The sequence below is a fragment of the Mycolicibacterium chengduense genome, assembly GCF_033741155.1.
GTDB lineage: Bacteria > Actinomycetota > Actinomycetes > Mycobacteriales > Mycobacteriaceae > Mycobacterium.
Window position 1 is genome coordinate 1 of the sequence record NZ_JAWQNH010000012.1, and the last position, 47,918, is coordinate 47,918.

Here is a 47,918-nt window from a genome sequence, read left to right on the forward strand (position 1 = left end):
CAAACTGTTCTTCAACAACAAAGGTGTGGCCGCCCACACCACCGACATCTGCCAGAACTACCCAGCAGGCGACATGTCCGTCTGGGACTGGCACTAAAAACTGCGGGACGCCCTGGCCGCCCGGTCTTTCTGACATCGGGCCATGGGCGGCACGAAAGCCGCTGTCTACCATCGGTTCAACATCACGGATACCGAGGTCGGCCAGACCAGGGCACCGAGCCGCACGCGCACATCCTCACGATCGCCAACCGCGTGATGCATCTGCCTCGAGGGTCACGCTCATCTGTGACATTCTTGTGCATCGACTTGGAGGAGACCCGATGTACCCGATGACGCGCTGGATGGCGACCCCGGTAATGCTGGCCGCCGCGGCAACACTCACAGCCTGCTCGTTCTCGGCCTCCGTGGGCGACAACACGGTGAGTAAGGACCAGGTCCAGAACCAGATCAGCGAGAAGGTCACCGAGCAGGGCGGCTCCAAGCCGGCCTCGGTGACCTGCCCGGGCGACCTCAAGGCCGAGGTCGGCGCCACCCTGGACTGCAGGATGTCCGACGGCTCCAAGGACTATGGCGTCAACGTCACCGTCACCAGCGTCGAAGGCAAGACGGTGAACTTCGACATCGTGCAGACAGTCGACAAGAACGCCGTGGCCGAGCAGATCTCCCAACAACTCACCCGGCAGGTCGGACGCGCTCCCGAATCGGTGACCTGCCCCTCGGACCTCAAGGGCGACAAGGGCCAGACGCTGCGCTGTGAACTAACTGACTCGGGTGAGACCTACGGGGTCACGGTTACCGTCACCGGCGTCAAGGGCGGCGACGTGAAGTTCGACTTCAAGGTCGACGACCAGCCGCAGTGACGCCCGGCACGACCATCCATGTGGCGAGCGCTTCAGTCACCTCGTCGGCATCGGGTGCGTCATCGCACGCCCAGGCCACCACCCCGTCAGGTCGGACCAGGACGGCGCGTACACCGAGACTCTCCTCGACTTCAGCTGTTACATAGCGCAATTCGCCACCCAACAGAGCACCGATGGTACGCAACTCGTCGTACCCGTGAAAATCGAGCAACACTGCCGTCCCACCAGTGAGAAGCTCGCCGAGTCTGCCGCCGTTGACGAATCGGAAGTCCGGGGCACTGCGGCCGACGAGTGGATGACGGCCCTCCAGTGCATAGCGCACCGACAGTCCCGACGAGCGTTCGGCGAAGTAGGTCGCGCCATCACGGGTGTCGATCAGATCGCGAACGATGCCCGCGATGGCCCGCGCATGTGCGTTCGGCTCCAGAAGGGCCACCTGCGCGCGCGACCAGTCCAACACTGCCGCCCCCACCGCATGCCGTTCCCGGGTGTACCCGTCCAGCAGTTTCTCCGGTGCGCTACCCCTGACGACCGCGCCGAGTCTCCAGCCGAGATTCATGGCGTCGCCGAATCCCAGATTGAGGCCCTGGCCGCCCAACGGCGAGTGAATATGCGCGGCATCGCCGGCCAGCAGGATTCGACCGTGCCGGTACGTCGTGGCCTGTCGCGCACGGTCGGTCCACGTGGTGGCCAGATGCATTGCCGTCACCGTGACATCACTACCGGTGACGTGGCACAACACCGCCTGCACACGCTCCGGGGTGAGGGGTACACCACGGTGGCCCGCGCCGCCATCGAAGTCCGCCAACGCGAAGACTCCCGGCTGTGGTTGCACGTACATGCCGGTCGGCGTGTCATTCCGGCCCAGCGGAAGCGACACTCCATCGGCCAGGTCGACATGGACGGAGTAGCCCGTGAATCGGGGCTCGGTGCCAGGGAATGCGAAGGCTGCTGCCTTGCGTACGACGCTGCGGCCGCCGTCACACCCGACAAGCCAACGTGCGTGATAGGACCGACCGTCAACGGCGGTGACTGCGACTGCCTCGTTGGCCTGCTGTACGTCGACGACGCCCACACCTCGACGGATCGTAGCGCCCATGGCGGTCGCTCGCGCCGAGAGAATCCTCTCAAGATGCGCCATAGTCGTTGCCACCGTGCGCTTTTCCGCATCCGCTAATCGGTATGGTCGCCCACCTAGGTCGACTCGGGCCTCGTCCCAAGCGATACCGGCGAAGTGCCCGCCTCGGTTCGCATGCACGGCATCGCCTGCAATATCGGCCAAAATCCCGCGTCGATCGAAGGCCTCGATGGTGGACGCTGAGAGGCCGCGAAGCCCGAATGGCGCGCCTTTGAGAGGCGCGTCGGGGCCGACCTCGCGCTCGAGGACGACCACGGACGCCCCGGCCAGGCATATTTCGGTCGCCAGAAACAAGCCGACCGGCCCTGCCCCGACGATCGCCACGTCATAAGTCACGGCGCGAACGTATCCCCGCATCCATGATCGATCAAATGGTATGTATTCAGCATGTCGATGCATCAAATCGATCTCACTCGGGTCGACCTCAACCTGCTCGTCGTCTTCGAGGCACTCCTACGCGAACGCCACGTGGGACGCGCCGCGGCCACGCTGTCGCTGTCCCAGTCCGCAACCAGCCATGCACTGGGCCGATTGCGCACGATGTTCGACGACCCACTGTTCGTTCGTCACCCGCGTGGCATCGAACCCACCACGCGAGCAAGGGAACTGGCCGAACCGATAACCGATGCATTGTCGCGTGTACGCCGGATCATGACTCCCCAGCCGGTGTTCGAACCGGCGACCCTTCGTCGCACCGTCACCGTGGCCGCTCACGATTACGCGCTCGCTGTGCTCGCACCGGCCTTGGTGGCGGAGCTGCGTCAGCAGGCTCCCGGGGTTGATCTGCGCTGCGTCAGCGCAGACCCCGTCTCCGTCATCGACGGCCTCGACCGCGGCGAATTCGATTTCGCCCTTGGCGGTTTCGTCGACGTAACCGTCGACCGGATGACGCGCACGGTGCTGTTCTCTGATCGGTTCGTCGGCGTGGCACGCCTCGGTCATCCTGGCGTTCGGGATGGACGAATGCCACTGGACACTTTCGTCGCTCTGCCCCACGTGCTGATGTCGGCCAGCAACCCACCGCGTGGCGATGTAGACCAATCGCTGTCGAAACTCGGCCGCGAGCGGCGGATCACCGTCACGGTGCCCACTTTCCAAACCCTGCCTTACGTCGTGGAGTCATCCGATGTCATCGGCGTGCTTCCCGAGCGACTGGCGCGGCGCATTGCCCGACACCTGGAGATCTTCGAACTACCTGTCGAGGTCGGCACGGTGACCTGCAGCATGTTGGTGCCGGCGCCGCTGGCTGGGCTCCCCGAGATGAAGTGGTTCACCGCGCTCTTGCGCAGAGCCGCCGCGCCGAGCGGGTGATGTGCCCGCACTGTATGCCCAATCCGAAGTCCCTGGGAGTTGACTGTGGCCGCCAGCGTTCGCAGGCCCAGGTCGACACACTGAATGCTGCGGCCCTCTCGCCGTCACCCGAAGGAGGAGTACACCATGCACGTCCGACCGACCCGTCTCACCATCGGCGCAGGCACCCTGGCCGCATCTGCCATATTCGGGTTGTTCGGAGCGATCCCCACCGCATTCGCCAACCAAGACCCCGCGGCCGACCCGCCGAACTGCACCGCCGCAGATCTGGAGGGCGTACGCGCCGGCGTCTCGGCTGCCACGTCGGCCTATCTATTCACCCATCCGGACGTCAATGCCTTCTTCACCAGCCTGAAGGGGCTCACCAAGGACCAGACCGTGGCCAAGGTGAAGGCCTACATGGCTCAGAATCCGCAGACCCATGACGAACTCGTCGGGATCCGGCAACCACTGCAGGACCTGAAGAACCGCTGCGCGCAGGCGCCCGGCGCCTGACGCTGCACTGACGCCGGGACCTGAGGTCGCACCCGGGCGCCACCTGCTTGTTAGCCTTTGGCTCATGCAACGGTGGGTGCGACGCGCGGGCGGGGTGGCTGCGTCCGCGCTGGCCGCTCTGCTGGTGTCGACCGGTTGCAGCACAACGGTGCTCGACGGCCACGCGGTGTCGATGTTGTACGACCCCACCCGCGCCGGTGGCCTGCCTGCGAAAGACGGCTACAGCGGACCGCGCGCCGGAGCGCCGGAAACCACGCGTAGCGCCGTCAACAGCGATGGTGGCCCCGCCGATCACCTGGCGGTGTTGGCCGTGGACGACCTGCAGGACTTCTGGTCGCACAACTGGGACGGGGCACTGACCGGGACCTTCTCGCCGGTGTCGGGTTTGGTGTCCTATGACTCCAACAGCTCCACCAACCCCGATGTATGTGGCGGCGGCCTGACCGATATGGCCAACGCGTTCTACTGCTTCGACAACGACACGATGGCGTGGGATCGCGGCAGTTTCATCCCCGGCGCCGCGAAGTACTTCGGCGATATGGGCGTGGTCGGCATCATGGCACACGAGTTCGGCCATGCCGTCCAGGCCAAGGCACACCTGGTCGAAAAGGGCACGCCCGTTCTGGTGAAGGAACAGCAGGCCGACTGTTTCGCCGGTGTCTACCTGCACTGGGTCGCGTCGGGCAAATCGCCGCGATTCTCGCTGAGCACCGGTGACGGTCTCAATCACGTTCTGGCAGGCGCGATCTACATCCGCGATCCCCTGATGACGCAGGAGGAGGCACTGGCCACCGGAGACGCGCACGGCTCGGCGCTGGACCGGATCAGCGCCTTCCAGATCGGGTTCAGCGGTAACGCCGACCAGTGCGCGGCCATCGACATGGCCGAGATCAAGAAACGTCAGGGTGACCTCCCGCAGTTCCTGTCCTACGACGCCTACGGATACCCGGCTACCGGCGACAGCCCCATCGATGCTGACCTGTTGAACAAGCTGATGGCATCGCTGAACCAGATCTTCACGCCCGCCAGCCCCCCGCAACTCAGCCTCGAGCCGGGCACCTGCGCGGATGCCAAACCGACCTCACCCGCGTCGTATTGCCCCGCCACCAACACCATCGGCATCGACATGCCCGCTCTCAAAGATGTCGGGACGCCCCGCAGCGAGAGCCAGGGCGTGCTGCTCCAGGGCGACAACACGGCGTTGTCCATGGTGACGTCGCGCTACATGCTTGCGTTGCAACATCAACGGGGCGCCCCGCTGCAGTCGACCACAACGGCCCTGCGGACGGCCTGCCTCACCGGCGTGGCGCAGAGCAAGATGAGCGAACCGGGCAGCCCGCTGATGTTGTCGGCCGGTGACACCGATGAAGCGATCTCCGGCCTGCTCACCAGCGGACTGGTGGCCAGTGACGTCGACGGTGCCACGGCGCTGGCGGGTTTCACCCGGATACTGGCCTACCGGGCTGGGCTGCAGGGTGATGCCGATCAGTGCTATCAGAGGTTCTCCTGATGACCATCCGGGTCGGCGAGCGGTTCGGGCCGTATGAGCTGCGCTCGCTGCTGGGCGTCGGTGGGATGGGCGAGGTGTACCAGGCCTTCGACACGGTCAAAGGCCGATTGGTCGCCCTCAAGCTGTTGCGGCCCGAACTGGCCGCCGACCCGTCTTTCCAGGAGCGGTTCCGGCGTGAATCGAGGATCGCCGCACAGTTGCACGAGCCGCACATCATCCCGGTGCACGATTTCGGCGATATCGACGGTGTGCTGTTCATCGACATGCGCCTGGTGTCCGGCCACGATGTGAAATCTGCACTGGCACAACAGGGTCCGATGCCGACACGGCGAGCGGTGGCCGTGCTGAGCCAGATCGCAGCCGCCCTGGACGCCGCTCACGCCGCCGGCCTGACGCACCGGGACGTCAAACCCGAGAACGTGTTGTTGACCGACGATGACTTTGCCTACCTGGTGGACTTCGGCATCGCGCGATCCGGCACCGACAGCGGTCTGACCACCGCGGGTTCGGCGATCGGATCATGTGCCTACATGGCCCCGGAACGGTTCACCGACGGTTACATCGGCCCACCCACCGATGTCTACTCGCTGGCCTGTCTCCTCTTCGAACTGCTCACTGGGACAGCACCTTTCCCGGCCGGTGACATCGCCATGCTGATGAACGCACACCTGTTCTCGCCGCCACCGCGGCCCAGCACGGTCACGGCCGGCATCAGCACAGCCTTCGACGACGTGGTGGCCTGGGGAATGGCCAAGGACCCGGCGCACCGCTGCCCGAGTGCAGGCGGGCTGGCACGGGCGGCGGCGGCTGCGGCGATCTCCGTCCCGACGACACCGTCGGCGCCCACCATCCTGGACAGGACGCCCTCCGGAAACACTTCCCGCACCACACGTTCCGCGCACCCAGTGCTTCTTGGAGCCCTGGGACTGGTCGTACTGGTGGTGGTAGCCGGCGTCGCGGCATGGCTGCTTCTCGGCGGGGGCGACGCCACCACGGCCGGACCGACGACGGTTACCCGCACCGCCCCGACCTCCCCCGCCACCCCGACATCGCACACCGCAGCGCTGACGACCACCTCGGCGCTGACCCCACGGGCGTCCCTTCCCGGAACGGACGCCCTCGGCTTTGTGGCCTATCCCGGCGCGCGCTGCGATCCGGCGCAGGTTCCCGTAGCTCTGGGGCTGACCGCACAGTCCGCGGTGGTCATCTGCCAAAGCCCCTCCGGTGCCCTGGTTTACCGCGGTGTGCGCCTCAGCGACAACGCCGGTATCGAACTCGGCAACGCGGTGCACGTGCCCGGCGGAGGCTTCGACATCACCAATCCCACCGACGGGACCCGCTATCGCGTCCGCGATACGTCGCTGACCATCATCGGCTCCGACGGAACGGTAAATACCGAATCGATGGAACAATATGCGTCGACATTCTGAGGTCCGATGACGACACCGACAGATCCGTTGCAGCCGTGGTGGACCCGCCCCGGCGGTGCGCCCCCGCCCGGCGCCGCACCCCCACCGGCAGCGCCGGCCCCGCGAGCGCCGTACCCCCCGCCTCCGCCGCAGCAGCGGACCCCCGCGCCACCGGCGCCGGACCTCAATCGGTACCGGCAACCGCCCCCGCCGCCCCATGCGCACCGTGCTCCGAGCCAACCACCCGGCCGAAAGATGCTGCTGTTCGGCGGGATCACTGCAGCCGTGGCGCTGATTGCCGTCTCGGCGATCGGTGTCTGGGCGTGGAAGTTCCGCGCCAGCACCGTCATCGACGTGGCGCAGGCCGAAGCCGGTGTGCGGCAGATACTTTCCGATCCCGTCAACGGCTACGGGGCGAACACTATCAGCGCCCTGCGCTGTAACGACGGCAAGAACCCGTCTGCAGCAAAAGGTGACAGCTTCACCTGCGATGTGGAGATCAACGGCACGGTGCGACATGTCACCGCGGTGTTCTCTGACGACAAGGGCACCTTCGCCGTCGACGGGCCGCGCTGACCGGCTACAGCCCGCCGGGGCGCTTGTGCTGGTGCCCGTGCACACCCTCGGCGTACGCGGTCTCGGCGTGCTGGGTGAAATCGATACCCGCCAGCTCGTCTTCCCGCGTGACCCGGAAGCCGAGGGTTATGTCGATGAGCTTGGCGATGCCGTACGACACCGCGAACGCGAATACCGCGACCACCACGATGGCCAGCGACTGCTTGCCCAGCTGCGTGAGCCCGCCACCGTAGAACAGCCCCGACGGGCCGCCGGAGACCATCTCGGCAGCCAGCAGGCCGATCAGGAACGTGCCGACAACACCGCCCACGAAGTGCACCCCGACCACGTCGAGCGAGTCGTCATAGCCGGCCCGGAACTTCCAGCCGATCGCGTACGAACACACCACCCCCGCGACGGTGCCCACCACCGCTGCCCCGATCGGCGTCACGAATCCGCACGACGGGGTGATCGCGACCAGGCCGGCGACCACACCCGATGCCGCACCGAACGTGGTGGGGCGGCCGTCGCGCACCCGCTCGACCGCAAGCCAGCCCAGCATGCCGAGACAGCCGGCGACCAGGGTGTTGAGGAAGATGACCGCGGCCTTGCCGTCGACGGCGAACGCCGACCCCGCGTTGAAACCGAACCAGCCGAACCACAGCAGTCCCACGCCGAGCAGCACGAAGGGCAGGTTGTGCGGGCGCATCGCCTCGGATTTGAAGCCGATCCGCGGACCGAGTACCAAGGCCAGCGCCAGCGCCGAGGCGCCCGACACGATCTCCACCACCAGGCCGCCCGCGTAGTCCAGCGCGCCGAATGTCGCCAACCAGCCACCCGGGCCCCACACCCAGTGCGCCACCGGGGCGTAGACCAGCAAGGTCCACACCGGCAGGAAGACGATCCATGCCGAGAATCGGGCCCGGTCGGCGATGGCGCCGCTGACCAGCGCCGCGGTAAGGATCGCGAAGGCCAACTGGAAGGTGACGAACAACAGCTCCGGCACATTGGACCGGGCAGCCGCAAGATCGATGTTGGCCAAGCCGAGGTGGTCCAGGTTGCCGATCACGCCGGATCCCGCGTCGGCGCCGAAGGCCAGGCTGTATCCGGCCAGCAGCCAGGTCACCGTGACCACAGGGATGGCGATGAAGCTCATCATGATCATGTTGAGCACGCCGGTGGAGCGCACCATACCGCCGTAGAAAATGGCCAGACCTGGGGTCATCAACAACACCAACGCGGTGCTGGCCAGTAGCCAGGCCGTCGCGGCCGGATCGATCTGCACACGGACTCCTTCGTCTGGGCAAACGCTCGGACGAGAGTACGACACGGCGTTCTCGGTCCCTGCCAGGCACCGCCACCATGATGGAGTTTGTGATGCCGGCCAGGTCTCCTGACGACGTGGGCGCCACGGGTGGTCTGTGTCGCTAGCCCGGCAACCCTTGGGATTCGGCCCAGCTGGTCAAGAATTGTTTGATCTTGGCGATCGACTTCGGGATTTCGGCGTTCGGATCAAAATCCTCACGGGTGTAGCCGCGTTCGGCGCCGGCCAGCATCACGGCGTTGACGATCTCGAGTTCCGACCAGACTTCGTAAAACTCGTCGGCCCGTGGATCGTCCGCAGATTCTGCACTCAACGCCGCATCCTCGAGCCGCCACACGAACTCTTGGAACTCGACGGCTCCAGATTCAAAATCCTTGACCAGCTCGAGCGAGTACCGCAGGTAGTCTTTGTGCTCCTCAAACCGGAACGCGACATTGGTCATGCGTCAGGCCCCTCCAATGTGCAGCACTGTAACCACTTCACCTATCGAATTGGCAACGACCTTGATGCCGTTCTCGGGCCGTGGTGTAGTCAACGCTTCGGGGTGTACTCCTGAGGGCCATGCATGAAGTTCTCAGCGCTGCATCGAGGGCACCGTAGCTGGTACCCATAGATGGTCGGTGCCTCCGGGTCGGAACGCCACTCACTCACTTGGATTTCAAGGAAATCGTCATCATTTGCGGGACAACGAATACCGTCCCAGTTCCCAGCGGCGACCTCTTTCGTCGCGTCGATCCACCGCCGGCGCTGCTCCCCCATACTGGGCAACATTGAAGCAGCTGCTCTCAGCCAGGTTTCGGCGCGTATTCCACGCGAGCGTGCACGAAAATCTCACTCTCACAACACGGGCAGTGCAGCCAGTACTCATACATCGGTTCCGACTCTGATGTTGCTGGTTGCAGCATGCGCATTTCGACGACGATGTCAGCGTCGTCATTGGCCGGGCAGCGGATACCGTCCCACGTGCCTGCCGCGACGCGCTTCGTTGCCTCGACCCAGCGCTGCGCTAGTTCCGAGTAGGAAGACATCCGAATCACCCTCCCAAACCGGCGATGAGCGGACCAACTGTTGCAGCAAAATCTGATGCTGACGCGGTCTCGCTGGCCGCCCGCACCGCGTCGACACCGAGTGTCGGTATTTCTGTCATGTTCACCCTATACAGTTCATGCGCGATGGTGTGCGCGAGTTCAAGCTCTGATGCCATACCCTGCGGGCCAATGACAAAGCCCACCTCCCCAAATGACGCGAGGCTGAAGCCGCTGGCCGGCAAACCAGGATCGAAGATCACGGTGTAGCCGTGCACCTGGACTTCAGTGGCGACACCGCTTTGGAATGCCTGACGCAGCTGGTTCATCTCAGCTGAGCCGTACACGCTCCGGGCCGTGTCTGCGATGGCAGTCTGGGTTGCGTCGAGGCCTGCTCTCGTCGAGCTCTCAGAGAACTGCTTAGTCGCCTGCTCGGCAACCGCACGGGTAGCTTGCTCGGCGAAGCTGTGAGCTGCGGCCCGCCGACTTTGATGGCCCGCCGAGTCGTTCGACTTCGGCTAGCGAATAGTCGGCGACCGGTAACCAGAAGTTATTGACTGTCCAGCGGCGGATCTGTTCGTCAAGAAGTGGCCACCACTCATCGATTCCGAGCACCAAATGATTATGCGCGACAGGTGCTAGTGAGCGGCCTCGAATGCCTCCACGACCTCTGCTTTGATCCGTCCTCGATCAGATACCTCGTAACCATTGCTACGCGCCCAGTCGCGGATCGCGGCGAGCTGCTCCCGGCCTGACGGACCGGTTGAACCAACGGATTTCACACGACGAACACCTCGCCCGCGAAGCTTGGAGCCGGCTTCTACATAGGGCTTCAGCGCTTTCTCAAACTTCGCAAGATTCGAGTTGGATAGGTCAATCTGATACTCGGTTCCGCGTAGCGAAAAAACGACACGCTCGCCCGCACCATCCGGAATCTCAGAACCATCAATATCGTCAATTAGTTGACGCACGACACGCTCAGCCATGAGATACTCCTTCACATATCAACTACCGGCTCATCACCATACCAGCGGTCGAGGCAAAGAGATTCCGGGCCACACCGAATTACGTGTGGTTGCGCATAGCATTGACCAGCTCGTTAGTGCTGAAACGAAGGCGCTCCGAATCGCAAATTGGAAGAGGTCCGTGCACTCGCGCGAAATCTAAGCGAAGCGCCTGAACGTCACACCCGCAGGGCTTGGGAAGTCCTCAGGGAAAAATGGCGACACGTGTGTCCGCGTGAAGAGTCCCACCAGCAAGTCCAGCAGCGTGCCGTCGAACTCGTCCCACTCATTATCACGCGCAGCGTTGATCGTCACCGTCCAGTCGTCCGGGTTCACCGAGCGGTCGGTGATCCAATAGATGACGTCACCGTTGTTGGTGTAGGCACACGCAGTGAGCGATTCGATTGAGTATGGGATCACCTCGCTCGTCAGACCCAACAGTGCTTGCCGCCGAACGTTCACCTGCGACTTCAGGTCGAGATACTGGTTGTCGTTCTGCGGATCAAGGACAAGCAGGAATTCGTCAAACTCACCGGCGCCGTATGTATCAACGATCTGCTCGTAATCGCGGGGCGTAACGAACCCCAGGTGCCGATACAGACGTGCCCAATCACGTTGAGTAACTGTGCACTCGGGCCGCACACGCGCCGCCAGATCCTTGATCACTGTGATACGAATCGGCTGACCGCACTGCCCGGAAAGTCGTCAGGAAAGATCGGGCACACGTACGAGCCGCTAAACACTGCCACTAGAAACTCAATCAGCGGCCCGTCGAAGGCGTCCCACTCTTCGTCACGGGTGGCATGCACCACGATCCTCCATGTGTTTGGGTCGGAACTACTATCAGAGCTCCAATAGATGTCGTCGCCATTGTCTGTGTAGGCACATACTGTCAGCGCCTCGATTGGGTACGGGGTCTCAGTCGGCTGCACGCCGAACAGCTCTTGGCTGTTGGCCGCCATTCGTAGCGCGTCACGCTTGATCTGGATCTGTTGGCCGAGATCGTCCGGTGTGAACACTCGTAGAAAGTTGTCAAACTTGCCACGGCCGTGCGTATCAACTATCTGTCGATAGTCGTCCGGGACGATGAAGCCAAGGTTCGACTCAATGCGATCCCAATTCCATTGTTTTTGAGGCTGTTCCGGCGGCGGCACCAAAGAAGTGAGGTCCCTAATCGTCGCCATTAGTTCAAGTCCTTCGTATCAGCATTCATCTCTATGCAACTCGATTCAGGATGGTGATCGCCTGCCCGAATCCCCCGCTGCCCGTGGCGAATATCGTAATTGCACGCAGCATCAGATCAGCTCCAGCGTAGATCGGCGCGACGGTATACTCGACAACCTGACCCGCCTGGCGTACCGCACCCTCGAAACTACTCATTGCGGGATGGTTTGCAGGGTTCTGAATCATCGTCACGGTATTGCGCGCCTCCGTGCCCGAACCGCCCAACTGCCGGGCCAAAAGGTGGCCTCGCGCCAGGTCGCTTCGCACCGCGTCCCACCCCGATAGAGTTCGAACTGCTCCACACACCGGTCGCAACCGCGGCCTGAAATTCACACCCCGCGAGTCAACTAAACCCGGGGCAGTCCCTCGTTTTTCGATTACCGACTTGTAATCGCACCAGCGAAGCTAGCTACCGAATCGAATATCAACGCCTAAATATCGCGCCTATTTGTGCAGGGTTGAACAGACGGCGAATCTCCTTACCGGATGCGGGTACCCACCTCGGGGGCAGCCACGAGCATTGCTGACATTGTTAAGAACTTCGGTGGGTTCCTCTCCGCCTGGGCCGCACTCCGCACGGATCGCATACCATCGCCCCGATGTTGCGCCGGGGAAGATGCACAGACCGGTAGCCCAGTTGTAGTCAAGGCACAAGATCAGGCTGCCCTCATCGGTCTTTCGTGGCGCATAGCGTTGATCGACATCGGCGACACACTGATGCGGTTCGTCGGATAGTTGGACGATTCGATAAGCAGCATCCATTGTGCTGCAGTCCACGCGCTTGATGGTCACATCTTGTCGGCTGGGCCCCGTAAGACTCACACAATTGCCGACAGCGCCCAACGGAGACGACCGATCTGTCGCAATGAATTCGTCTGCAATGTTGGCGAAGTTGTTCGTTGGCGATGTATCCGACGCATTGCGCGCGGCGGTCTTCTCTTCGCTGGCGCTAGGAAAGCCGGTGACGAGAACCAAGAGGCCCACCGCCAGCACGACCACAACAACTGCCCATACGACGTAGCGCCGTTTCCTGTGGGCACGTCGTGTAATCGCGTCCGCATGTAGGTACCGATGCAGTGCAGTGTCGCTGCTTAGCGGAGGCGGCGCCGTGGCGATCAGCAGACCGACGAACAGCATCGGAATACTGATGAGAACGAAGAGCCACACCGCAATGGTTTGATTCGAAAACAGCAGCAACAGGGTAACCAACGCCAATGGACCCATCGCGACCGCTTCGCCAATGAGAACGGGCCTGCGGCGTATCTTGCCGTCGCCAACCCGGCGGGCGCCCCGGAGAGCGACGCCGTTCCACCCGCCCGCCACTGCGATGGTCGCCGATAGGGTCAGACCTAGTGGGATGAGGCCTCGGCCGTATCCCTCGTCGGTCATCACCGGGACTGTCCACCACAGGTACCCGTAGATCAATGCCGCGAGAGCACTCACTACTGATACCACAACAATCAGCCGCAAGTGTCTTTCAGACAGGTGAAAATTGCCCATAGTTGTTCAAGCCTCACACATCTAGTTGCATGGATGGCGTTGGAACACAAATTCAGCCGTTCCTTTAGCCGTCCTGGACCATTCGACATTCCACGACGTCTTGTTGATCCCACCGGGACCGTCCCAGAGCTTCTTGGGGGCACCGTAAAAATGGCAAAGAAACTGCTGGAAGGTGCTATCCCTGTTCTCGATCAGACGGTCGTACACCGTCTTGGACAGGTCGGATGGACTGCGGATCTGGCTAGCCTCAGCATGGCACAAGACCTCAGTCCACATTTTGGCTGCGTCCTCGGCTCCTTGGGCTATCTTCGCGGGGAATTGGTGAAGCTGATCGGGTGTGCCGGCCGCTAGTATCGCGATCCCGGACCCCAAGCCAGAAGCACGCGCTTGCTGGGTGTAAAAGATCATGATCGACTCCAGGCCGCCTTCAGCGCCCGGGGTCGCCGGCCGAATGGCCACTCCTGTAGCGTACGAGCTACTGCAGTTGTTCGGGTTTTCCCGAGGCTTCTCGAAATCGCAATTCTCGCAGCCAGTTCCGTCGGCCAGCTCAATCGACACAGGCCCCTTCGCTGAAAAGTACTTGACTGTGGAGGCCGTGTTGAGGCAGCGGTAGTTGTCGCGGCTGGCATTCTGGTCTTGCTGAGACCCGCGTTCGCCTTTAGGCGGCTGAGTTGTCGGCTCGGATGTGCTCACCGTCTCAGAGGGCAGGTTCGACTGCCTCGGTTCACCGGAGGGGGTAGGAAACGATTCCGTCGTTGCTTGCCGTTGGTGTCCAGACGGGGCTGTTGGTTCAGCCGTGTGCGGTGGGGCCTGGTCGTAATCGGGCGGCTGCGTGCCGTGCACTGGCTGCTGGCGCTGCGGGTAGGGCTGTTGCCGGGGGGGGTGCTTGGCTGTAGTCGGGTGCGTTCGCGGATGGCGAGTTGATGTCCACGCCGTAGTCGGATTGACCTGGTGGAGGGTACGGCACTCCGTTGTAAACGCCTGGTGGGTTGGGCATCCCGGGTGGCTGGAATTGGCCGCCGTTGAAGCCGCCGTCGCCGCCTGGACCGCCGGTGGGCCCAGTCGGATCAGCAGTCGCAGCGGGTATAGCCGAATTCGTTGACTCGCCAAAGTCGTTGGTGGCGGTAATGACCGCAGCGAGAAACACGGCGAGCATGGCCGGGACTACCAAAAGTCGTCGGTAACGCGTCGGGATTGGCTTGAATCGTGGTTTCATCGGCAGCATCGTCGACTTTCTCTCTCAGCCAACAGCTCTGGATTCGCGTGGAGTGCGCTCGAGGTCCAGTTCCTGGGGCCCGCCGGCCATATTGGCTTTGGCCCAGGCCACGTAGTCGGCTGCGGCACGGGTGCAGGAGTCGTAGTCATCCCCGGTTTGGCCGAACACGGTGGTGCATTGGATCGACATGTGCGCCAGAAGCCGGTTGTTGCAGGAGTCCACCGAAGTAGCAGCGGGGGCGGTGGTCAGGCATTGCTGCTGTGTCACACACGCGGTCACGAAGTTCGCGGCCCGCCCGTCAGCGCTGGTGTAGGCATCAGGTCCGCCGGTGCAGTGCCCGTCGACGGATGCGGCTGGCACGTTGACTCCGGCGGGCAGGCCCGTCCAGTTCGTGTCTGGAGCGCCCGTGGTGGGGACGTCAGAGGCCCGGTAGGACAGAACGATGGTGACCGGGAACGCGAAAATGTTCGCGGGCCCCAGATCGATGGTCAGGTTCGACTGTCCTGGTGGAAAGCCCGGCCCCAACGTCGGTGTCACCGACAAGGGTGTCTGATTGGCGTCGGCGGCTGTCGGGATCGAGAAGGTGCCGATCACCCGCGAAGGGGCACCGGGCGCAGCGTCGGTCTCGACCAACACCACGTTGGGGCCTTGACGTAGATGCGTCGCCGCCGGGAGTTTGATCCCGAACGGGATGGTCGAGGCGGAGAACACGTTCTTGCGGATCACCGTAATATCCACTCCGCCACCGGTATAGGGCACCACGGTGTAATCGACATCAGCTGAGCCGTACACTCCGCCGCCGCCAGGCAGCCACGCCGCCGGACCCAACATCACGTCTCCGGGCAGGTGGATGGAGATCTGCCGGTTCGGGTGCGCGGTCGGTGCGAAGATGCCGTCTTTGGCCCACATCGGCACCGTCACCTCACCGCGTTCGGCTTGGGCGGCCAACGGGGGTTCCAACCCGGCGGTCTCACCTTGCGGAATCGTCGAGGAGATCCTGGCCCCACCAATGGGATTCACCCGCCCCGGGTCGGCGGGCATCGGCCGCGCGATCGGTAAAGGCACCGCAGGCCGGGTCGGGTCAGTCGAAACGGGGTCGGCCTGAACTGTGGGCATCGACACCACGGTTGCCGCCACCGTCAATGCCGCTACAACGAACCTGGTCCGAATTGCCATGAGCTCACAGGTCTTTCGGCTCGCCATACAGGGTTTGGGTGTCATTGCCGTTGTCGGTACGGATCCGAATCGTGGCATAAGACTGGATCTTGACCTGACCACCGCACCCATCAGCTTCGATGTTCTGATCACGCAGATTCGACACCGCATGCATGTTGCGCAGACTGATCCGATCCAAGGGAACCTGCGCCAGCCCACCAGGTTTGAGGACCACCCGGATATAGCCACCCAAATGTTCCTGCACGCCCAACGTCGCACCAGCCGACGCCCCGCCGAACCCACCACCGCCACCACCGCCACCACCGGCGCCGCCTTGGCCCTGCCCGTACCCACCGCCGTAGACCTGGCCGTTGACCTGCTGATACGGATCGATCCCGATATCGCCACCCACCTCGACACCAGCCGACGAATCGGTCCGGCAACCGACGAAATACCCGGCCTCCAACTGCGCATCCTGAATCACCGACGCACCCGAACCACTGATCCGCGCCTCCGCGCGCACCGACACCCGCGCCTGCCACGAATTCGACGCACCCGCCAGATTGTCGATGTGATCGATCACCTCATTGGTGGTATTCACATCCACCACCCACCCATCATCAGTGACAAACTGCGTCCACCGATCCGGCATCACCTGCGGATCAGCAGACGCCAGACCAGCCGTAGCCGCACTGGCCGTCAGCAAGCCGGCAAAGATCGCGAACGCTAGTCGCCGCGCACAGACAGCGAAACTCAATCTCATTAGCAGCACGCCCCCGAACGTGTTCCGCGGCGAGACCCCCTCGCAGCTAACGCATCATGGCGTAGCGTGTCATAAAGTAGACTGATGCGTCAATCGGAGACATGCGATCGCTATCTAGCGAATATTGCAACGCATCCGCGCGGGCGGTCTCCACGATTGCGCAGCGATGACGACCACGAATCCACGTCAACGCGGACATGCCGGAGCGAGCCTCCCCAGTGCTCTTTCAGGGCCTAAGGAAGCACGAGGAGAAATAGGATGCTGTCCTACGCGATATGCAAAAGCCGCCGGAACAAAGTCCGGCGGCCCCATCGCCCTGGCGGAAGACCCGTACAGGCCGTTCACGCTCGCGATGATTGCAGTAAGCACTCCATGGTGCGGGCGGGGGGATTCGAACCCCCACGCTCTCTCGAGCACCGGCACCTAAAGCCGGAGTGTCTGCCGTTCCACCACGCCCGCAAGCACGTTCAGAATACCGCCCACCGATCCGGACGGAGTTGTCGGTGGCCGCCACTACGGTGGAGCACAACGTGCAGAAGGCGGTCCCCATGCGCTCTACCGCTCAGTTCAATAAGGTCCAACAACTCATCGCGGCTGGGGTCAACGACTGTGCGATCGCCCGGGAAACGGGTATACCGCGCCGCACGGTGTGTGACTGGAGGCGGGGCACCCGTTCGAAGAGACCTCGGGACGCCTGCCGTACTCACGATTTCAGCGGAATTCCCAGCGCTCCCTACGCCTACCTTCTCGGTCTCTATCTCGGGGACGGCTACATAAGTCGGAACAGGCGGGTCTGGCACCTGCGCATCACACTCGACAAGAAGTACCCCGGCATAGTGCAAAGCTGCCGGGTGGCGATCGACACGATCATGCAGGGGCAACGTTCCGGGGTGTACATCCGCCCACAGGGGTGCGTCGACGTGTACCTAACGTCCAAGCACTGGCCCTGCCTCTTCCCCCAACACGGCCCCGGCCAGAAACACACCCGACCGATCATCTTGCAGCCCTGGCAGCAAGCTCATGTCGACGCCGCCACCGAGGACTTCATCCGCGGGCTGATTCACAGCGACGGCTGTCGGGTCGTCGCCAACGATCGTGGGGTGGCCAGCGTCCGCTACCACTTCACCAATCACTCCGCCGATATCCGCACTCTGTACTGCGCGGCGTTGGACAGGTTGGGCATCCCGTGGACACAGAACAGCCGCTACGTCATCGCGGTCTACCGAAAGGCCGCGACCGCCCGCCTCGACGAGTTTGTCGGGCCCAAGGCCTGACCAGCCGAAGCGACAATCCCGCACGGTACCTTTGACGCATGTCCACTACACGGCGTAGGAGGCCGGCGCTCATTGCGCTGGTGATCCTCGGCGCCGTCGGCTGCCTGCTGCTGGCTTGGTGGCAGTGGACCCGCTTCGAGTCGGCCTCGGGCACCTTCCAGAACCTGGGCTACGCACTGCAGTGGCCGATGTTCGCGGGCTTCTGCGTGTACGCCTACTACAAATTCGTGCGCCTGGAAGAGGCACCGCCCGCCGAAGTCAAGCGCGATACCGAGATCCCGGCTGGCCTGCTTCCCGAGCGTCCGAAGACCACGACCAACGACGACGACCCGACCCTCCGCGAATACAACGCCTACCTCGCCGAGCTTGCACAAAAGGATAAGGAAGACACCGAATGACCTCCCCCGAAACACCCGCATCCGCCGCGTCCGTCGAATCCATCCGCAAGGCGCTGCTCAGCTACCGCGTGATGGCATGGGCAACGGGCCTGTGGCTGATCGCGCTGTGCTACGAGATGGTGATGAAGTACATCTTCAAGGATGCCTCGCTGAGCTGGATCGGCATCGTGCACGGTTGGGTGTACTTCGTCTACCTGCTGTGCACCGCGAACCTGGCGGTCAAGGCGCGCTGGCCCATCGGCCGCGCCATCGGCACGCTGATCTCCGGCACCGTGCCGCTGCTGGGCATCATCGTCGAGCACTTCCAGACGCAAGACGTGAAGAAGCGCTTCGGTCTCTGATTTCGGCCGATCACACCAGCGCCCGCAGCGCTGGCACCAGCAAGGCCAGCGCGCGCCCGCGGTGCGAGTCCGCATCCTTCTCGGCCGGGCTCAGCTCGGCGGCCGACCGATCGGACCCGGCCGGCACGAAAATCGGGTCGTAGCCGAAGCCGCCGTCCCCGCGCGGCGCCCGGGCGATGGTGCCGGCCCACTCGCCGCGAACCACGGTCTGCCCGGCCGCAGATACCAACGCACACGCCGAGACGAACGCACCGCCGCGCCGCTCGTCGGGCACGTCACGCAACTGGTTCAGCACCAGCTCGAGATTGGCGATGTCGTCACCGTGCCGGCCCGCCCACCGGGCCGACAGCACCCCGGGCATTCCGTTCAGTGCGTCGACGGCCAGCCCGGAATCGTCGGCCACCGCCGGGATCCCCGTCGCGGTGAACGCGTCACGCGCCTTGGCCAGCGCGTTCTCCTCGAACGTTGCACCGGTCTCCGGCGCCTCGTCGAAAGCGGGTACGTCGTCCAGCGACAACAGGTCCAGCCCGGCCACCCCGGCGGCGTCGAGCACGCGGCGCAACTCGGCCAGTTTCTTGGCGTTGCGGCTGGCGACGAGCAGTTGCACTAGCTTCCGAACGCTTTCTTCGTCGGTCCCGACGGCTCGGGCAGCACGCCCGGATACGGCAGCTCCAGCGCGGACCGCTGGATGGCGAACAGCTGATCGCAGGCAACCAGTGCGGCGTCGAGCATTTTGTCCAGGGTGGACCGCGGGAAGGTGGCGCCCTCACCGGTGCCCTGTACCTCGACCAGCGTGCCGGTATCGGTGGCGACGATGTTCATGTCGACCTCGGCGCGCGAATCCTCGGTGTAGGGCAGGTCCACCCGGACCCGGCCGTCGACCACGCCCACCGACACCGCGGCGATGGCGCACGACAGCGGCCGCGGATCGGACAACTTGTCTGCCGCCGCCAAGAACGTCACCGCGTCGGCGAGTGCGACATAGGCCCCGGTGATGGCGGCGGTGCGGGTGCCGCCATCGGCTTGCAGCACGTCGCAGTCGATGGCGATGGTGTTCTCCCCCAGCGCCCGCAGGTCGATGCACGCGCGCAGCGAACGGCCGATCAGCCGGCTGATCTCCTGCGTACGCCCACCCACGCGGCCCTTGACCGACTCGCGGTCCGAGCGAGAATGGGTCGCGGCGGGCAGCATCGCGTATTCGGCGGTGAGCCAACCCAATCCGGAACCCTTGCGCCAGCGCGGCACACCCTCGGTGACCGAGGCCGTGCACATGACCCGGGTCTGGCCGAATTCGACCAGCACCGATCCGGCCGGGTGGGAAGTGAATCCGCGGGTGATGACCACCGGTCGCAGTTCGTCGTCAAGCCTGCCGTCTTCTCGTCTGGACACCCGGCAACCCTATCGCCTGCGTTCAGCGGCGGGTGATGTCGATCGTCTCGTTGCAGACCACGGCATGCACCGGACCGTCGAACTCGGCCTTGGCCTCGCTGATCACGTCCTCGCGGGAAGTCCACGGCGGGATGTGGGTGAGCAGCAGTTCGCCGACGCCGGCCCGCGCGGCGATCTGCCCGGCCTCGGTACCGGACAGATGCAGTTTCGGTGGCCGGTCCGGCGAGTGGGTCCAGGACGCTTCGCACAAGAAGACATCGACGCCACGCGCCAACTCGACGACGGCGTCGCAGATGCCGGTATCCCCGCTGTAGGCGAACGTGACACCGTCACGGTCGGTGAAGCGCATCCCGTAGGACTCGGTCGGATGGCACACCAGCCGCGGTTGCACGGTCAGCGCGCCCAACTGGACGGTCTGCCCGTCCACCCACTGCCGGACGTCGAAGATGTCGGAGATGTCGTCGATCTCCCCGCCCTCGGGCGAGGAGGCGGCCCCCATCCGCTCGGCGGTGTCGGTCGGCCCGTACAGCAGGGCGCGTCCCACCGGCGGGCTGGGGTGATAGCGGCGCCACACGAACAGCCCGGGAAGGTCGAGGCAGTGGTCGGCGTGCAGATGGGAAAGCAGCACATTCACCGCGCCGGGGTCGGCGTGCCGCTGTAAGGCACCCAGCACACCGCCGCCGAAGTCGATGACGATCGGCGTGGTGTCGGGCTCGGTCAGCAGATAACCGGACGCCGGCGAATCGGGCCCGACCACACTGCCGGAACAACCCAGTACGGTGATTCGCACAGGGTCTAGCTTGCCACGTTTGCCATCCGCGGGACGAAAGCATCACCGCTTTGCGCGACAAGATTCATTTTCGCCCCACACAGTGACCGAGACCGCACCGCGGGATCTCAGCAAATGCGCGTCAACCGGGCAGTGCCGTGGCGCCGGCGCGGCGCTGCCTGGCCTTGCGCTCGCGCCCGGACAGCACGTACGCGGCGAAGACACCGGCCAGCGCGCCGCACAGGTGCGCCTGCCACGACACGCCAGGCGTCCCGGGCAGCACACCGAGCAGCACACCGCCGTAGATGAATGCCACCACCACGCCGACCACGATCTGCCATACGGTGCGGGTGAAGAAACCGAGCACGATGACGAAGGTCAGCCAGCCCATGATCAGCCCGGAGGCGCCGACATGGATGGTGGTGCACTGGATCCCGACGTACGGGCAGTGCGCGCCGATATTGCCGATGAGCCAGGTGCCGAACCCGCCCAGGATCCAGATGATCGCCGTCGCGGCCAGGAATCGTCCGTACCCCGACAGGCTGGCCAGAAAGCCGAAGATCAACGCAGGCACCGTGTTGGCAACCAGGTGTGGCCATCCGCTGTGCAGCAGCGGGGCCCACAGGATGCCCCAGAGCCCATCGGTGTGCAGCGGCTGAATGCCGTCCTGGTCGAGCCGACCGCGGAACACCGTGGCATCGACGGCTTCGATGACATACAGCGCGGCGACGAACAGCACCACCGTCGCCCCGCCGAGTTTCCAGGCGGCCGGCTTCTTCTCGGCGGGCGTGACCGGAACGGTCACGGATGCCGCCGTTCGACTACGCCCATAGCTGCCCTTCCAACGCGTCCTCGGCGTCATCCAGGCTACCGGCGTAGGCACCGGTGGACAGATACTTCCATCCGGCGTCGCAGACGGTGAACGCGATGTCGGCGCGTTCACCGGACTTGATCGCCTTGGCCGCCATGCCCAGCGCGGCATGCAGGATCGCACCGGTGGAGATACCGGCGAAGATGCCCTCCACCTCGACGAGTTCGCGGGTCCGCTTGACCGCGTCGAAGGCGCCCACCGAGTACCGGGTGGTCAGGATGTCCGGGTCGTACAGTTCAGGCACGAAACCTTCGTCGATGTTGCGCAGCGCGTACACGCCCTCGCCGTAACGCGGTTCGGCGGCCACGATCTGGACGCCGGGGACATGCTCGCGCAGGAACCGGCCGGTCCCCATCAGCGTTCCGGTGGTGCCGAGCCCGCCGACGAAATGGGTGATCTCGGGTAGGTCGGCCAGCAGTTCGGGCCCGGTGCCCTCATAGTGCGCGGCGGCATTGGCCGGGTTGCCGTATTGGTACAGCATCACCCAGGAGGGGTTCTGGGCGGCAAGTTCTTTCGCATAGGCGACGGCGGTGTTCGACCCGCCCTCGGCCGCGCTGAAGATGATCTTGGCGCCGTAGAGCTCGAGCAGCTGGCGCCGCTCGATCGAGGTGTTCTCCGGCATCACGCAGATCATCCGGTAGCCCTTGAGCAAAGCGGCCATGGCCAGTGAGATTCCGGTGTTGCCACTGGTGGGCTCGAGCAGTGTGTCACCGGGCTTGATCAGCCCGTCGCGCTCGGCCTGCTCGATCATCCGCAACGCCGGCCGGTCCTTGATGGACCCGGTCGGGTTGCGGTCCTCCAGCTTGGCCCACAACCGCACGTGCGGTCCGTTCTCGTCATCTTCCCAGCGCGGCGAGAGCCGCTGCAGCCCGACGAGCGGTGTGTTCCCGAGCGCCTCCAGCAGCGAGTCGTACCGCACGACTCAGCCGCCTGCGACGGCAGGCAGGATGGTGACCGAGTCGCCGTCACTGATGGCGGTGTCCAGACCGCCGGAGAAGCGGACGTCCTCGTCGTTGACGTAGATGTTGACGAAGCGGTGCAATTTGCCGTTGTCCACCAGTCGCGCGGAGATGCCGGAGTAATTGGCCTCCAGGTCGGTGATGACGGCGGCCAGGGTGTCGCCGGTGGCGCTCACCCGCTTCTCGCCGCCGGTGTGCGGACGAAGGATCGTCGGGATCGAGACGGTTACTGCCACGGTCGTTCCTTACTGATAGTTCTCAACGATGGACACGGGTTCTTCGGTAACGGCCCCGTCCACGATGCGATAGCTGCGCAGCTCGTGCTGCTCGGGGTCGCGGGTCGAGACCAGAACGTAGTGCGCCTCGGGCTCGGACGCGAACGAGACGTCGGTGCGGCTGGGGTAGGCCGCGGTGGCGGTGTGGGAGTGGTAGATGACGACGGGGACCTCGTCGTTGGTGTCCATCTCACGCCAGACCGTGAGTTGCTCGGCCGAGTCGAAGCGGTAGAACGTCGGCGACCGCTCGGCGTTGATCATCGGGATGAAACGCTCGGCGCGATCCGAACCCTCGGGTCCGGCGATCACGCCGCAGGCCTCGTCCGGGTGGTCGGCGCGCGCGTGGGCGACCATGGCGTCCACCAGGTCGGCGCGGATCACCAGCACGTCAGGTCTCCGTTCGTCGGGGGAATGCTCCGGGCAACATGTCGCGGTAGGTGGGTATTCCTGCCAACGACTCGGCTGCCAGCACTCCTACCAGGACGGCGCGGGCCAAGCAATCCGCGGCGGCGGCCCCCACCGCGGTGAGCACCCCGGTCTCCGGTGACATGGCCGCCGGCGTCTTCGGGTTCGGCGGGACCTGCACCGCGCCCGTCGCCAGCGCGAAGACCGTGTCCCCGTCCAACGGAGTGTGCGCCGGCCGGATGGCATGAGCGAGCCCGTCCTGGGCGGCGACGGCGACCCGCCGACAGCCGGCCGGGGTGAGCGCGGCGTCGGTGGCCACCACCGCGATGGTGGTGTTCAGCGGTCCGCTCTTCTTGTCCAGGGCGGCATACGCGGCGATCTGGTCGGCGGGCGGCGGGGTGAGGCCGAACTCCGCGGTCAGCGAAGCCATCCAGGGCAGCCCGGTCGCCGGGTCGACGACATTGCCGCCGGGGTTGACGGCCACCACCGCTCCGACGGTGACACCGATGTCGGGCAGCCTGACCGACGCGGTGCCCAGCCCACCTTTGAGGACGCCGGCGCGGGCGCCGGCCCCCGCTCCGACATTGCCGGTCGGCACGTGGGTGGTCGCAGCCTGCGCGGCGGCGTAGCCGAACTCCGCCGTCGGCCGGCATCCCCAGCCGCCGACGGGCAGGTCGAAGATCACCGCGGCGGGCACGATCGGCACGACGCCGCCGTCCATCGCCACGCCGCGGCCATGCTCCTCCAGCCAGGTCATCACGCCGTCGGCGGCGGCCAAACCGTAGGCACTGCCGCCCGTCAGCACCACGGCATCCACGTGGCGGACGCTGTTGGCGGGATCGAGCAGGTCGGTTTCCCGGCTGCCGGGTGCGCCGCCGCGGCAGTCCACTGCGGCGGTGGTGCCCGGTGGCGCCACCACGACGGTGGTGCCGCAGGCCCAGCCGCTGCCGAGCGTCGCGTCGGCGTCGATGCGATGGTGGTGGCCGACGAGGATGCCCGCCACATCGGTGATGGAACCAGTCACCGGATCATCTGCCCATCATTCCGAGCACCAGGTACTCCTGCAGCACGGTCAGCCATTGGTAGACATCCAGATGCCCGGCCATCGGATGCTCGGGGGGTAGCCGATCCAGCCCGTCGGGCCCGATGTCGAGCATGGCACCCAGCGCCAGCCGCACGTCGTTGACCGCCGCTGCCCACGCCTGCGCATCGTCTTCGCTCAATTCGAACTTGCCGCCACCGTCCGGGAGCGTCTGCAGAAGGCGTTGCGCCGCTTCCCGTTTCGCATCGATGATGGTGGGTTCGTGTAGGCTGCGCAGCGCTCGGTTGAGGCTTTCGGCGGCCGTCGCACCCGCTGGGTGCTCATTGCGGGCCCGGAAGAAGTCCGGCAGCAGTCGCCGCATCGTGTCGTCCTCGGGCGGCTGCGAATGGCCGGTGCGGATGCCGGTGAGATCGGCGAGCTCGTCGGAGGGCGCCGACGACTCGCGGTCGTCGAGCATCTCCACCATCGACGTCACCAGGTTGCGCAGCAGGGCGGCCTCGTGTCCGGCCAGGGCCGACCGGAAGCGCGGGCCGGCGGGGCCGTCCACCCGTTTCCACTTACGCACGCGCTCAGCGGTCCTGCTGCATCGTCGCCCACAGGCCGGCCGCATGAAGTTTCGTCACGTCGACCTCCATGGATTCGCGGCTGCCTGCGGACACCACGGCCTTGCCGTCGTTGTGCACCTGCAGCATCAGCTTGGTCGCGTGCGGTTCGCTGTACCCGAACAGCTTCTGGAAGACGTACGTCACGTAGGACATCAGGTTGACCGGGTCGTCCCAGACGATCGTCACCCAGGGACTGTCGGCCGCGGCGTCTTCGTCGCGACCGATGTCGGACTTGTGCTCCTCACGGGTACCCGGACGAGTCCGCGCTGGGGTAACCATGCGGCTCACGATACCGGGACGGGTTCACGCACCGAGAATCGGAACGGTGCAGATACGGTTACCCACGTGAGCGTTCAGCGAGGAGCCGAAGGCGGATCGCGCATGAGGTTCAGCGAGGAGCCGAAGGCGGATCGCGCATGAGCTTCAGCGTGGAGCCGAGTACCGCCACGAGTACCGCACTGTTGACGGACAAGTACGAGCTGACCATGCTGGCGGCCGCCCTGCGCGACGGCTCCGCGCACCGTCGTTGCACCTTCGAGGTGTTCGCCCGCCGGCTACCCGAGGGCCGGCGCTACGGTGTGGTCGCCGGCACCGGTCGATTCCTGGACGCGCTGGCGAACTTCAGGTTCGACGACGCCGAGTTGGCATCGGTAGCCGGATTCCTGGACCAGGCCACGCTGGATTATCTGGCCGGCTACCGATTCTCCGGAGACGTCGACGGCTACTCCGAGGGTGAGCTGTACTTCCCCGGCTCCCCCGTGTTGTCCGTGCACGGCACGTTCGCCGAATGCGTCGTGCTGGAAACCCTTGCGCTGTCGATCTTCAACCACGACAGTGCCATCGCGGCGGCCGCAGCCCGGATGGTCACCGCCGCCGAGGGCAGGCAACTGATCGAGATGGGATCGCGGCGCACCCACGAGCGGGCCGCCACCGCCGCCGCCCGAGCCGCCTGGATCGCCGGTTTCACCGGCACCTCGAATCTGGCCGCTCAACACGAGTACGGCGTTCCCGCACTGGGCACCAGCGCCCACGCCTTCACCCTGTTGCACACCACCGACGCCGGCCCCGACGAGCGCGCGGCGTTCCAGGCACAGGTCGATGCTCTCGGCGTCGGCACCACCCTGCTGGTGGACACCTACGACATCACCGTCGGCGTGGCGAACGCCATCGCCGTGGCAGGCCCGGGGCTGGGCGCGGTGCGCATCGACTCCGGCGACCTCGGTGTGCTGGTCCGCCAGGTCCGTGAACAACTCGACGAACTCGGCGCCACCGGCACCAAGATCGTGGTCTCCAGCGATCTCGACGAGTTCGCCATCGCTGCGCTGCGCGCCGAGCCCGTCGACAGCTACGGCGTGGGCACCTCGCTGGTCACCGGGTCCGGTGCACCGACCGCGGGCATGGTCTACAAGCTGGTCGAGGTCGACGGCCTGCCCGTCCAGAAACGCAGTGCGCACAAGGAATCTCACGGCGGCCGCAAGGCGGCGCTGCGGCTGGCCAAACCGTCGGGCACGGTGGTCGAAGAGGTCGTCCACCTCGCCGGGCGCCCGCCGCAGACCGACCCGAACCTGACGGCACGGCCGCTGACCGTCGACCTGGTGCGCGGTGGCGTGCGGGTCGGTGACGACGGCGACCTGGCGGCCGCCCGGGAGCGGGTCGCGGCCGGGCTGCACAGCCTGCCGTGGGACGGCCTGGGACTGTCCCGAGGTGAGCCGGCCATTCCGACCCGGCTCGTCACCTCCACGTGACCGGGACACCGGTCAGCGACCTGCTCGCCACTGCCGTCACCGCGCTGGGCGGCAGCCAGCGCGACGGCCAGATCCAGATGGCCGAGGCGGTGGCCCGGTCCTTCGACACCGGCGAACACCTCGCGGTGCAGGCCGGCACCGGCACCGGAAAGTCGCTGGCCTACCTGGTGCCGGCCATGGCACGGGCGGCGTCCGGGCATGCCCCCGTCGTCGTCTCCACCGCCACCATCGCGTTGCAACGCCAGCTGGTCGACCGCGATCTGCCCCGGCTGGCCGATGCGCTGGCCACCGCCCTGCCGAGCAAACCCACCTTCGCGCTGCTCAAAGGTCGCGGAAACTATCTGTGCCTGAACAAGATCCACAACGGCGCCAATTCCGACCCGGCCGACGACCGGCCGCAGGAAGAGCTGTTCGACCCGGTTGCCGCGACGGCGCTGGGCCGGGACGTGCAGCGGCTGACGAAGTGGTCGTCAGACACCGAGACCGGGGACCGCGACGAACTGGTGCCCGGCGTGCCGGACCGGTCCTGGAGTCAGGTCAGCGTGTCGGCGCGCGAATGCATCGGCGTGGCCCGCTGCCCGTTCGGCACCGACTGCTTCTCCGAACGCGCCAGGGCCAAGGCGGGCACTGCCGACATCGTCGTCACCAACCATGCACTCCTGGCCATCGACGCCATCGCCGACGCCTCGGTGCTACCCGAGCACGACCTGCTGGTGGTCGACGAGGCACACGAGCTCGTCGACCGGGTCACCGCGGTGGCCACCGGCGAGTTGTCGGCCGCGGCGCTCGGGGCGGCGCAGCGCCGGGTCGGTCGTCTGGTCGCCCCCGAACTCGTCGACCGGTTGGACGCCGCGGGCGCCACCCTGGCCGCGGCGATCCACGACGGCGAACCGGGCCGCATCGATTATCTCGACGACGAGTTGGCGACCTATCTGACCGCGCTGCGCGATGCCGCGCACACCGTGCGTTCGGCCATCGACACAGCACCCACCGATCCGCAGGCCGCCGCGGCACGGACCGAGGCGATGACGGCGGTGACCGAGATCGGTGATATCGCCGCCCGCATGCTGGATTCCTTCGTGCCGGCCATCCCCGATCGGCTCGACGTGGTGTGGCTGGACCACGAGGAGACAAAGAGTTCCGGCAAGCGCGCGACCCTGCGCGTGGCCCCGCTGACGGTGTCAGGTCTGTTGCGCACCAGAATCTTTGCCCGTTCCACCGTGGTGCTGACATCGGCCACCCTGACCCTGGGTGGCAACTTCGACGCCATGGCCGCCGGCTGGGGACTCGGCGGCGAGGGCACCGGGACCGCTTGGCGCGGAATCGATGTCGGGTCACCGTTCGAACATGCCAAGTCCGGGATCCTGTACGTCGCCAAACACCTGCCCGCGCCGGGCCGGGACGGGGTCGGCTCCGAGCAGCAACTCGACGAGATCGCCGAACTGATCACCGCGGCGGGCGGGCGGACCCTCGGATTGTTCTCCTCGATGCGCGCGGCCAGGGCCACCGCCGAGGTGATGTCGACCCGGCTGGACACCCCGGTGCTGTGCCAGGGCGAGGATTCCACGGCCACCCTGGTGCAGCGATTCGCCGACGATGCCGAAACCTCGCTGTTCGGCACGCTGTCGCTGTGGCAGGGCGTCGACGTGCCCGGTCCGTCGCTGTCGCTGGTGATCATCGACCGGATTCCGTTCCCACGGCCGGACGACCCGCTGCTCACCGCGCGGCAACGGGCCATTGCCGCGCGCGGCGGCAACGGGTTCATGGCGGTCGCCGCCAGCCATGCCGCCCTGCTGTTGGCCCAGGGCGCCGGCAGGCTGTTACGCCGGGTGGACGACCGCGGCGTGGTCGCCATCCTGGATTCGCGGATGGCGACAGCCCGCTACGGCGGATACCTGCGCTCCTCGCTGCCGCCGTTCTGGGCGACCACCGACACCGAACGCGTCCTCGCCGCGCTGCGGCGGTTACGCGGCGATTGATCAACCCGCCCCGCGCAGCGCCAGGTCACTTATCCTTTCGGTCATGAATCGGCGGAGGCCCGCAGGCGCCCGGATGCGCACGGTGCTCGCCGCGTGCGCACTGCTGCTGCTGACGTCCTGCGCGAACACCCTGCAAGGCCACGCGGTATCGGTGTTCGCCGACCCGTTCCGGGTGGCCGGGATGCCTGCCACCGACGGCCCGACCGGGCTGCGCGACGACGCCGCCGACCCGACCCGCGAGGTGCGCGATACCGACGGAGGCCGAATCGACCACCTGGCCGCGAGCTCGGTCAGCGATATCGAGGAGTTCTGGCACCAGGCGTATCCCGAGGCGTTCGACGGTGACTTCGTTCCGGTCGACGAGTTGATCTCGTGGGACGCGGACGGATTCGACGGCGAGTTCTGCGGCTCGGACACCTACAACCTGGTCAACGCCGCCTACTGCTACGGCGACAACACCATCGGCTGGGACCGCGGAGTGCTGCTGCCCTCGCTGCGCAAGGCCAACGGTGACATGGCCGTCACCATGGTGCTGGCGCATGAGTACGGACACGCGGTGCAGAAGCAGGCCGGCCTGGCCGGCCGGTCCACCCCCACCCTGGTGTCCGAGCAACAGGCCGACTGCCTGGCCGGGGTGTACCTGCGCTGGGTCGCCGAGGGGCACTCCAAGCGCTTCACCCTGTCGACCGGCGACGGCCTGAACAACCTTCTGGCGGCGATGATCTCGTTCCGGGACCCACTGCTGAACGCGGGCGATGCGTCGGCCGGTGAGGACGAACACGGCTCGGCGTTCGAGCGGGTGTCGGCGTTCCAGTTCGGTTTCACCGACGGTGCGGCGTCGTGTGCGTCGATCGATCCGGCCGAGATCAAGCAGCGCCGCGGCGACCTACCGGTCTTGCTGCCGGAGGATCAGTCCGGCGAGCTGCAGATCACCGAATCGTCGGTGCGCTCGATCGTCGATGCCATGGGCATCCTGTTCGCCCCGCAGAACCCGCCGCAGCTGCGCTTCGACCGCCCGAACTGCCCCGACGCGCACTCCGACGCCGCGGTGACCTTCTGCCCCGCCGACAACACCATCGCGGTGGACCTGCCTGCGTTGGAGGCGATGGGTGCGCAGTCCGACGACGGCACCGGCCTGACGACCGGGGACAACACCGCGTACTCGGTGCTGGTATCCCGCTACATGCAATCGATCCAGCACGAGCGCGGCGGCGTGGCGCTCGACAGCGCCGCGGCGGCGCTGCGCACCGCCTGCCTCACCGGCGTCGCGACGGTGAAGATGACCCGCGAGGTGAACACACCGGACGGCAACACGATTCAGCTCACCGCCGGTGATGTCGACGAAGCCGTCTCCGGCATTCTCATCAACGGACTGGCCGCCAGCGACGTCAACGGCGAATCGGTGCCCTCGGGTTTCTCGCGGATCGACGCGTTCCGCGTCGGCGTACTCGGCGACGCGGACCGTTGCTTCAAACGGTTCCCCTGAGCCGCCCGGCTCAGCCGACCGGAAGCCGCAGCACGTAGCCGGCCTCCAGGGCGACCCACAGCGCACCGTCGGGCGCCACCGCGAGCCCATGCGGTTCGCTTCCCGCAGGCAAGTCGATGGTGGCCACCTCGCCGTCGGCTCCGACGCGCGCCAGCTGGTCGGCGCCCCACAGGCTGACCCAGACGCCGTCGGCCGCGTCGGCCACCACCGCGTGCGGCTTGCCGGGCAGGTCGAGTTCCTGGATGGCCTCGTTCATCGGGATGCGGCCGAGCTTGTCGACACCGATGGCCGTGAACCACACCGCGTCGTCATGGGTCGCGGTGATGCCCACCGGGCCGGCCGACGGGGTCGGCGTCTGCCGGATGCTGACCGTGCCCGCCATGTCCACCCGGCCGATCGCGCTGGCGGCGTTGAGCGTGAACCACACCGCGCCGTCGGGTCCGGCGGTGATCATCGACGGGGTGCCACCGGGTACCGCCACCACGTCGACGGCACCGCCGGTATCGACCCGCCCCACCGCACCCGAGCCCATCGCGGTGAACCACAGCGCATCATCCGGGCCCACACAGAGCCCGAAAGGCGCACTGCCATGCGGTAATTCGATACTGGTGTGAGTGCCGTCGCGCTCGATGCGACCGATCCGGTCATCCCCACTACGGGTGAACCACAGCGCCCCGTCGGAGCCGACGGTGATGATGGACGGCTTGCTCTGCGGATGCACCGGATAGACGTCGAGCCGGCCGTCGGCGGTGATACGCGCGATCTCGCCGCTGTGCACGAGCGTCACCCACACGGCTCCGTCGGGTCCGGCGGCCAGGGCATACGGCCCGCCGGGCACGGCGACGTCGAGGGCCCGGCTCACGACGCGAGCGTGACGAGCCCGAGCTCGTTGGCGCCGGCCAGCAACCGGTGCTGCGGTAGCACCCGCACCGTGTAGCCGACCGAGCCGGCAACGGGCAGCGGCGTGCTGGTGGAGAAGACGTGCTTGCCACCGTCGGCGGTGCTGATGTGCGCCATCGGCACGGTGACCGGGTTCTGCAGCACGTCGGCCGCGTCGACACCGCCGACCACGGCCTGCACCACCACCTCGTCGGGCGCCAACCCGGCCAGGTCCACCGTGGCGGTCAGGGTCAGCTCGCTGCCCAGCAGTGGGGTATCGGGCAACCCGTAGCTGTCCACGTCGGTGATCTGGATCTTCGGCCAGGCCGCGGTGATGCGGCGGCGGTATTCGGCCAGTTGCCGGGCGGCGCCGAAGGGATCACTGGACGAATCGCCGTCGGGTCCTTCACCGGATTCCAGGGTGGCCCGTAACGACTGCGCCGCCGGCGCGTAGTACTTCTCGGTGTAGTCCCGCACCATCCGGGAGGCCAGCACCTTGGGGCCGAGCACCTGCAGCGTGTGACGCACCATCTCGACCCACCGGGTCGGCACGCCGTGTTCGTTGCGTTCGTAGAACTTGGGCGTGACCGAGGCTTCCAGGAGGTCGTACAGCGCACCGGCCTCGATATCGTCGCGGCGGCCCTCGTCGGCCAGTCCGTCGGCCGTCGGTATCTCCCACCCGTTCTCGCCGTCGTACCACTCGTCCCACCAGCCGTCGCGGATCGACAGGTTCAGGCCGCCGTTGAGCGCGCTCTTCATGCCCGATGTTCCGCAGGCCTCCAGCGGGCGCAGCGGATTGTTCAACCAGACATCGCAACCCCAGTACAGCAACCGGGCCATCGACATGTCGTAGTCGGGCAGGAAGGCGATGCGGTGCCGCACCTCGGGACGGTCGGCGAAGCGCACGATCTGTTGGATCAACGCCTTGCCCCCGTCGTCGGCCGGGTGCGATTTACCGGCCACGATCAGCTGCACCGGCCTTTTCTCGTCGAGCAGCAGCTTCTCCAGCCGGTCGGGATCGCGCAGCATGAGGGTCAGCCGCTTGTAGGTCGGTACCCGCCGGGCGAATCCGACCGTCAACACCTCCGGGTCGAACGCGGTGGCGATCCAGCCCAGCTCCGCCTCCGACGCGCCGCGCTCCAGCCAGGACCGGCGTAGCCGGGCGCGCACATCGTCGACAAGCAGAGCCCGCAGCTGAGAGCGGATCCACCACAGGTGACCAGGGTCGACCTGCTGCAGTCGCTGCCAGGTTTCGGCCTCGTTGAGCGAGCCAAGGTCGTCCCCGACCAGTTCACGCGCGAGTTCGACCCACTGCGGGGCGGCCCAGGTCGGCGCGTGCACCCCGTTGGTGATCGAACCGATGGGCACCTCGGTGGCGTCGAACCCCGGCCACAGCTCGCTGAACATCTCCCGGCTGACCCGCCCGTGCAGCAGCGACACTCCGTTGGCACGTTGGGCCAGCCGCAGCCCCATGTGCGCCATATTGAATTTCGTGGGGTCGTCCTCGGCGCCGAAGGAGATGATCCGGTCCAACGGAACACCCGGCAGCAGAGCCGGATTCGCGTCGGCCCCGGCACCGAAGTAACGCTTGACCAACTCCACCGGGAACCGGTCGATACCAGCGGGCACCGGGGTATGCGTGGTGAACACCGTCGACGACCGCACCACCGTGAGCGCGGTGTCGAAATCCAGTCCGGCATCGATGAGCTCACGGATGCGCTCGGCACCGAGGAAGCCGGCATGCCCCTCGTTCATGTGAAACACCTCGGGCGCGGGACGGCCCTCGATCTCGGTATACGCGCGGATGGCGCGCACCCCGCCGACACCGGCCAGGATCTCCTGCTTGATGCGGTGCTCCTGATCCCCGCCGTAAAGCCGGTCGGTGACGGCGCGCAGGTCGTGCTCGTTCTCGCCGATATCGGAATCGAGCAGCAGCAACGGAATTCGCCCCACCTGGGCCACCCAGACATGGGCCGACAGTGTCGCCCCGTCGGGCAGCGCGAGCTCGATGAGCACCGGCTCTCCGTCGGCCCTGGTGAGCAGGCGCAGCGGCAGGCCCTGCGGATCGAGTGAGGGGTAGTTCTCGTGCTGCCAACCGTCGGCGGTCAGCGATTGGCGAAAGTAACCGGATCGGTAGTACAGGCCGACGCCGATCAGCGGCAGACCGAGATCAGACGCCGATTTCAGGTGATCACCGGCGAGGATGCCCAAACCGCCCGAGTAGTTCGGCAACACCTCGGCGACACCGAACTCCATGGAGAAATAAGCGATCCCGCTGGGCAACGCGTCCCCGGCGGCCTGCTTCTCCTGGTACCAGAGCGGACGGGTCAGGTAGTCGTCGAGGTCCGCGGCCAACCGGTCGACCCGGTCCAGGAAACCGCCGTCGACCGCGAGCTCGTCCAACCGCTGCGGACTGACACCGCCCAGCAATGCGACGGGATCCTGCCCGACCTGCTGCCACAGGTCGGCGTCGATGGCGGCGAACAAGTCCTGGGTCGGTTTGTGCCAGGACCACCGCAGATTGATGGACAGGCGTTCCAGCGCGCCCAGGCGATCGGGAAGGTGTGCTCGGACAGTGAACCGACGAAGAGCTTTCACGTGGCTCCACCTTACTGACTTGCCCTCGGCGCAGCAGGGCGTCTCCGAACGTGAGCCAACGGGTGGATTACAGAGTGACCTCATCGGGCACTCTGGGGCCGAGGGGCCACTACGGTGGTTGGCAACGCGCGGTGAAAGAGCCGCGCCCGCACAAGGGAGTTTATGGGTGCCCGGTCGTATCGAGATCGATGACGTCGCGCCCGTACTGTCCGGTGGCCGTTTCCCCGCCAAGGCCGTGGTCGGCGAAGTGGTGCCCGTGAGCGCGGCGGTGTGGAGGGAAGGCCACGACGCGGTGGCCGCGACGCTGGTGGTGCGCTATCACGGCTCGGCATATCCGCAGTTGGTCGAGGATCCGCCGGGCCTGTCGTCCGCCCCGCGGCCCCCCGTGGCTCCGCCGCGGATCAAACCGCAGGCGCTGCCGATGGCGCTGGGACGCACCCCCGACGTGTTCCACGGCCAGTTCATCCCGGACAGGGTTGGATTGTGGACGTACCGGGTAGATGGGTGGGGTGACCCGATCAGCACCTGGCGTAAGGCGGTCACGGCCAAACTCGACGCCGGCCAGGGCGAGAGCGAGTTGTCCAACGATCTGCTGGTCGGTGCGCAGCTGCTCGAGCGCGCCTCGACGGGGGTTCCCCGCGAACACCGAGAGCCGTTGTTGGCGGCGGCAGCAGCCCTGCGTACCCCGGGGGATCCACTGACCCGCGCCGCGGCCGCGCTGTCCCCCGCGGTCGGCGAGCTGCTGCGCAAGTATCCGCTGCGCGAATTACTCACCCGCGGTGACCAATACGGCGTCTGGGTGGATCGCCCACTGGCCAGGTTCTCGGCGTGGTACGAGCTCTTCCCGCGGTCGACGGGAGGCTGGGATGCCGACGGCAACCCGGTGCACGGCACGTTCGCCACCGCAGCCAAGGACCTGCCGCGTATCGCCCGGATGGGTTTCGACGTCGTCTATCTGCCGCCGATCCACCCGATCGGCAAGGTGCACCGCAAAGGACGGAACAATGCGGTGACCGCCGAGGCCGGCGATGTCGGTTCGCCGTGGGCAATAGGCAGCGACGAGGGCGGCCATGATGCCGTGCATCCCGATCTGGGTGGGATCGAAGCCTTCGATGATTTCGTCGCTGCCGCGGCCGATCAGGGACTGGAGGTGGCCCTGGATCTCGCGCTGCAGTGCGCCCCCGACCATCCATGGGCCAAGGCTCACCCGGAATGGTTCACCGTACTGCCCGACGGGACCATCGCCTATGCGGAGAATCCGCCGAAGAAGTACCAGGACATCTATCCGCTGAACTTCGACAACGACCCGGCCGGCCTCTATGCGGAGGTGCTGCGGGTGGTGCAGCACTGGATCGCGCACGGCGTCAAGATCTTCCGGGTTGACAACCCGCACACCAAGCCACCGAACTTCTGGGCCTGGTTGATCGGCAAGGTCAAGGACGAGAACCCTGACGTACTGTTCCTGTCCGAGGCGTTCACCCGCCCGGCTCGGCTGTACGGTTTGGCCAAACTCGGCTTCACCCAGTCGTATTCGTACTTCACCTGGCGGACCGCCAAATGGGAGATCACCGAATTCGGCCAGGAGATCGCCAAGTACGCCGACTGCGCCCGCCCCAACCTGTTCGTCAACACGCCCGACATCCTGCACGAATCGCTGCAGCACGGCGGTCCCGGCATGTTCGCCATCAGGGCGGCGCTGGCCGCTACCCTGAGTTCGGCGTGGGGCGTGTACTCCGGCTACGAACTCTTCGAACACGAAGCGGTGAAGCCAGGCAGCGAGGAGTACCTCAACTCCGAGAAGTACGAGCTGCGACCCCGAGATTTTGAGGCGGCCGTGGCCGCCGGCCGGTCTCTCGAACCGTTCCTAGCCAAGCTCAACGAGATTCGGCGACTGCACCCGGCGCTGGCACAACTGCGCACCATCACCTTCCACCACATCGACAACGATGCGCTGCTGGCGTACAGCAAGTTCGATCCGGTCAGCGGCGATTGCGTCCTGGTGGTGGTGACGCTCAACGCGTTCGGCCCCGAGGAGGGCACGCTCTGGCTGGACATGGGAGCGCTCGGGATGGAGCCCTACGAGCGATTCTGGGTGCGCGACGAGATCACTGGTGAGGAATACCAGTGGGGCCAGTCCAATTACGTGCGCCTGGATCCCGTCAAGACAATCGCCCATGTGATCAATATGCCGTTGATCCCGCACGACGTCCGACTGAACCTTCTTCGAAGGGAGTGAACCGATGACCCGGATCAACCCCATCACCAGCACCCACCTGCGTCCTCCCGACGCGGAGCTGCACCGGCTGCTGTCCGGGGAGCACCACGACCCGCATTCGGTGCTGGGTGCCCACGAATACGGTGACCACACCGTCATCCGTACGTTGCGCCCACACGCGGAGACGGTGGCCGCGGTGATCGGCGGCGTGCGCTACGAGGCCAGTCATGTCGACGGTGGCCTGTTCGCGGTGGCGGTCCCGATCACCGGGTTGATCGACTATCGCCTTGAGATCGGCTACCCGGGCGCTCCGATGCTCACCGTCGCCGACCCATATCGCTTCCTGCCCACCCTCGGTGAGATGGATCTGCACCTGTTCGCCGAAGGCCGCCATGAGCGGCTGTGGGAAGCGCTCGGCGCCCATCCGCGCACCTTCACCACCCCCGACGGCCAGGTGGATGGCGTGTCGTTTGCGGTATGGGCGCCGAATGCCAAGGGCGTCAGCCTGATCGGCGAGTTCAACCATTGGGTCGGTAACGAGGCGCCGATGCGCAGCCTCGGTTCCTCCGGCGTGTGGGAAGTGTTCTGGCCCGACTTCCCCGTCGGCGGCCTGTACAAATTCCGCGTGCACGGCGCCGACGGTGTGGTCACCGAGCGGGCCGACCCGATGGCGTTCGCGACCGAGGTGCCGCCGCACACCGCCTCCCGGGTCACCCTCAGCGACTACACGTGGAACGACGACGACTGGATGGCCGGACGGGTGCTGCGCAACCCGGTATTCGAGCCGATGAGCACCTACGAGGTGCACCTGATGTCCTGGCGCCCCGGACTGAGTTACCGCCAGTTGGCCGACGAGCTCACCGAATATGTTGTGGCCCAAGGTTTCACGCATGTCGAGTTGCTCCCGGTCGCCGAGCACCCCTTCGGCGGGTCGTGGGGTTACCAGGTGACGTCCTACTACGCCCCCACCTCGCGGTTGGGCACTCCCGACGAGTTCCGCCACCTGGTCGACACGCTGCACCAAGCCGGTATCGGCGTCATCGTGGACTGGGTGCCCGCCCACTTCCCCAAGGACGCGTGGGCGCTGGGCCGGTTCGACGGGACCGCGCTCTACGAACACGCCGACCCCCGCCGCGGTGAGCAACTCGACTGGGGCACCTACGTTTTCGACTTCGGCCGTGCGGAGGTGCGCAACTTCCTGGTCGCCAACGCGCTGTACTGGCTGCAGGAGTTCCACATCGACGGGCTGCGCGTGGATGCGGTGGCATCGATGTTGTACCTGGACTACTCACGGCCCGAAGGCGGTTGGACACCCAACAAGTACGGCGGCCGGGAGAATCTGGAGGCCGTGCAGTTCCTCCAGGAGATGAACGCCACGGTGCACAAGGTGCACCCCGGCATCGTCACCATCGCCGAGGAGTCCACCTCGTGGCCGGGTGTCACCCGCCCGACCAACCTTGGCGGCCTTGGCTTCTCGATGAAGTGGAACATGGGTTGGATGAATGACACCTTGGCCTACATCGCCAGGGACCCGATCCACCGCAGCTATCACCACCATGAGATGACCTTCTCGATGCTGTACGCGTTCAGCGAGAATTACGTGCTGCCGATCAGCCATGACGAGGTGGTGCACGGCAAGGGCACGTTGTGGGGCCGAATGCCGGGCAACGACCACACCAAGGCCGCGGGCGTGCGGGGACTGCTGGCCTACCAGTGGGCCCATCCGGGTAAGCAGCTGCTGTTCATGGGCCAGGAGTTCGGCCAGCGCGCCGAGTGGTCCGAGGAACGCGGACTGGACTGGTACCAGCTCGGCGAGCAGAGCTTCTCCACCGGAATCCAGCGCCTGGTCGCCGATATCAACGAGCTGTACCGGACCCGTCGCGCGCTGTGGTCGCGCGACACCGTGCCCGACGGTTACTCCTGGATCGACGCGAACGACTCGGCCAACAACGTGCTCAGCTTCCTGCGGTTCGGGGACGACGGGTCCGTGCTGGCCTGCGTGTTCAACTTCTCCGGAGCCGAGCATGCCCAATACCGGTTGGGCCTGCCCCACGCCGGTCGCTGGCGCGAGGTGCTCAACACCGATGCCACCATCTACAACGGTGCCGGCCTCGGCAATTTCGGCGCGGTCGAGGCCACCGCCGAGCCATGGCACGGTCGGCCCGCCTCTGCGGTCATGTCGCTGCCGCCGCTGGGTGCGCTCTGGTTCGAACCCGCCTGACCCCCTCCCGCCCAATTGATCTAAACGGGCGCAAAAGTGCCAGGCGGAGTGCGCCGAAACGTCGAATTGGGCGAGCTAGTAGAGCGCGTTGGCCAGATTGCGCCGGCCGGCGATGACGTCGGGGTCGGCGGCGTCGAACAGCTCGAACAGCTCGATCAGCCGGGTACGCACCGCCGTCCGGTCGTCACCGGCGGTGCGTTTCACCAGGGCGATGAGCCGGTTGAACGCCGCGGCGACGTCCTGCTGCAGGATCTCGACATCGGCGGCCGCGAACGCGGCCTCCAGATCATCAGGCGCCGCATCGGCCACCGCGATGGCGTCCTGAGGACGCGTGGTGGCCCGCTGCAGGAAGGTGATCTGCCGGATGGCGCCGGTGGCCTCCGGGTCGTTGGGCTTGCCGGCCAAGATGCCTTGGTAGGCGACCAGAGCCGCATCGAAATCGCCGTTGTCGAGGTGCGTGCGGGCGGCCTCCAACTCCGGGTCGACCTGCTCGGGCTCGTCACCCCCACCACTGAGCTTGCCTGCGGTGGCTTGGAGCAGCGAGTCGATCCACCGCCGCAACTGTTCGGGCGGCTGCGGACCCTGGAAGCTGGCGATCGGCTGCCCGCCCGCCAACGCCACCACGGTCGGCACCGCCTGCACACCGAACATCTGCGCCACCCGCGGCGTGGTGTCGACGTTGACCAGCGCCAGTGACCACTTGCCGCCGTCGGCCGAGGCCAACTCGCCCAGGATGTCGCCGAGGGCAGCGCTGGCCTCGCTGCGCGGCGTCCAGAGCAGCACCACGACGGGCACCTCACCGGAGCGGACCAGCACCTCGGCTTCGAGGTTGGCCTCGGTGACCTCGACGGCACCGGCCGGTGCCGTCGACGCCGCCCGAGCGGACGCGGGAGGTTGTTTCAGACCGGAGAGATCGACCGCGCCAGCCAGCGCGGGGCCGAGAGAAGAGCGGGGTCGTGTCACATCGACAAGTCTGTCACGTCCCCGAGGCAGTGGCCTCGGCCGGGCGTGTAGACCTGCCGAGACGCCCACTGCGCTCGGCCCACATGAGGAAGATCACACTCGCCAGCGGCACGATGCTGGCCAGCAACGCCAACACCCACGTGGCCGGCGACCACTTGAACGCCACTCCGACCAGCACCGCGAGCACCACGAAGGCAATGAAGACGCCCCCATGGATGGGCCCGAAGACCTTGACGCCGATCTCGGTGCGGGGTGTGCCCAGGTACTTGAAGTACATCCCCACCAGCAGACCGACCCAGCTGAGCGCTTCGGCCGCGGCGACCAGCCGGAACCAGCCTGCGGCGCGGTGACCATTGACGAGCAGTGCCATGGCCGCCATTGTGCCCGAACCGACGGCTGGCTACTACACGCTGTCGTTGAAGGTTGAGAAGGCGCTCAGGGACGGCGCAGGATCAGCGCATCGCCCTGTCCACCGGCACCGCACAGCGCCGCCACCGCGTAGCCGGAGCCCTTACGCGCCAACTCCAGCGCGGCATGCAGAGTGATCCGAGCGCCGGACGCCCCGATCGGGTGCCCGATCGCAATGGCGCCACCGTTGACGTTGACCTTGGCCGGATCGACCCCCAGCTCCTTGGTCGAGGCCAGCGACACCGCGGCGAACGCCTCGTTGATCTCGATGACGTCCAGCTGGTCGACGGTGATGCCCTCGCGCGAGATCGCTTTCTTGATGGCGTTGGCGGGCTGGCTCTGCAGCGTCGAGTCCGGACCGGCCACCACGCCGTGCGCGCCGATCTCCACCAACCACTGCAGGCCCAGTTCCTCGGCCTTGGCCTTACTCATCACCACGACGGCCGCGGCACCATCGGAGATCTGCGAAGCGGACCCGGCGGTGATGGTGCCGTCCTTGCGGAACGCCGGCTTGAGGCCGGCCAGCGACTCGGCGGTGGTGTTGGCCCGGATGCCCTCGTCCTCGGCGAACTCGATCGGGTCACCCTTGCGCTGCGGGATCGACACGGGCACAACCTCATCGGCGAAGATGCCATCCTTCCACGCGGCCGCGGCCTTCTGGTGCGACTGCGCGGCCAGCTCGTCTTGCTCGGCGCGGGTGAACCGGTCGACGTCGTTGCGCTGCTCGGTCAGCGCACCCATCGGCTGGTCGGTGAACACGTCATACAGCCCGTCATAGGCCATGTGGTCGAGCACGGTCACATCGCCGTACTTGTACCCCTCGCGGCTCTTGGGCAGCAGGTGCGGCGCCTGGCTCATCGACTCCTGGCCGCCGGCGACGACGACCTCGAACTCGCCAGCGCGGATCAACTGATCGGCCAGAGCGATCGCGTCGATACCGGACAGGCACATCTTGTTGATCGTCAGGGCGGGCACGTCCCACCCGATTCCGGCGGCGACGGCGGTTTGCCGCGCCGGCATCTGCCCGGCGCCTGCGGTCAGCACCTGACCCATGATCACGTAGTCGACGAGAGAGGGGTCGACACCCGCCTTCTGCAAAGCGCCTTTGATGGCAATGGCCCCGAGATCGCTGCCCGAAAAGTCCTTGAGCGAACCCATCAGCTTGCCCACCGGGGTCCGGGCCCCCGCCACGATCACCGAGGTCGTCATTTTCATCCTCCAAAGGTTCTGTAAAGCCGTTCGGCACCGCCCCGAACAGCCGTAGTGTGGCCTATCACACAGGCATAAAAGTCAGCATGTCAGGTTACTTTGAGTCTATGACCACCGAGCACGTCGACGCCCGACCGGCCCTTGCCAGCGCTTTGGTGACCGCGATCGACCATGTCGGCATCGCCGTGCCGGACCTGGATGCCGCGATCAAGTGGTACCACGACCATCTCGGCATGATCGTGCTGCACGAAGAGGTCAACGAGGAGCAGGGTGTCCGCGAGGCGATGCTCTCGGTGCGTGGCGCGGCCAAGGGCAGCGCGCAGATCCAGCTGCTGTCCCCCATCGACGAGAAGTCGACGATCGCCAAGTTCATCGACACCCGCGGCCCCGGCCTGCAGCAGCTGGCCTACCGCACCAGCGATATCGATGCGCTGTCCGAGCGGCTGCGCGCCGACGGTGTCCGGCTGCTCTACGACGCGCCACGCCGGGGCACCGCGGACTCGCGGATCAACTTCATCCATCCCAAGGATGCCGGCGGCGTGCTGATCGAACTCGTCGAGCCTGCGGCCACCGCAGAGCACTAGCTCCATCGCCGGGTGGGTGCCCGGTTCGCACGATTGGTCCAGCAGGGCGTGTGCCAGTGCCGTCGGTCGTCCATATCGGAGCCGTCCGCCGGCCACACCAGCAGATGAGCCGTTCCCGGCCTGATCTCGTGATCGCAGCCCGGGCAGCGGTAGGTCTTGTTCGCGCGCGCCGCCCCCACCGGCCGGACCTGGTAGTCGTACCCGTCCGGCCCCACCTCCACCCGTGGCGGCGACGGCAACGGCCGCATCGGCTCGGCCTGCCTGCGGACGGGGCGGCGCCGTGGCATCAGAACAACCGGAACTCGTCGTTGTCCATGCCGCGCATCTTGTCGTAATCGAGGACCACGCAACGGATCCCGCGGTCCTCGGCCAGCGTACGAGCCTGCGGCTTGATCTGCTGGGCGGCAAAGATCCCGCTCACCGGGGCCAGCACGGTGTCCCGATTGAGCAGTTCCAGGTAGCGGGTCAGCTGCTCGACGCCGTCGATCTCGCCGCGGCGTTTGATCTCGACGGCGACCGAGCGGCCCGTTTCGTCGCGGCACATCAGATCCACCGGACCGATAGCCGTCATGTATTCGCGGCGCACCAAGGTGAACCCAGCACCGAGCAATTCGACGTGTTCGGCGAGCAGCGCCTGCAGATGCGCCTCGACGCCGTCCTTCACCAGCCCGGGATCCACCCCCAGCTCATGGCTGGAGTCGTGCTCGATGTTCTCGACGGTGATGCGCAACTGCTCGCCGGTCTTGTTCTCCACCACCCACAGCACCTCCGCGCCGTCGGCAGGCACCTCCGGCACGGTCTCGGTGACCCAGCACGGCGGGCTCATCCAGTTCAGCGGCTTGTACGCACGGTCGTCGGCATGCACGCTCACCGAACCGTCGGCCTTGAACAACAGCAGCCGCCGGGCCGACGGGAGGTGGGCGGTGAGGCGTCCGACGTAATCGACGGTGCATTGGGCGATGACGAGGCGCACCGAACCACCATAGATTGCCCCCGGGCAGTCACTAGGCTGACGCCACGATGACTGCGGAAAAGACTGTGGCGCAGCGGCTGGGCCGCGTCCTGGAAAAGGTGACCCGGCAGAGCGGTCGCATGCCCGCCACCTCGGAATACGGATCATGGATCCTGGGCCGGGTCTCGGAGACCCAACGGCGCCGCCGCGTCCGCATCCAGCTGATCTTGACCACCTTCGTTGTCGGCGCCAACCTCATCGGGGTCGGCGTGGCGCTGCTGGTCATCACGGTTACGTTCCCCGTGCCGAACGTGTTCGCACCGAACGTCCTGTGGATCACCGCGGCCGTCGCGCCCGCTTACATCGCGCTGGCCTTCCTGGTTGGCGTGGTGTGGGCCACCCACCGGGTCATCAACAACGTCCGCTGGGCGCTCGAGGAGCGCGAGCCCACCCCACAGGATCAACTCAACACGTTCTTCGCCCCCTGGCGGCTCACGCGGGTACTGCTCGTGCTCTGGGGCGTCGGCACCGTGTTACTCACGATTCTCTACGGGCTCCAGGACACCAACTTCATCCCCAAGGTGCTGCTCGGCATCAGTTTCCCCGGCATCGTGGTCTCGGCGAGCTGTTACCTGTTCACCGAGTTCGCGCTGCGCCCGGTCGCCGCCCAAGCCCTCGAGGTCGGCCCCCCGCCGCGCCGTTTCGCCCCGGGCATCATGGGCCGCACGCTCACCGTGTGGGCGCTCGGCTCCGGCGTGCCGGTGTTGGGCATCCTGCTCGCCGCAATCATCACCCTGATGCTGGGCAACGTCACCCCTACCCAGTTCACCGTCGCGGTGATGATCCTGGCCGCCTTCGCCCTGGTGTTCGGCTTCGTGCTGATGTGGATCCTGTCCTGGTTGACCGCCACTCCGATCCGGGTCGTGCGGACCGCCCTCAACCGTGTCGAGAAGGGCAACCTGGACACCAACCTGGTGGTCTTCGACGGGACCGAATTGGGGCAGCTGCAGCGGGGTTTCAACTCGATGGTCGACGGTCTGCGCGAACGCGAACGAGTACGCGATCTGTTCGGCCGCCATGTCGGACGCGAGGTCGCGGCCCTGGCCGAGCAACAGAAGCCCGTGCTGGGCGGTGAAGAGCGCCATGCCGCAGTCATTTTCGTCGACGTCATCGGGTCGACCACCCTGGTCACCAGCCGACCGGCGGTGGAGGTGGTGGCCCTGCTGAACCGGTTCTTCGCCGTCATCGTCGACGAGGTGGATCGGCACGCCGGCCTGGTCAACAAATTCGAGGGCGACGCCGTGCTCGCGGTGTTCGGCGCCCCGGTCTCCCTGCCGAATGCCGAGGACGAAGCGCTGGCCGCGGCCCGCGCGATCGCCACCCGGTTACGTGAGGAGGTGCCGGAGCTGAACGCGGGCATCGGGGTGGCCGCCGGTCAGGTGGTGGCCGGCAATGTCGGCGCCAAGGAACGTTTCGAGTACACCGTGATCGGTGAACCGGTGAACGAGGCGGCCCGACTGTGCGAGTTCGCGAAATCGGTACCGGGCCACCTGGTGGCCTCCTCGGACACCGTAGCCAGGGCAACCGAAACCGAAAGCGCGCATTGGAGTCTGGGTGAGACCGTCTCATTGCGTGGCCTGGATGAGCCGACCACGCTGGCCGTACCCGTCTAGTCGCTACGCATACGACGCGAACCTGCTGTCGAATCCGGCTTTCCGGCTGGCTATCTGGGCGGCCCGTTCCTCGGCGGTCACGTACGGGGTGCCCGGCGGCAACACGGACGCGAGATCGCCGAGCGAGACCAGCTGGCTGTGCACGGTCGGGGATGCACCGTCCGGGAGGACCTGGAACCGCAGCGAGATGGTGCCCTGATGCAAACCGCCGGTGGACACCCAGTTCGCCACCCCGGGGTCGGTGGGTGACACCACCAGCGTGTACGTCCCGTCGCCGTTGGCCACGGCCTGCGAGATGTTGAGGCTGGTCTGCTCGTCCCAGTAATCCTTCGTGACGGTCCAGTCGTCGGTCACCGGGACGACGAAGTAACCGGCGCCACCGGGGTCGATCGTCAACACCAGCGCTTGGTCGTCGCCGAGCTGGAAGTATCCGGCGCTCTGCAGTTGGGTGGCAAGGAATTCCGCGTTACGGGTTGGATCACGCAGCACATTCGGATCCTGCCGTTGGCCTGTCCTGGGGTCTGTGGTCGCCACGGCCATGTACGTGGCCTCCCGTTGGATACCCAGCGCCATGATGATCGCCGTCACAGTGCCGCGCACCAGCGGCGGCACCGACGGCAACGGCGGCACCAGGGAAACCAGCTTCGTCAGCAGGGGGTTACGCACCACCGCCGGCCCGAGACCGGGGATGGCGAAGCCCCCGAGCTGGCTGAACAGGCTGTTGGGCGGGCCTGCGACTCGGGTGATCTGGAGGCTCATGGGTACCTCAGATCCCCAGTCCGACAGCGTGTTCCGCGTGGCGATCAGGGTAGCGTCGGCCGGCAGTTGGAGGTGATTGGCGCGCCCGTTGGCCGGTGCGGCGTCGGCGGTGATGGTGAAGGATCCGTCGGCGTCCAGCATCAGTTTGTCCTTGGTCAGCACCGCGGCGGTGTTACCGGTGAGACCCGTCAGCACGCTGAACGTGGTGTCGGCGGGCAGGTGTGCCGGATCGGCGAACCGACCGGTGATCACATACTTCGTTGCGCCGTTGACTCCCATGAAGCGGTAGATGGTGTCGGGGTTGTCGTACAGGATGCGGGAGGCGGACACGGTCGCGTCGTCCTGTCCGGCCCAGGTGTGCGGCGGGGCTACCTGCATGACGACGGTGGGCTTGTTGGAGTCGAGTAGCTGCTGTTGGAATGCCGAAGCCATGGCGTACGCGTCGACCGCGGCGTCGAGCCGGTCGATGTTCTCCTTGTCGGGGCCGCCGACCCGGTCGAACTGCTGGTTGGCTGCCGACAGAAATCCCGTCCGCAGAACGAGTTTCATCAATCGGACCGGCAGGGTGTCGACGGTGCGCTTGGCACGTTTCTCGGCGGCGAGTTGATCGGCGGTGCCCAGCGGACTGGTGGCGGTCGCAGCTGGATGCCCAACGGCGGTCGTGGCGGACGCTGCGGCCGCGGTGGATGTGGTTGGGGTGTCACGATCGTGGCCGATCTCCCGTCGCGCGACACCGGCCAGCGCGAGTGCAGCGGGATTGTCGGCCGGCGCCTTGGGAGGACCGGATGCCTCGTCATCGACCTTGGCGGCGGGCGCGGCCACGGACACGGCCTTGGGCTCGCTCGCCCGGGAAACCGTGCGTTGGGCTCGCAGCACGGGGCGACGCGACGGTGGGCGGGTCGTCTTACCGCCGGCCGGAGCGGCCGACGACGTAGCGGCGTCTGCCGTCTCGGGGGTTGCAGTCGGGCTGCTGTCCGGCTTGGCGGCGGGAGCAGCGGATTCTGTGCTCGACGATGAGGCATCACCGGTGGCGTCGGCCGCGGCGACGCCGGGATTGTTGGCGATCGCGGCGCCGAGCCCCAGGGCTACTGCCAATCCGCCGATCCGGCCGATGAATGCGGCACTGCTGGACATCTGCACCTCGCTCCCGTGGCAGCGGTCTGCAACGTGTATAGCAACTGTGGGCCGTCGGCAGGCCCGAACGCCACACACCGATGTCGTTTTTCCGCCAGTTCTGTCGGCGGGCCCGTGTAAGGGTGAACGAGTGCACGACGATTTCGACCGCTGCTACCGGGCCGTCCAATCCAAGGACGCCCGCTTCGACGGTTGGTTCGTCACCGCGGTGCTCACCACCGGGATCTATTGCCGCCCCAGCTGTCCAGTTCGTCCGCCGTTGGCCCGCAATGTCCGGTTCTATCCGACCGCCGCCGCGGCGCAGCGGATGGGCTTCCGGGCATGCAAGCGCTGCCGGCCGGACGCGTCCCCCGGGTCACCGGAATGGAATGTCCGCGGTGACGTGGTCGCCAGGGCCATGCGGCTCATCGCCGATGGCCTCGTCGACCGCTCCGGTGTCACCGGATTGGCAGCCCACCTGGGTTACACCACCCGCCAGCTGGAGCGGCTGCTACAGGCCGAGGTCGGCGCCAATCCGCTGGCACTGGCCCGAGCGCAGCGGATGCAGACCGCCCGGGTGCTCATCGAGACCACCGACGTGCCATTCAGCGATGTGGCGTTCGCGGCGGGTTTCGCCAGTATCCGACAGTTCAACGACACCGTTCGGGAGGTGTGTGCGCTGACGCCCACCGAATTGCGCAAACGGGCGCGCGCCAAATTCGGGCGCGACGACCATGTCGGAGCGGACACGCTGTCACTGCGCCTAGCGGTGCGTACGCCTTTCGCCTTCGAGGGGCTGTTCGGTCATCTGGCCGCCAGCGCAGTGCCGGGCGTGGAGGAGGTCCGTGACGGCGCGTACCGCCGCACGCTGCGGCTCTCCCGTGGGTGCGGGGTCGTCAGCCTGACGCCCCATCCCGATCACGTCCGCTGCCGTCTGCGCGTCGACGACTTCCGTGACCTCTCGGCCGCGATCGCCCGCTGCCGCCGCCTGCTCGACCTGGATGCCGATCCGGCCGCTGTGGTCGACGCACTGAGCGCCGATCCCCAACTGGCTCCGCTGGTGGCCAAGGCCCCGGGGCAGCGCATCCCCCGCACGGTCGACGAAGCCGAACTGGCCATCCGGGTGGTGCTTGGACAACAGGTCTCGATCAAGGCGGCCCGCACCCACGCCGGACGGCTGGCCGCCGAATACGGCATCTCGATCGCAGACCCCGATGGCACACTGACCCACACCTTCCCCTCGGTCGGGCAGTTGGCCGAGCTGAATCCCGAGCGGCTGGCCATGCCGGCCAGCCGACGACGAACGGTCGTGGCCCTGGTGGCGGCGCTGGCGGGCGGTCAGGTCGAATTGGATGCCGGCGCCGATTGGGATCGCTCCCGGGCCCAGCTGCTCGCGCTACCGGGAATCGGGCCGTGGACCGCAGAGGTCATCGCGATGCGTGGCCTCGGCGATCCCGATGCGTTTCCCGTCATGGACCTCGGGGTGCAAGCGGCGGCCGCCGCAATCGGGTTACCGACCGACCGCGCCGCGCTGGACACCCACAGCAGGCGCTGGCGGCCATGGCGTGCCTACGCCACCCAACATCTGTGGACGGCATTGGACCACGCCGTGAACGACTGGCCACCCAGGTGACGCAGCAGGAGAAGTGATGGCAGACATGAAGTATCGGACGATAGACAGCCCGGTTGGGCTCCTGACGCTGGCCGGCGTCGACGGCCGGCTGATGCACCTGCGGATGGTGGATCAGATGTACGAACCCAATCGCAGTGATTGGCAACCGGACGACGACGCGTTTCCCGAAGCCGTCGCGCAACTGCAGGCGTACTTCGCCGGCGACTGCACCGAATTCGACATTCCCCTGGAATTGGTGGGCACGGCCTTCCAGCGCAAGGTGTGGCAGGCGTTGTTGACCATTCCGTACGGCGAGACACGATCGTACGGAGATATCGCCGCCCAGATCGGCACGCCCACGGCATACCGCGCCGTCGGACTGGCCAACGGCCACAATCCGATCGGCATCATCGTGCCGTGCCACCGCGTTATCGGCGCCAATGGCAGCCTGACCGGTTACGGCGGTGGATTGGACAGAAAGAAAATTCTCCTCGAAATGGAGAGGAGCCGAAATGCGCCGGCATTGTTTTAGTCCACGCGGCGCTTTTCGATACTGAAAAGCAAAATGCCTCGGCCCTCCAATCGAAATTGGAGGGCCGAGGACTTAAATTGTGTTCGGCGGTGTCCTACTTTTCCACCCGTGTGGGTAGTATCATCGGCGCTGGTAGGCTTAGCTTCCGGGTTCGGGATGGGACCGGGCGTTTC

Annotated in this window: 49 protein-coding genes, 1 tRNA gene, 1 rRNA gene and 2 pseudogenes; 20 read left to right on the forward strand and 33 right to left on the reverse strand. The window is 66.2% G+C overall.

Features of this window, described 5'->3' with window-relative positions:
• Together SBI67_RS28465 and SBI67_RS28470 are read left to right on the forward strand one after the other, a co-directional pair.
• The coding region (locus tag SBI67_RS28465; RefSeq protein ID WP_318983836.1) for a DUF5078 domain-containing protein at positions 1-97 on the forward strand (97 nt) is incomplete at its 5' end.
• A gap of 232 nt (positions 98-329) precedes the next feature.
• Positions 330-860: an anti-apoptotic protein gene (locus tag SBI67_RS28470; RefSeq protein WP_318983837.1), complete on the forward strand. Its 531-nt coding sequence runs from the start codon at positions 330-332 to the stop codon at positions 858-860.
• On the opposite strand, the gene SBI67_RS28475 is transcribed toward SBI67_RS28470, so the two are convergent.
• The gene (locus tag SBI67_RS28475) at positions 835-2,334 is read right to left on the reverse strand and encodes an FAD-dependent monooxygenase (RefSeq protein ID WP_318983796.1); all 1,500 of its coding nucleotides are present in this window, start codon (positions 2,332-2,334) and stop codon (positions 835-837) included. The genes SBI67_RS28470 and SBI67_RS28475 overlap by 26 nt on opposite strands.
• Before the next feature lie 51 nt (positions 2,335-2,385).
• On the opposite strand from SBI67_RS28475, the gene SBI67_RS28480 reads away from it, so the two are divergent.
• From SBI67_RS28480 to SBI67_RS28500, 5 genes are all read left to right on the forward strand, one after another.
• Positions 2,386-3,309, forward strand: coding sequence for a LysR family transcriptional regulator (locus tag SBI67_RS28480; RefSeq protein ID WP_318983797.1), 924 nt, complete (start codon positions 2,386-2,388; stop codon positions 3,307-3,309).
• Positions 3,310-3,435: 126 nt separating this feature from the next.
• Positions 3,436-3,804 carry a heme-binding protein gene (locus SBI67_RS28485; protein WP_318983798.1) on the forward strand — a complete coding sequence of 123 codons (369 nt, stop codon included), beginning with the start codon at positions 3,436-3,438 and terminating at the stop codon, positions 3,802-3,804.
• A 64-nt stretch (positions 3,805-3,868) separates the two neighbouring features.
• Positions 3,869-5,314 carry a neutral zinc metallopeptidase gene (locus SBI67_RS28490; RefSeq protein ID WP_318983799.1) on the forward strand — a complete coding sequence of 482 codons (1,446 nt, stop codon included), beginning with the start codon at positions 3,869-3,871 and terminating at the stop codon, positions 5,312-5,314.
• Positions 5,314-6,744: a serine/threonine-protein kinase gene (locus SBI67_RS28495; RefSeq protein WP_318983800.1), complete on the forward strand. Its 1,431-nt coding sequence runs from the start codon at positions 5,314-5,316 to the stop codon at positions 6,742-6,744. Before SBI67_RS28490 ends, SBI67_RS28495 begins: the two co-directional genes overlap by 1 nt.
• A gap of 234 nt (positions 6,745-6,978) precedes the next feature.
• Positions 6,979-7,299 carry a DUF4333 domain-containing protein gene (locus tag SBI67_RS28500; protein ID WP_318983801.1) on the forward strand — a complete coding sequence of 107 codons (321 nt, stop codon included), beginning with the start codon at positions 6,979-6,981 and terminating at the stop codon, positions 7,297-7,299.
• Between the two features lie 4 nt (positions 7,300-7,303).
• Here the strand turns inward: SBI67_RS28500 and SBI67_RS28505 are convergent, their stop codons facing one another.
• From SBI67_RS28505 to SBI67_RS28565, 13 genes and pseudogenes are all read right to left on the reverse strand, one after another.
• Entirely contained in the window at positions 7,304-8,563 is a 1,260-nt protein-coding gene (locus tag SBI67_RS28505) for an ammonium transporter (RefSeq protein WP_318983802.1), read from the reverse strand.
• 142 nt (positions 8,564-8,705) lie between these two features.
• Positions 8,706-9,044, reverse strand: coding sequence for a hypothetical protein (locus SBI67_RS28510; RefSeq protein WP_318983803.1), 339 nt, complete (start codon positions 9,042-9,044; stop codon positions 8,706-8,708).
• A 343-nt stretch (positions 9,045-9,387) separates the two neighbouring features.
• Positions 9,388-9,630 carry a hypothetical protein gene (locus SBI67_RS28515; protein WP_318983804.1) on the reverse strand — a complete coding sequence of 81 codons (243 nt, stop codon included), beginning with the start codon at positions 9,628-9,630 and terminating at the stop codon, positions 9,388-9,390.
• A 5-nt stretch (positions 9,631-9,635) separates the two neighbouring features.
• Complete coding sequence (locus SBI67_RS28520; RefSeq protein WP_318983805.1) at positions 9,636-9,956, reverse strand: hypothetical protein; 321 nt, start codon at positions 9,954-9,956, stop codon at positions 9,636-9,638.
• A 309-nt stretch (positions 9,957-10,265) separates the two neighbouring features.
• On the reverse strand, positions 10,266-10,613 hold the full coding sequence (locus SBI67_RS28525; RefSeq protein ID WP_318983806.1) for a histone-like nucleoid-structuring protein Lsr2: 348 nt from the start codon (positions 10,611-10,613) through the stop codon (positions 10,266-10,268).
• A 177-nt stretch (positions 10,614-10,790) separates the two neighbouring features.
• The gene (locus SBI67_RS28530; protein WP_318983807.1) at positions 10,791-11,297 is read right to left on the reverse strand and encodes a hypothetical protein; all 507 of its coding nucleotides are present in this window, start codon (positions 11,295-11,297) and stop codon (positions 10,791-10,793) included.
• Positions 11,294-11,815, reverse strand: a complete 522-nt coding sequence (locus SBI67_RS28535) for a hypothetical protein (protein ID WP_318983808.1) — start codon at positions 11,813-11,815, stop codon at positions 11,294-11,296. The genes SBI67_RS28530 and SBI67_RS28535 overlap by 4 nt, the downstream gene beginning before the upstream one ends.
• A gap of 31 nt (positions 11,816-11,846) precedes the next feature.
• Positions 11,847-12,134 (reverse strand): annotated as a pseudogene (locus tag SBI67_RS28540) (DNA/RNA non-specific endonuclease); the annotation flags it as partial.
• Between the two features lie 165 nt (positions 12,135-12,299).
• Positions 12,300-13,244, reverse strand: coding sequence for an LppU/SCO3897 family protein (locus tag SBI67_RS28545; protein WP_318983809.1), 945 nt, complete (start codon positions 13,242-13,244; stop codon positions 12,300-12,302).
• 132 nt (positions 13,245-13,376) lie between these two features.
• Positions 13,377-14,048, reverse strand: a complete 672-nt coding sequence (locus SBI67_RS28550) for a hypothetical protein (protein WP_318983810.1) — start codon at positions 14,046-14,048, stop codon at positions 13,377-13,379.
• Positions 14,049-14,595: 547 nt separating this feature from the next.
• On the reverse strand, positions 14,596-15,687 hold the full coding sequence (locus SBI67_RS28555) for a hypothetical protein (protein WP_318983811.1): 1,092 nt from the start codon (positions 15,685-15,687) through the stop codon (positions 14,596-14,598).
• 64 nt (positions 15,688-15,751) lie between these two features.
• Positions 15,752-16,483: an MspA family porin gene (locus SBI67_RS28560; protein ID WP_413232592.1), complete on the reverse strand. Its 732-nt coding sequence runs from the start codon at positions 16,481-16,483 to the stop codon at positions 15,752-15,754.
• A 379-nt stretch (positions 16,484-16,862) separates the two neighbouring features.
• Positions 16,863-16,948 (reverse strand) — tRNA-Leu (locus tag SBI67_RS28565).
• A gap of 89 nt (positions 16,949-17,037) precedes the next feature.
• On the opposite strand from SBI67_RS28565, the pseudogene SBI67_RS29180 reads away from it, so the two are divergent.
• The 4 genes and pseudogenes from SBI67_RS29180 to SBI67_RS28580 all read left to right on the forward strand — a co-directional run.
• Positions 17,038-17,145, forward strand: a pseudogene (locus SBI67_RS29180) (hypothetical protein); the annotation flags it as partial.
• Positions 17,146-17,340: 195 nt separating this feature from the next.
• The gene (locus SBI67_RS28570) at positions 17,341-17,763 is read left to right on the forward strand and encodes a hypothetical protein (RefSeq protein WP_318983812.1); all 423 of its coding nucleotides are present in this window, start codon (positions 17,341-17,343) and stop codon (positions 17,761-17,763) included.
• Positions 17,764-17,801: 38 nt separating this feature from the next.
• Complete coding sequence (locus SBI67_RS28575; protein WP_318983813.1) at positions 17,802-18,161, forward strand: hypothetical protein; 360 nt, start codon at positions 17,802-17,804, stop codon at positions 18,159-18,161.
• Entirely contained in the window at positions 18,158-18,502 is a 345-nt protein-coding gene (locus SBI67_RS28580) for a DUF3817 domain-containing protein (protein ID WP_318983814.1), read from the forward strand. The genes SBI67_RS28575 and SBI67_RS28580 overlap by 4 nt, the downstream gene beginning before the upstream one ends.
• A 10-nt stretch (positions 18,503-18,512) precedes the next feature.
• Here the strand turns inward: SBI67_RS28580 and rdgB are convergent, their stop codons facing one another.
• The 10 genes from rdgB to clpS form a co-directional block, all read right to left on the reverse strand.
• The gene (rdgB, locus tag SBI67_RS28585; protein ID WP_413232588.1) at positions 18,513-19,109 is read right to left on the reverse strand and encodes an RdgB/HAM1 family non-canonical purine NTP pyrophosphatase; all 597 of its coding nucleotides are present in this window, start codon (positions 19,107-19,109) and stop codon (positions 18,513-18,515) included.
• Positions 19,109-19,891 carry a ribonuclease PH gene (gene rph, locus SBI67_RS28590; protein ID WP_266048702.1) on the reverse strand — a complete coding sequence of 261 codons (783 nt, stop codon included), beginning with the start codon at positions 19,889-19,891 and terminating at the stop codon, positions 19,109-19,111. The genes rdgB and rph overlap by 1 nt, the downstream gene beginning before the upstream one ends.
• Before the next feature lie 22 nt (positions 19,892-19,913).
• On the reverse strand, positions 19,914-20,681 hold the full coding sequence (locus SBI67_RS28595) for a cyclic nucleotide-degrading phosphodiesterase (RefSeq protein ID WP_318983815.1): 768 nt from the start codon (positions 20,679-20,681) through the stop codon (positions 19,914-19,916).
• 121 nt (positions 20,682-20,802) lie between these two features.
• Complete coding sequence (locus SBI67_RS28600; protein WP_413232589.1) at positions 20,803-21,522, reverse strand: rhomboid family intramembrane serine protease; 720 nt, start codon at positions 21,520-21,522, stop codon at positions 20,803-20,805.
• Positions 21,482-22,450, reverse strand: coding sequence for a cysteine synthase (locus SBI67_RS28605; RefSeq protein ID WP_318983817.1), 969 nt, complete (start codon positions 22,448-22,450; stop codon positions 21,482-21,484). The genes SBI67_RS28600 and SBI67_RS28605 overlap by 41 nt, the downstream gene beginning before the upstream one ends.
• A 3-nt stretch (positions 22,451-22,453) precedes the next feature.
• Positions 22,454-22,726: a MoaD/ThiS family protein gene (locus SBI67_RS28610; RefSeq protein WP_266048706.1), complete on the reverse strand. Its 273-nt coding sequence runs from the start codon at positions 22,724-22,726 to the stop codon at positions 22,454-22,456.
• A 9-nt stretch (positions 22,727-22,735) separates the two neighbouring features.
• On the reverse strand, positions 22,736-23,152 hold the full coding sequence (locus tag SBI67_RS28615; protein WP_318983818.1) for a M67 family metallopeptidase: 417 nt from the start codon (positions 23,150-23,152) through the stop codon (positions 22,736-22,738).
• Position 23,153: 1 nt separating this feature from the next.
• Positions 23,154-24,194, reverse strand: coding sequence for a P1 family peptidase (locus SBI67_RS28620; RefSeq protein ID WP_318983819.1), 1,041 nt, complete (start codon positions 24,192-24,194; stop codon positions 23,154-23,156).
• A 4-nt stretch (positions 24,195-24,198) separates the two neighbouring features.
• Entirely contained in the window at positions 24,199-24,777 is a 579-nt protein-coding gene (gene aosR / locus SBI67_RS28625; RefSeq protein ID WP_318983820.1) for an oxidative stress transcriptional regulator AosR, read from the reverse strand.
• Between the two features lie 4 nt (positions 24,778-24,781).
• On the reverse strand, positions 24,782-25,096 hold the full coding sequence (gene clpS / locus SBI67_RS28630) for an ATP-dependent Clp protease adapter ClpS (RefSeq protein WP_266048710.1): 315 nt from the start codon (positions 25,094-25,096) through the stop codon (positions 24,782-24,784).
• Positions 25,097-25,233: 137 nt separating this feature from the next.
• Here clpS and SBI67_RS28635 point away from each other — a divergent pair, with 137 nt between their 5' ends.
• The 3 genes from SBI67_RS28635 to SBI67_RS28645 are packed head-to-tail and all read left to right on the forward strand — an operon-like array spanning position 25,234 to position 30,027.
• Positions 25,234-26,562: a nicotinate phosphoribosyltransferase gene (locus tag SBI67_RS28635; protein ID WP_318983821.1), complete on the forward strand. Its 1,329-nt coding sequence runs from the start codon at positions 25,234-25,236 to the stop codon at positions 26,560-26,562.
• The gene (locus SBI67_RS28640) at positions 26,559-28,541 is read left to right on the forward strand and encodes an ATP-dependent DNA helicase (RefSeq protein WP_318983822.1); all 1,983 of its coding nucleotides are present in this window, start codon (positions 26,559-26,561) and stop codon (positions 28,539-28,541) included. Before SBI67_RS28635 ends, SBI67_RS28640 begins: the two co-directional genes overlap by 4 nt.
• Before the next feature lie 43 nt (positions 28,542-28,584).
• The gene (locus SBI67_RS28645) at positions 28,585-30,027 is read left to right on the forward strand and encodes a neutral zinc metallopeptidase (RefSeq protein ID WP_318983823.1); all 1,443 of its coding nucleotides are present in this window, start codon (positions 28,585-28,587) and stop codon (positions 30,025-30,027) included.
• A gap of 10 nt (positions 30,028-30,037) precedes the next feature.
• Here the strand turns inward: SBI67_RS28645 and SBI67_RS28650 are convergent, their stop codons facing one another.
• Positions 30,038-30,889 (reverse strand): Vgb family protein, encoded by an 852-nt coding sequence (locus SBI67_RS28650; RefSeq protein WP_318983824.1) that lies wholly within the window; start codon positions 30,887-30,889, stop codon positions 30,038-30,040.
• Positions 30,886-33,504: an alpha-glucan family phosphorylase gene (gene glgP, locus SBI67_RS28655; protein ID WP_318983825.1), complete on the reverse strand. Its 2,619-nt coding sequence runs from the start codon at positions 33,502-33,504 to the stop codon at positions 30,886-30,888. The genes SBI67_RS28650 and glgP overlap by 4 nt, the downstream gene beginning before the upstream one ends.
• A gap of 166 nt (positions 33,505-33,670) precedes the next feature.
• Here glgP and SBI67_RS28660 point away from each other — a divergent pair, with 166 nt between their 5' ends.
• On the forward strand, positions 33,671-35,740 hold the full coding sequence (locus SBI67_RS28660) for a maltotransferase domain-containing protein (protein ID WP_318983826.1): 2,070 nt from the start codon (positions 33,671-33,673) through the stop codon (positions 35,738-35,740).
• 4 nt (positions 35,741-35,744) lie between these two features.
• Positions 35,745-37,940, forward strand: coding sequence for a 1,4-alpha-glucan branching protein GlgB (gene glgB / locus SBI67_RS28665; RefSeq protein WP_318983827.1), 2,196 nt, complete (start codon positions 35,745-35,747; stop codon positions 37,938-37,940).
• Positions 37,941-38,015: 75 nt separating this feature from the next.
• On the opposite strand, the gene SBI67_RS28670 is transcribed toward glgB, so the two are convergent.
• The 3 genes from SBI67_RS28670 to SBI67_RS28680 are packed head-to-tail and all read right to left on the reverse strand — an operon-like array spanning position 38,016 to position 40,520.
• A complete protein-coding gene (locus SBI67_RS28670) occupies positions 38,016-38,903 on the reverse strand; it encodes a tetratricopeptide repeat protein (protein WP_318983828.1) in 888 nt (295 codons plus the stop codon).
• A 13-nt stretch (positions 38,904-38,916) separates the two neighbouring features.
• A complete protein-coding gene (locus SBI67_RS28675; RefSeq protein ID WP_413232590.1) occupies positions 38,917-39,282 on the reverse strand; it encodes a DUF3817 domain-containing protein in 366 nt (121 codons plus the stop codon).
• A 56-nt stretch (positions 39,283-39,338) separates the two neighbouring features.
• A complete protein-coding gene (locus SBI67_RS28680; protein WP_318983840.1) occupies positions 39,339-40,520 on the reverse strand; it encodes an acetyl-CoA C-acetyltransferase in 1,182 nt (393 codons plus the stop codon).
• A gap of 107 nt (positions 40,521-40,627) precedes the next feature.
• On the opposite strand from SBI67_RS28680, the gene mce reads away from it, so the two are divergent.
• A complete protein-coding gene (gene mce / locus SBI67_RS28685) occupies positions 40,628-41,104 on the forward strand; it encodes a methylmalonyl-CoA epimerase (RefSeq protein ID WP_318983830.1) in 477 nt (158 codons plus the stop codon).
• On the opposite strand, the gene SBI67_RS28690 is transcribed toward mce, so the two are convergent.
• Together SBI67_RS28690 and nucS are read right to left on the reverse strand one after the other, a co-directional pair.
• Complete coding sequence (locus SBI67_RS28690; protein WP_413232591.1) at positions 41,101-41,391, reverse strand: Rv1322 family protein; 291 nt, start codon at positions 41,389-41,391, stop codon at positions 41,101-41,103. The two genes, mce and SBI67_RS28690, sit on opposite strands and share 4 nt — an antisense overlap.
• Positions 41,391-42,077: an endonuclease NucS gene (gene nucS, locus SBI67_RS28695; protein WP_318983831.1), complete on the reverse strand. Its 687-nt coding sequence runs from the start codon at positions 42,075-42,077 to the stop codon at positions 41,391-41,393. Before nucS ends, SBI67_RS28690 begins: the two co-directional genes overlap by 1 nt.
• Positions 42,078-42,124: 47 nt before the next feature.
• Between nucS and SBI67_RS28700 the strand changes: the two genes are divergently transcribed.
• Entirely contained in the window at positions 42,125-43,729 is a 1,605-nt protein-coding gene (locus SBI67_RS28700) for an adenylate/guanylate cyclase domain-containing protein (RefSeq protein ID WP_318983832.1), read from the forward strand.
• A gap of 3 nt (positions 43,730-43,732) precedes the next feature.
• Here SBI67_RS28700 and SBI67_RS28705 read toward each other — a convergent pair whose 3' ends face one another.
• On the reverse strand, positions 43,733-45,622 hold the full coding sequence (locus tag SBI67_RS28705) for a hypothetical protein (protein WP_318983833.1): 1,890 nt from the start codon (positions 45,620-45,622) through the stop codon (positions 43,733-43,735).
• A gap of 130 nt (positions 45,623-45,752) precedes the next feature.
• Between SBI67_RS28705 and SBI67_RS28710 the strand changes: the two genes are divergently transcribed.
• Together SBI67_RS28710 and SBI67_RS28715 are read left to right on the forward strand one after the other, a co-directional pair.
• On the forward strand, positions 45,753-47,234 hold the full coding sequence (locus SBI67_RS28710; protein WP_318983834.1) for an AlkA N-terminal domain-containing protein: 1,482 nt from the start codon (positions 45,753-45,755) through the stop codon (positions 47,232-47,234).
• Positions 47,235-47,250: 16 nt separating this feature from the next.
• On the forward strand, positions 47,251-47,745 hold the full coding sequence (locus SBI67_RS28715; protein WP_318983835.1) for a methylated-DNA--[protein]-cysteine S-methyltransferase: 495 nt from the start codon (positions 47,251-47,253) through the stop codon (positions 47,743-47,745).
• An 81-nt stretch (positions 47,746-47,826) separates the two neighbouring features.
• Here SBI67_RS28715 and rrf read toward each other — a convergent pair.
• A 5S ribosomal RNA gene (gene rrf / locus SBI67_RS28720) occupies positions 47,827-47,918 on the reverse strand; the annotation flags it as partial.

Bases quoted from the DNA above. Each gene is read 5' to 3' on its own strand.
- SBI67_RS28580 (WP_318983814.1), top strand. From the start codon at position 18,158: ATGACCTCCCCCGAAACACCCGCATCCGCCGCGTCCGTCGAATCCATC.
- SBI67_RS28510 (WP_318983803.1), bottom strand. From the start codon at position 9,044: ATGACCAATGTCGCGTTCCGGTTTGAGGAGCACAAAGACTACCTGCGG.
- SBI67_RS28525 (WP_318983806.1), bottom strand. From the start codon at position 10,613: ATGGCTGAGCGTGTCGTGCGTCAACTAATTGACGATATTGATGGTTCT.
- clpS (WP_266048710.1), bottom strand. From the start codon at position 25,096: ATGGTTACCCCAGCGCGGACTCGTCCGGGTACCCGTGAGGAGCACAAG.
- SBI67_RS28700 (WP_318983832.1), top strand. From the start codon at position 42,125: ATGACTGCGGAAAAGACTGTGGCGCAGCGGCTGGGCCGCGTCCTGGAA.
- SBI67_RS28600 (WP_413232589.1), bottom strand. From the start codon at position 21,522: ATGACGCCGAGGACGCGTTGGAAGGGCAGCTATGGGCGTAGTCGAACG.
- SBI67_RS28555 (WP_318983811.1), bottom strand. From the start codon at position 15,687: ATGCCCACAGTTCAGGCCGACCCCGTTTCGACTGACCCGACCCGGCCT.
- SBI67_RS28520 (WP_318983805.1), bottom strand. From the start codon at position 9,956: ATGAACCAGCTGCGTCAGGCATTCCAAAGCGGTGTCGCCACTGAAGTC.
- SBI67_RS28675 (WP_413232590.1), bottom strand. From the start codon at position 39,282: ATGGCGGCCATGGCACTGCTCGTCAATGGTCACCGCGCCGCAGGCTGG.
- SBI67_RS28680 (WP_318983840.1), bottom strand. From the start codon at position 40,520: ATGACGACCTCGGTGATCGTGGCGGGGGCCCGGACCCCGGTGGGCAAG.
- SBI67_RS28500 (WP_318983801.1), top strand. From the start codon at position 6,979: ATGCTGCTGTTCGGCGGGATCACTGCAGCCGTGGCGCTGATTGCCGTC.
- SBI67_RS28480 (WP_318983797.1), top strand. From the start codon at position 2,386: ATGTCGATGCATCAAATCGATCTCACTCGGGTCGACCTCAACCTGCTC.
- mce (WP_318983830.1), top strand. From the start codon at position 40,628: ATGACCACCGAGCACGTCGACGCCCGACCGGCCCTTGCCAGCGCTTTG.
- SBI67_RS28495 (WP_318983800.1), top strand. From the start codon at position 5,314: ATGACCATCCGGGTCGGCGAGCGGTTCGGGCCGTATGAGCTGCGCTCG.
- SBI67_RS28715 (WP_318983835.1), top strand. From the start codon at position 47,251: ATGGCAGACATGAAGTATCGGACGATAGACAGCCCGGTTGGGCTCCTG.
- SBI67_RS28575 (WP_318983813.1), top strand. From the start codon at position 17,802: ATGTCCACTACACGGCGTAGGAGGCCGGCGCTCATTGCGCTGGTGATC.
- glgB (WP_318983827.1), top strand. From the start codon at position 35,745: ATGACCCGGATCAACCCCATCACCAGCACCCACCTGCGTCCTCCCGAC.
- SBI67_RS28515 (WP_318983804.1), bottom strand. From the start codon at position 9,630: ATGTCTTCCTACTCGGAACTAGCGCAGCGCTGGGTCGAGGCAACGAAG.
- SBI67_RS28485 (WP_318983798.1), top strand. From the start codon at position 3,436: ATGCACGTCCGACCGACCCGTCTCACCATCGGCGCAGGCACCCTGGCC.
- SBI67_RS28535 (WP_318983808.1), bottom strand. From the start codon at position 11,815: ATGGCGACGATTAGGGACCTCACTTCTTTGGTGCCGCCGCCGGAACAG.
- SBI67_RS28705 (WP_318983833.1), bottom strand. From the start codon at position 45,622: ATGTCCAGCAGTGCCGCATTCATCGGCCGGATCGGCGGATTGGCAGTA.
- SBI67_RS28545 (WP_318983809.1), bottom strand. From the start codon at position 13,244: ATGACCGACGAGGGATACGGCCGAGGCCTCATCCCACTAGGTCTGACC.
- SBI67_RS28470 (WP_318983837.1), top strand. From the start codon at position 330: ATGACGCGCTGGATGGCGACCCCGGTAATGCTGGCCGCCGCGGCAACA.
- SBI67_RS28645 (WP_318983823.1), top strand. From the start codon at position 28,585: ATGAATCGGCGGAGGCCCGCAGGCGCCCGGATGCGCACGGTGCTCGCC.
- SBI67_RS28490 (WP_318983799.1), top strand. From the start codon at position 3,869: ATGCAACGGTGGGTGCGACGCGCGGGCGGGGTGGCTGCGTCCGCGCTG.
- SBI67_RS28635 (WP_318983821.1), top strand. From the start codon at position 25,234: ATGAGCTTCAGCGTGGAGCCGAGTACCGCCACGAGTACCGCACTGTTG.
- SBI67_RS28690 (WP_413232591.1), bottom strand. From the start codon at position 41,391: ATGCCACGGCGCCGCCCCGTCCGCAGGCAGGCCGAGCCGATGCGGCCG.